A 57671-nucleotide genomic window follows, 5' to 3' on the forward strand; every position below is an offset into this window, starting at 1 on the left:
TCAATCGGGTCGGTGGCATTGGCACCCTTAAACACCTTGTCGTTGTTGCTCTTGCCGAAGTTAGGATCGTCAGCTGCCAACTTCGAAACGTATACTGGGAGTTTGGTGTTGTCAGCCATTGCCTGGAAGTCGATACCTTCAGCTGGCTGATGCAGCAACTTGTTGCGTACATCCTCAAGTTTAGGCAACAGCACCTGCTCGATGTGCACCTGCGGATAGGTGAACATAGTGCCATACTTCTGCGAAAGTCCCAGACCAGTAGTCTTCACAAGCAGATATTCACTGTTTTCGGGAGTAACATTGCTGAACAGTTCGTATTCTGAAGGATTGGCCTGATACATCTCACGTGTAGTAACGGCGATGTTTTCGGTCTTGCCTACACCGATATTGGTAGAATAGCCAACGAAGAGGTCGCCGTCGCTTCCTACATACTGCGGGTCGCTACTTGTCTCGAAGCGTGTGGTAGTGGTCATCGTCTTAGTGTCAGAGTCTGTACCACCGATTGTCTCACTGTGAGAAGCACCGAATGAGAATTCGTTCTTCACGTCGTTCTCGTTCACCACTCCGGCACCAAGACCGGTGAAGGTGATGACCTTGGCACCAACCTTTGCCTCGTTGTTCAATACTCCCTCGTTAGTGACATTTCCCTCATATGTACTTGTAGAAGTAACTGTCACACCCTTCTCAAGATAAGCATAAGAGTTGCTTCCCGGTGGGTCGCGCAGCACGAAGAGCACCTTGTCGGGTCCGTTCGTAACGAAGTCCGATCCCAGAGTCTTTGCACCAATTACGATAGCCTTAGTATTTCCCTTGCCGTCAAAGCCACCCTTCCAGTTGATTGTTGTAGAAGATGTGCTTTCGCTGTTTTCGCTGTAGGTCATATCCATAGCTGCTGAGCGCAGAGCCGAAGTCATTTCCGGGTTGTTAACCTGGAAAGTCCATTCAGCCTCACCGTTCTCGTCAGTAGTGATGTCTTCTTGCGTTCCGTACGCAATGTCGCCTCTACTGAATGACAGTTTAGCCTCAGGCGTTGGCACGATGTCCTCCTTAACGCCATCCTTACGTCTGCCGTCCTTATCCTTATATTCGTACACCTCCGCTGTGGTGATGTGATAAGTGACGTATTGTCCCTGCTCATACACCGGCACGCCGAGTGTGTAAGGCTGTGCAGCATTATCAGGATTGTAGGTCTTTACCTTTATAGTTTTTGTTTGGTCGAGGGTAGCGATGCTGAGTTCTTCCTTTCCGAAGAAGTCCTGAAGCTTACCCTTCACCTTCTCCTTCACGATGATTGACGGAGTGTAGCGCTTGATGAACTGCTGCTTCTTGTTGTAATATACAGTGTCGCTGCAATTGACATACTTGCCCTGCGTAGAGATAGAGTCGACATAAGCATTCACCTCGCTCTGCTTTGCAAACTCGTTGCTCAAGTTGAGGTCGTCGCCACTGCCCGGGATTTTGTCATGACCAGGCACTACTACATTAATCTTATACTTCTCAGGAATGAGGTCGGCATAGAACTCACCCGTTTCTGCGTCAGGATAGATAGTAATCTTGTTGCCATTGTAAGCTACGCGGTTCTGGTGCTGCTTGCTTACGTATGCGCCCTTGACGTGATTGAGTGTAGTCTCGCGAGCTTCAGTTGTCATCTTGTAATTATCGTTCGGATAGGTGAGTTCGATGCGTACGTCGTCAGCGAGGTTGTTCTTCGAGAGCGAGTGACCCACGGGGAGCGCCTCCTGCTTCGTACCACCAGCTACGCGTCCGATGTAGCGTACGGTTGTAACGTCAAAGATTACGAAGCCGCCGTCGTCGTCCTGATAGTTGCGGTCGGTGCCGTCGGTGTTGGTCAGCTTGCCGCCGTTCTCGAACGTATGGTTGGCAAGCACAGCCTTCACCTCGTGCTGTCCTACGGGCACGCTGATAGTGAACTGTCCGTGCGAGTCGGTCTTCACAATGTTGCTCTTGCCGTCCATTACGGTGACGCCATCCACGGCGAACGACACGCCCTCAACGGGCACGTTGCCACCCTTATACATCACCTTACCCGAAATGTTGAACGACGACTTATCCGTGAAGTTCACGGTGTGGCTCTGTGACTGCGAGTTGATGAGGCGCAGCTCCTTAGCCGACGCAAACTGATGTATGCCAAGAGTAGGCACAATCATATAAGTGGTTCCGTTGCCGGTGTAGGGCAGCGAACGAATCTGGTATGAACCGTCTACAGCTGTGTAGCTGCTGTAGCCGAGCTGTGCAGAAGTAGGAATGTCTTTCGAACTGATAGTAACATCCGTAGCCACACCATGGTTCATGTTGTACTTGGTGCCCTTGTACGATATGTCGTAGAAGGCGTTGTCTACCGAATAGTCGAAGGTGTAGTAAGCCTGCAGGCCGTCCTCATTACCTACGATATAGCGGTCGTAGTCGTTGGCGAGGGTGTCAGCATTGAGCGCCTTGTTCCAGATACGAACTTCGTCGATGGCTCCGGTGAAGCCTTCACCAATCACCACCTTATTGTCGTTGCCCGTAATCTGAGCCGTACGCTTGGCTTCTGCCACTGCCTTACCGTTTATATATACAATAAGGTGTGTAGCACTTGCCACGGCTGAGAGATGCACGAACTGTGCCGAAGAAGCGTAGTCCTTGAGTTTCTTCGAAGTCTTCAGTGTCTGAGAGCCTACCGTGAACTCAATATACTGGTTGTTGTATGCCAGCTTGTACATGCCCGGCTTCTCGATGATAGTACCTTCCTTGTCTGCTCGTACCCATGCCTGGAGTGTTGCAGCCTTCGTAGCGTCCTTCAAGAGCGACTCGTTGTCGACGGTAAGCTTTGACGCACCGCTGAAAACGTACGACTTGCCGGGAACGCCAGAGCCTTCGGTAGGCTCAGCTGTAACCTTTGCTCCAGCCACTGCCTGTCCGTTTTCGAATGTTACGCGGCCGTAGATGTCGCCCGTAGGTGTGCGGAAACCAACGTCAGTAAGTTCCTCGTCGCTCTCAAGCAGATTGCCAGAGCACATCACCTGTCCCTTGATACGATAGTCGTAGACAATGCCGGGAATGGCGTTCACGTCGTTATAGTAATAGTCGTTCTGAGCCTCGTTGCCCTCAGTAACGGCTATCTGCTTATAGTCTGTATCAGGAGCGCCATGCTCCTTGCGGTTGATTACGAAGCGCTCAAAGTTGCCCTTGCTGCTCCATGCCAGTTCCACGCGATCAGAATAATATCCCTTGCCGGCTGTGAACGCAACAAGATTGCCTATGCTTGTGGGCATGATTGACTCCGGAGCAGCCACCGTAGGCAGAGTGCCGTAAGCCTCGGCAGGCTTCACAGTAAGGCGGTAACGATATTCGTTGCACACCATTATCATGTCGTCAACATACTTGCCGCTGAGGAATTCTTCCTTCGACAGCTCAATGTTGTCAGTAGTATTGGTCGTAACGTTCACACGTGTAAGCACCGCTTTGGTGCCCGAACTCCAGATGTCGCCCTCAGTCTGCCAAGTGATAGTGGCAGTCTGGTCGTCTTCACTAAGCTTAGCATGTACAGAACCTGCCGTAACATTGCTGTGCTTTGCAGAAGCCGAGAGAGAGGTCTGCTTGCTGAAAGCGTTGTTCCATACATCAGAGTTGCCTGTATGCGAACGCTTAATGCTGAATTCATAATTCAGGCTCTCGCCTAAAGGTACGTCAAACTCATAGCTGTATGCTGTCTTACCAGCCATATACTTGATATTCTGTGTGGTTGTCTCCACAGCATTTGTCGTCCTATTCGTACTCTTGATTGTGAGCACCATATTGTCCTCAATGCAGTTCTGCGTCGGAGCCGCACTGAGATTCCAGTTCACCTTCGCCTTGCGCGTCACCTGATCATAGTTGGCGCTGATTTCCTTCACCTGCGGATAGGCAGGACGGGTTTTATTGGCAGAGCTTGATGTCTCGTAAATTACCTTATTGTTATAAGTCGGCTCGTAGTGCTGTATAATCTTGTATTCAGACGGATTGTCAAGATTCAGACTCTCCACTGGGATAAAGAACTCTCCACTGCTATAAAGACTCGCATCGATAGTGGAGATGTTTGGCACGGGGTCACCGTTTGAATAGCAGAGTCTGAAATGTCCCTTTTTGTCAATGGAGTTCTGCTTTGCCGTTCCGTCTTTTTTCCATGCGATGACATAGCCAGGCTTATTCCCCTTTACGCCATAATAGGCATTTGTGATTATAGTCGGCGTACAGCCGAAATGGGTGTCTACAGTTGCAGTGAAATCAACGTCCTGATCCGTCGCCGTTTTCAATTCGCGCCACCATACTCCCTTGTATTTTACAAATACGTCTGTTCCGATTCGGTCCTGTATCAGCGGAATGGTGATCTTAATGAAATAAGATACCTTGTCGCCATCTGTTTTTCTGAAACCAAGCCATTGTACGTATTTCTTGTCGATTCCCGTGACCTGATCTGAGTTAGGGTCATAGCTTGTCCACTGGTCTTTCGGACCTTTGAGATGGATGTCGTATCCAGCCACACTGACATCAAGCCAACCGTCATCACGACAGAATCCGCAATGGCCGGATCCTGCTCCACCCCACGATTGGTAAACGCGGATGTCGAGTACGATAGTGGCATTTTCCGCATCGTACCATTGACTTATCCAGCTGTCCTGCCAATCGTCATACGCCGACGCCTTCTGCACTGAGAACGCCATCAGCATCATGACACAAAGGAAGAACTGCATGAACCTTCCCGCGGACGTTCGCATGGAACGCCGCGTAGAAACAGAATTGCTTGCAACCCGCCCGTCCAAATATGGAGGATGTTGCTGTTGTCTTCTTTTTTTCATTTTCAGATGTTTTGATTATTGTATATGATTTGATTTGATCTTATCTTTATGCAATAGAGTTATAGGTACGTTTCTTTCATAGGGCAAATTTAATGTTTTTCATTAAAATTAAGTGTCTGATTCGTGTGCGTAAATGTCCAATTCATATAAAAAAGGTGTCCACTTCCTACGAAGTAGACACCTTACAGAGGGTTTCTCAGTAGTTTTTTATGAGTTTTTGGCTCTCCATTCAACAGGAGTGCATCCCTCCTTTTCCTTAAAAATCCTATAAAGATATGACCTTGAAGAGAAACCGCATTCGGCAGAAATGATGTCGTTGTTGTAGTCGGGAAACTCCTTCATCATCTTTTTGGCAGCATTGAAACGTATCTCGCTGAGCCATATACGGAACGTCGTGTTCTGGCATTTGCTGAAGAATTGGCTCAGTTCGTTTTTGTTGATGTCCAGCGAATGTGACAATGTAAGCATATTGACCGAACTGTCCTTATAGCCCATGTCTGCACACCACTTGTCGAGCGCCGCCTGGATGAAGGCGCTGCGTTCGGCTGAGAGGCGCTGCGCGGACTGCTCACAGTCAGCCGCCGACTGCGAGGCGCAGTTCTCTGCCGTCGTCTGTTCGTCGTCGTCGGTTTCGCCGTTGCCTCTTTCCCTATCCAGCAGCTCCTCGGTAGGTACGTAACAGTTGCCGAACGCCACAAAGTTCACGATGAAGAAAAGCAGTACGAGGAGACCGACCGGACCTATTATGTACAACGACTTGGTGGAGAGGATGGCGAACGGCATGGATATGGCTATGAGGGAAAGCATCGCGATGCTCGCGTGGGCATATCTTATAAAAGGCAGCATATCCGTGGCTGTCATCGTCTCAAGGAGTTTCTTCCGCTTGTTCATCTCTATTATTATCATGTATATGCAGTAGACAATATTGCCAAAAAAGAGAGCAAGCATCACGTAAAGCCATGCGCCAATGTTCAGGGAGCCGCTAAAGCTGTAGCCCACAGCGAAGGCGGCAAGCATGGCGGCGTATACGGCGGCGCAGATAAGGTTCATCTTACGGCGCTTGGTGTGGGTAGCCTCAATGTTGTAGATAGCCATCGAGAAAAGCGTGAAGCAAGGCAGGTAGACCAGCACATTGATGACGGCTCCCACATCTTCGTCCGTGGCGCGGAAGCCGAAGTACATCTGCAGGAAGAAGTGTACCGCCATAAAAAGCAGGGCTGCGAATATCATCCAGCGCGACCACTCATACCGCCGGTTTATCCATCTCACGTGAAGACGCGTGACGGCAATGAAGAATGCGCAGATAAACATGAATATCAGACATGCAAACTGTAACAAATATAACATAACTCTTCTGGTATATATTAATCGTATCTTTCTCTGCGGATGCGCATCCGCTTATGTTAAGATACGCAAAGTTAAGCAAAAAACGGAAAAACATAAAGAATAAAGAAAAGAAGTTGAGCGTTTTTCTTGCGAAAGAACCGCAACAATGCTGTTCCCGTGGCGTGGTAACGTTGTTACCGTTGCGCGGTAACGATGTTACAGCACCGCGGTAATGACGTTACACCACCGCGGTAATGATGTTACACCACCTGCAAATCAGCACTGCTCTTAGCGCTAAGCATAGGAGGAGGGGGTGTGTCTACACACTCTCCTTTTGTTTTTATATACATAGCAGAATATTTTCAACAAAAAACTCTGCATTTTTCCCATTCGTGTTGTTTTATTTCATATATTTGCAAAATCTCCATATATCTCCCCTTGAACACAGTTCCAGTTATTGCAATAACTTTATTTTCTATAATATATTATTCCGCAGATAATTAACTGCATCCGATAGCAACGCACGTTTAAACATTTGTTCCTTACGTTTACTCCACTCTTATTAGAATCAACTGGTACACAATAAGTTATAAATACTATGGTTGCAAGGCGTTGAAAGACATATATTGTCAGGCAGTGAATGTTCGGGAAACGCATTCGAGCGCATTTGATAATTCGCCTATAGAAAACATGACGCTCTATGTGCCGGGCGAGTCGATAAATGCATACAAGACTACCGACCCCTGGAGCGGATTCGGCAAATTCCAGACTCTCACCACCGGCATCGAAAAGACCGAGACTGCCGCTAAGCCAATGATTACGACTGCCAACGGACAAATCGCCGTATCCGGTCTCAGCGGCAACGCCACAATCCAGGTGTTATCTCCCGACGGCAAGCTGCTCGACAGCACAAGCGCCACTGACGGCATCGCCACTCTGAATGTCCAGCCAGGCAAGGTGGTAATAGTGAAGGTTGGCACGGAGAGCTACAAGGTGGTTGTGAAGTGATGACCAAGGCTGGCGGAAGATAGAATGACAAACCTCCCAGCAGCTGTATATAGCCCCTTCTGATTCTCCTTTTGGGATTGTCAGAAGGGGTGATTTTATATCCATTTGACAAGTTCATCCATTAGGGACATGAAGCTTTATCATCCTTTGCAAAAACAGACAGAGTCAACTTCAACGAGAAAGAATCGGCTTCAATATACTATGGCATTATGGCATCTGCTGTAAAGCATAATATTGAATTGGACTCTAAAGCCAGTATAGAATCGGCAGCAAAAAGTTTCTTATCTGGTATGTCGTGGAAAGGTTTTACAGACTTCAAGCAAGAATGTGTCACCAGTTGGACAAAACTCTTCGCCACGAATGAAGTTCAATTCACAGACAACGCCATTGACAACTTTCTCGCTTTTGTTGACCATATGTCATGTAGTGCAGACACATACGTTTCGCTTGGTGGTTCCAATGGCTGCGCTGACCAACTTACGAATTGGGACGGAACACAAAAGGTAGGGCTTGGAAGCGTTCCACAAAAGAAAGGAAAAGGGCTGGGGCGATAAAAGAACAGTGAATAGTAACATTCTATTCGCCAACAAACTTTTAGAATCGTAAAAACACGACAATTATACGAAACAGTAATGATTAGATGTGAGAAATCATATAGGCTTCTCACATCTAATCGAATACACCAATGATGTTACCAAATAAAATACACATCACTTCTTCTTTTACAATAAGCAACAGCCACATCACGTGCCGCTTTTATTCTAGTTTTTTCAAGATCCGCCTCACTTTGTGATTGTCTTTCGATGAGTTCAACTGCCCGTCTAGCTTCTGCATCTTTAGTTTGCTTGATTTGCATGCATAGTTGTTTGGCTTCAGTAGCACAAGAGCTTGTCATATCTATTTGTTGCAGATATTCGACTGCTGCATCAAAATTACCGTTAGAGAATTCTGCCCGAGCTTTCTGAATGACATTATTACATTCCTGCGTTTGGTATTGACGATAAATTGTAGTTATCTCGTTATTGACTTTTGTGTAACCTGAGATTGTCGCAGGACAAGAAAACAACAGAGCCAGTCCCTCACCATATTGTTGAATATTGGCAAAAGTGCGAGCACGTGATATAACAGAATTAAGATTATGCTGATAGTAATCTATGATTTTATCTTTTGCCTTATTCACAAAGTCTGTTAGACGTTTGTCTTGGGCAGACAATTTAGAAATGGCATTTTTTATTGCATCATCATCAGAAAATCCTTCCCCACGTACTGTAACGACACAACTTGCAAAAGTTGTACTTGTGGCAAGATTGGTACAGACAAAATTGAATTGTATGTCGCTTGTATGTATATTCCTCATACCGCCTTCAACAACTTGTTTATTAACGAAACTAATCTCTGGCTTTATGGCAATGGTACTTACTTCGGCTGTTTCAACTCCACTTTCAGTCATGGCTGGCAAGAACTTGCTCCTCAGCATCTTTGCCGTATTATCACTTAATTGGCAATTACCAACAGGAAGCGCAAAGGCTATTTCTATTCCTTGTGCGAAAATAGTTGCATAAGAAGTCAACAAGATTGTCAATGTAAGCAAGACCTTTCTCATAATACACACTCCCGTTATTTAATGGTTACAATTAGCATATTGTTGCTTGTAGTTCTCTCAATCTTGATTCCAAGATTCCTGAAAAATGTTAACAACTTCAATCCAAACTTATTGATATTATACGTTCTTCCGTTCTCGTCTTTTAGCGGTATGCGAATATCGTCGAAGAGCATCTGCTTGTCGGTTGTTCCCTGGATATGGTAATTGCCTTTATAGGCATTTTCTTCCACCCACATTTCCAAGGCATCGGACAAAGCAAGACCGTCTGCGCCAACCTCTTGCGACATAGAGCGAGATGATGCCTCGTCAATGCCGACTGTTACCGCTATGGATTGTCCGTTTTCAGCTATGTCCATCAGTTTCTCCTGCATGGTGTTCAAGAGTTTGTCCATCCCTGCCTCGACAGCTCTTGATGTAAGTTTACCATAGTCATCTGTGTAAAACTTACCGCTTTCGCAAACTGCATTGGCAAGCGAATTTGCAGTAGAGGTTTCATAACCAGACAGGATTACTTTCATGGCATTGCCAGAAGGAGATTTCAACAGGTTTATTTCCGCTTCGACATAAACATCTGCACCAGACTGTTGTATAATCATAGTCTTAACATCCTGTTGTTGGGTATTGCCTAATGCGGTTGCTTTTGACAAGGCTTTTACCTTGGCAAAAAAATCAACTGTAGTATACCCCCTTTGATCGAATGCTTCCTTTATTTTGGTTAAAGCGATACGCTTATTCACGTCATTCTCCAAAACGGTACGTATGTCTTCACCTTGCATTGTATATGGTATGACCATAATCTTTGGTCGTGCCGTAGGTAAAGGAGTAACTTGAGACTCTATGTTTTGTGCCCATGTGCAGCAGAAAGCACACAGTCCCAATAATATTATTGCTATTCTTTTCATACTCATTTTTTGATAATTAAGTTACAACGAACTAAATTGTGAGAAGCTTTACTATTTTCAATAGCGATAATGACTTTGCGTGACACGCTGCATTCGGCGAATGACTCTCCAGAGAGTTTTGTCACCTTGGCCTTTCCAAGTTCAGATGGATAAGGTTTGCCATCAAGCATCTCTACTGATTCTATCGTAAACGTATCACCGACCTTGATTCCAGCTTCCTTGCCAACGTTGAGAAGTATCGTGCTTTTATCTATCGTCTTCAAGACTTTTCCCTTGACGGGGAAATTGATACGGAAATATTCATATATGTCGGATTGCAGGCTTTGCATGGCTGCTGTAACAGCACTCTCTGGCGACAGCATTTCCTTACTGCATTTTCCATCAAAACTCTGTGCCTCATTGCTTACGCCTGTCTCTACGTCAACAACTTTCAACTGAAATGCTACACTTGCTTTATAACCACGTGTGCTTCCGTCACTGTTCTTCATGCGATAAACTGGTATCTTAACAATATGTCCTGTTACCAACTGCTCGGCAGCAACAGCCGCACCTTGTTCTGCAAGATTATGGCTGTCGAGAAAAGCCTCGCTCTTCTGTAGTTCAAGTTCATCAACTACTTTATCGCGACTTGTTCTGTCAACTACAACAAAGCGGTGAGTGTTAGTCAGCATTTCCACAACTTTCTCTGTTACAAGTCCTGTGTATGGACTCTCTTCATCGCAGGTAAACTGAGTTACGCCTACGACAGGGCGGTCATCGGCTGCTAAGGAAACTTGCGTATACCCACAAAGGATACACGCAAGTATGACCGCATATAAAATGCGATAATTTCCCATTACAGATTCTTTGAAGTTTTTGCTGTTTCAATCATCTGCTTGATGGCTGCGACCTTCGCCTTTGACTCTTCAAGCAAGACAGGGTAAGCATCTTTTGTAAAGGCGAGAGCTGATGCTATCTTAGCTATTTTCATTGGATTCTTGTTAGTAGAAGATGCCTTGGTTGCAGCTTCTGCACCTTTCCCAGCCTCAGCGATAGAAACACCTTCTGCAGTTAGAGTTGTGCTTAATGCGACAAGTTCCTCTACAGTAGGTTTCTTGATACTTACGTCTGTAACACCTTCCTTCGTCTCGCCAATCTGACGATAATAAAGGTCTTGGAGTAGAGCTGATGACGCAGCAGAACTGATGGCTGCGTTGTAAACACCCTGTACATAGGTGTCAACATCTGCAACTCCAGTTTGCTTTGGCTGCTTAGAGCAAAGTTTCTCCAATTTTGCACAACGGTCGATACTTGCCTTAATGTCCTCTTTGGACTGACCGAAACAGAATGATACCGACATTGCGAGCAATGCTGCGGTAACGAATAAAAATCTTTTCATTTTGGATTATTTTTAAGATGACTGCCTGGCTACCACAGCAGGGTTAATTTTTTATTGGCGAATATACAAAATAAAAGAAACGTGGAGCCAGTCTGTCACTCGTTCCACGATTCGTAGGCCTTCGCATTGCCCTGTCAGTCCGAAACGAGCAACGCCGAAAGCCCCACGTATGTGTAAGTATATAAATACCCTTTCTTGGCAACGAATGCAAAATGCAACCGAAGCCAATTAGGGCTGTATACAATACACCCATGAGACGTTCCTTGTTGCTTTGTTCTTGACTGACAAATGAGTTTGCGAAGTTCACGAATCGTCAAAACCAAAGCGTCAGATACGCCTTTTACTATGTATATGTCTGCCCAACCTCTGCCCATCGGGACTTCCGGTATGGGTATAGACGTTACAAAGATAACACTTTTACCTTGAAAACCACTTTGCTTGGCTGGTAAAGTATGATTTTAAGGCCTGATTTAACATTATTAAATATAAATATGTCAAAGAATCCACTTCCTCATGATTTTTGTTGCCAAAAAGTTTGTATTATCAATGATTATTTGTATTTTTGCAGCGTTAGTTCCAGCCGAGCCTCTTTACAATGCTTAAATAGGCTGGGCTTTTTTGTTTATAAGCTATGACAAAGAGAAATTTTGGAAAAGATTACAAGACTCCACGAGAACTTGTAACCTTATTGGAAAATCGTGGATTGATAATCAATGATAGGCAAAAGGCTCAATTGTATTTGGAGAGCATTGGCTATTATCGATTGTCTGCGTATATGCATCCTTTGTTGAAGACTCCAAAGATTCTTCATCTGTATAAGGAAGGTGCTACATTTAACAAAGTGATGATGCTTTATCGCTTTGACAAAAAGTTGCGCTTACTCCTTTTTAACGAGATTGAGAAGATCGAAATTGCTGTAAGAGAAGCCGTAATGAATATGACGGCTGAACGGACTGGTGATATATATTGGCTTACCAATTCTGCACTTTTTCGTGATCAGTCCATTTTCGTCAATAGTATGGCAATGTTGTCGAAGGAGTATGAACGTTCTACTGAAGACTTTATAGAACACTTCAAAAGAACATATACAGAACCTTTTCCACCAGCATGGATTCTTGGTGAACTTCTCCCAATGGGTAGCGTGAATATGTACTACAGGAACTTGAAAGATAAAGGACTCAAAAAGCAGATCGCCAAGCGTTTCTGCCTTCATGCTCCAGTGTTTGAGTCTTGGCTTTCTGTGCTTACGCTTACTCGCAACGCTTGTTGTCATCACGCTCGTGTTTGGAACAAAGTCAACAAGATTATTCCAAATGATATGAGAGGCATGACTCGTCCTTGGATTACTATTCCTGCGGACAAGCGAAGAATCTATTATAACATGTGCATCATCAAGTATTTCCTTGACATCATCTCTCCCAACAATGACATGCTTGACAAAATGCACAATTTGTTCAGCAAGTTTCCAGAGATAGACCTGGCAGCTCTTGGATTCCCTGTTGGTTGGGAAAATGAACCTCTGTGGCAATGAAGGAATATGAAGAGACTGTTAACCACCCCACATCACCCATATTTTCTGCAATTTTGATGTGATTGAAAGTTAAATACGTTAAATCTTCACCTTTTCGTATCTAATCAGAATTCATACGGTCACTTTTCTACCGTTTAGAGCGTATAACACTGATAATCAACTAATAATAGATACTGCTCTTGAATTTGCCGAATCACAATCCTTGGAAAGCATATCAAAACATCAAGAAACGGGCAAGCACCGTGCCCAAGTGGGGCAAGCACCTTGCCCCAAGTGAGAAAGCACCGTGCCCCAAGTGGGCAAGCACAGTGCCCAAAACTGTGCCCAAAGTTTCTATAGAAGGAAACGTCAGTAAAGGAATATAACTATCAGCAATTGTTTCGATGAATATATACTATTTTCAGCAATAATGGTAATTGCACTTATGGAAATAATGTATAACTTTGCAGCGGACAACTACAAAGATACAACAAAACGGAATCAAACAAATAAAAAAACATACGACATCATGCAAATCATAAAAGACAAACAATTCGGAGGCGAACGCCCACTGTTCGCTTCTCACGACCTGCATATCGACAACGTGCTCATCACTGAGGGCGAGTCGGCAATAAAGGAATGCAGCAACATAAAGGCAACGAACTGCCGTTTCGAGGGTAACTATCCTTTCTGGCATGTCCATGGGTTTGAAATAGAAAACTGCTACTTCGCTGTCGGCGGACGTTCAGCCCTGTGGTATTGCGACCATCTGAAGATGCGCGACACGGTTATCGATGCGCCTAAGATGTTTCGCGAGATGAGCCATCTCGAACTGAAGAACGTAACGATGAACGATGCCGACGAGGTGTTCTGGCGTTGCGACAACATACGCATAGAGAACCTGAAGATGCACGGCGGCACCTATCCATTCATGTTCAGCCATGACGTTTATGTTGATGGATTGGAGAGCGACAGCAAATACGTGTTCCAGTATGCAAGAAACATCGAGGTGCATAATGCGAAGATTACAACGAAGGATGCTTTCTGGGAGGTGGATAACGTTACCGTGTACGACTCCGAGCTGAACGGCGAATACCTGGGATGGCACTCAAGGAACCTGCGGCTCGTGAACTGCCACATCACCGGCGAGCAGCCCCTCTGCTATGCCCACGACCTCATTCTCGAGAACTGCACCTTCGGCGAAGACTGCGACCGCGCATTTGAATACTCCACACTGAATGCCGACATCAAGGGCTGCATCGCGAACATCAAGAACCCTATGTCGGGACGCATCGTTGCCGACAAAATCGGTTCCATTACCATCGACGAGAACATCAAGCAGCCTGCCGACTGCGTGATTGAGGAAAGAAAATGACGAATATGAAATATGATTTCGACAAGATAACGCCGCGACGCGGCACAAACTCATATAAATGGGACAGCACCGACGACAAGGAGGTGCTGCCGATGTGGGTTGCCGACATGGATTTCCCTACCGCCCCCTGCATCATCAACGCCCTGGAGAAACGTGTGGAGCACGGTATATTCGGCTACACCCGTGTGCCGGAGGAATACTACGATGCGGTAATCTCATGGTTCAGCCGGCGCCACCATTGGAAGCCGAAGCGCGAATGGTTCATATATACGTCGGGAGTAGTTCCGGCATTGTCTGCCGTGATAAAGGCGTTGACCAATGTGGGTGATAAAGTGCTGACCCTAACTCCGGTATACAACTGCTTCTTCTCCTCTATCAGGAATAACGGATGCGAATTGGACAGCTGTGCATTGAGGTATGAGAACAACACTTTCTCCATCGACTATGAAGACCTGGAGCGTCGTGCCGCCGACCCGAAGACCACCCTTATGCTGCTCTGCAATCCGCACAACCCCTCGGGACGAGTGTGGACAAGGGAGGAGCTGCGACGCATAGGCGACATCTGCATCAAGAACAATGTTGTCGTGGTGGCCGACGAAATCCACTGCGAACTGGTACACCCTGGATTCACCTACACACCGTTTGCCTCCGTGTCGGAAGAGTTCCAGAAGCATTCCGTCACCTGCGTTGCGCCGAGCAAGGCGTTCAACATCGCCGGACTGCAGATTGCCAACATCATCGTGGAGAACGACAAGTGGCGACAGCGCATCGACAAGGCGATAAACATCAACGAGGTATGCGACGTGAATCCGTTTGGCGTGATTGCCACCATCGCCGCATACAACGAGGGAGAGGAATGGCTCAATCAGCTGCTCCAGTATATCCACGGCAACTATCTCTTCTTCAAGGACTACTGTGAGGAGCATCTGCCCCAGTTGCCTGTGGCACCACTCGAAGGCACCTATCTCGCATGGATGGACTGCCGGAGCCTCGGCATCCTGTCGGAAGAACTCGAAGAGGAACTCATGAAGGAAGCCAAACTATGGCTCAATGCCGGCAGCATTTACGGTAAGGAAGGCGAAGGCTTCATGCGTTGGAACCTCGCCTGTCCGCGACAGCTCGTAAAAGAAGGGCTGGAGAGATTCTCTCAGTTTGTTGATAAACGCTGATGGCACAACTTTCTTGCAACCGATAGTAAGATAAAAACCAAAGGGTCCATACAAAATCAACTATTCTTGACTTCGTATGGACCCTTTTTTGCTGCATAAAGCCTGCCATTTAGAGTATATGGCTTTTGCTTTATTGCTTAGATTTCGAAATGTTCCTTTATGTCGGGCATCGCACCGTTCTGGGTGCACACATAGGCGCTCACTTCAACGGCGAGCTTATGTGCTTCCCTTACAGGCTTTCCGCTGAGGATTGCTGCACAGAACGAACCGGTGAACGAGTCGCCAGCACCTACAGTGTCTGCCACTTCCACCCGGGGCGTTTCCTGATATGACACACAGCCCGGAGTGAACACATAGCTGCCGTTCACGCCACACGTGAGCACCAGCATGTCGAGGTTGTACTTGCCGAGTATGAGCCAGCATTTGTTCTCTATGTCCAGACCTGGATAGCCGAACATCCTGCCTATCTGTATCAGTTCCTCGTCGTTAATCTTCAGTATGTTGCAGCGTTTCATAGATTCGCAGATCACATCCTTGGTATAGAAGTTCTGTCGCAGGTTGATGTCGAAAATCTTAAGGCAGTCTTTCGGTGTATTGTCGAGGAACTTGTAGATGGTCTCGCGGCTCACCACATTGCGCTGTGCCAGCGAGCCCCAGCATACTGCAAGCGTGTTTTCAGACACAGCCTTCACCTCGTCGGTGAAAGGAATGTTGTCCCAAGCCACATTCTCCTTGATGTCGTATGTCGGAATACCTTCATCGTCAAGCTCCACCTGTACGGTACCTGTTGGATAAGGCACGCGTGGCATTACATAGTTGAGTCCTTTTCCTTCCAACTGCTCTATAGTCTCTTCTGCAAGTTTGTCCTCGCCGAGGGCACTCACAGCAATGGAGTTGAGGCCAAATTGTCCGGCATGATAAGCGAAGTTTGCCGGTGCGCCGCCAAGTTTCTTTCCATCAGGCAAGACGTCCCAAAGAGCCTCGCCAAGTCCTACTACATATTTATCTTTCATAGTCGTATATCTGAGTTTATTTATATCGTGTATCTGAATTCCCTATTATTATAACGGTTTCTCGTACAAGTTATTGTTTCACCTTATTTATATATGTGAACAGATAAACCACTCCGGCTGCCATTACAGCCACAGCACCAACCTGTCCGATGGCGTCGCTGGCGAATCCCATCAGGAGAGGGAACACCGTACCTCCGAAGAGACCCATAACCATCAGTCCGCTCACCTCGTTCTTATGCTCAGGCACCGAGATGAGAGCCTGCGAGAAGACGATGGAGAAGATGTTGGAGTTGCCGTATCCCACAAGAGCTATTGCTGCATAAAGAATGACTTTGCTTGTTCCTACGAACATTCCAGCCATACTCAGCGCCATCATCACCACGCTGATGATGAAGAATGTGCGCGCCTTCATCACACGGAGGAAGAACGAACCCGTCAGACATCCCAAGGTTCTGAAGATGAAATAGAGGGATGTGGCGAAGGCTGCCTCGTTGAGAGACCATCCGAGACGCTCGATGAGAATCTTCGGAGCTGTAGTGTTGGTGCCTACGTCGATGCCCACATGACACATGATGCCGATGAAGGAAAGCAGCACGATAGGTCTGCCGAGCAACCGCACACTGTCCATTATGCCGGTAGCCTTACCCTCGTTGTGCTCTTCCGGAATGGATGTGACGCAAAGGGCAGCGGCAGCCACCATACCTATTATCATATATATGGGGAAGAGTATCCTCCATCCGAAGCCGAAACTCGGTATTGTAGCAATGGCTCCCCACATGGCTATGTATGGAGCTAGGAATGAGGCTATCGCCTTAACGAACTGTCCGAAGGTGAGCGTTGAGGCGAGGTTGCCCTTTATAACGACAGACACCAGTGGGTTGAGCGACGTCTGCATCAGAGTGTTGCCTATGCCGAGCAGGGAGAACGACACAAGCATCAGTGTGAAGTTCTCGCCGAAGAGCGGCAGAAGGAGCGACACTGTGGTCACGGCGAGCGAGAGCAACACGGTGTTCTTCTTGCCGATCTTGCTCATAAGCATGCCCGTGGGCACACTGAACAGGAGGAACCAGAAGAAGACGAGCGACGGGAACATGTTTGCCGTAGCGTCATTCAGGTTGAGGTCTTCTTTCACGTAGTTGGAGGCGATGCCTACCATATCTACGAATCCCATGGCGAAGAAACAGAGCATCACCGGGATGAGGGTAAGTTTAGCAGATTTACTCATTTTATTCTGTTTTATATAAGTTCATTATTTCAGTTTATATACTGCATATTTCTTTGTCTTGCCCTTTATCGTTACCTTGTCGTAAGGTTTTGTTGGGAACACAAGGTTTGTCATAGCCATCTTTCCGTCGTTGTCGAACACCTCAATACTGCTCTTGTCGATGAATATGCGCAGCTTGTTCATCTTGCCATATACAGGGGCTGTAGTTATGGCAGCAAAGTCGCTGCTGAAATCGGTCTTTCCGCTTAGTGTGCGGTCCATCGAGAATGTTTCGTCCTTTGCCTTATATGTCATGACCACCTTCTCGCCCTTGCTGTTGCTCAGCGTAATCGTGGCATCACCCTTCAGATTGACCACCATTTCGCAAGCTTCGCTCAAAGACTTTGATGGTTTTTTACTTCGTGCAGCAGTAATCTCTTCTGATGGAGTAACGCTGCAATAAGTGTTGCCTTTATATTCGAAGAGTCCCAAGTCGCGAGGAATGGAGTTGGCAGAACGATACTGCAACGTAGGCACCTGATTGGCATACTGCCAGTTGCTCATCCATGCCAAAGCCACGTGTCTGCCGTTGGGAGCATTGTCGAAAGTAACGGTGGCATAGTGGTCTTTACCATAGTCCATCCATTTTGTCACTTCCGGTTTCGATTCGCAAGTAAATTTATGTCCGTCGAAGTCACCAACAAAATATTGTGTTGCCGAACCTCCGGAAGGACCTCCAGGATTTATGTTGCACACAAGCATCCATTTCTCTTTGTCTGTGCCACGTACTTTCATCTTCATCAAATCCGGGCATTCCCATACACCGCCATGACTGCCGTATTCGGCTCCGAACGAGCTTTCAAACTTCCAGTCTTTCAGATTGTCAGACGAGTAGATGTTCATCTGCTGACCGGCAGCGAGAATCATGTTCCATTTCTTGATATCCTCGTTCCAGAACATGTGAGGATCGCGGAAGTCGGGCACGTTGCTCGTTATTATCGGATTGCCATCATATTTTGTGAAAGTCTTTCCGTTGTCGGTGCTGTAAGCCATGCTCTGCGTCTGATTCTCACCGGCTGATGTGTAGAGAGCCACGATGGCGTTTTCTCCAAATCCGGCAGTGTTGTTCTTGTCTACCACTGACGAGCCGCTGAATATTGAGCCCCAAGCATCGGGCTGTACCGGGTCGCCTTGGAACGTCCAATGTATGAGGTCGGTTGATGTGGAGTGGCCCCATGTCATGTTCTCCCACTGCGAACCATAAGGGTTATGCTGGAAGTAGAGATGCCATACACCGTCCTTGAAGAACATTCCGTTCGGGTCGTTCATCCACCCGTAAGCTGGGGTGTGATGGTAGAGCGGACGATATTGTTCGCGGTTTTTCGTGTCAAAGCTCTCTGCATTCTTGATATTCTTCCAGCAAGTGAAAGTGGAAATACCACCATCATTGCGGTAGTTGCCGTTCACGTGAATATCAAGAGCTAACGTCTTTTCCTCATTGAATTCATCCAGATAAAGCGGAACATAATAATCCACCTTGTTCATTGCCAGTCGTACATTGAGCGACTTCATCTGTTTGTTGCCGGCGATAACCTTTATGTTGCTCATTTCTGCACTCTCCTGTACTGGCAGCAACAGGCATTTGTCCTTCTGCTGTATACGGTACAGACAATGGTTGCTGCTCAGAAACTGTGTTTCCTGTGCGCATGCTGTGCCTATTGATGCCAGAGCAATCAGAACTGATAATATATTTCTTTTCATATCTCTGTATTCTTAAATTAAAATGTTATCCTGAATCAATCCAATCACCTTTTCTGACTAAAGTTTACCTATTAATTTCTTTTGACTAACCTATACTTACATTATAAGAAAATCAATATTCTTATTTTGCATCGTCGTATCCTTTGTTCTGCTTATACAAGCCTGGTATATAATATAACTGGTTGTATGGCACTGGATAGAATTCATTCTTGCCGGCTGTGAAGTGGGCATCCCTCAGATATTCGGCGTAAGTCTGATTTACTGTTTTACCATCCTTGTCGGTAAATGTGTAAACATCCTTCTGCTCTGTCTTGAAGTAATTATTCAGCGTAGTTGAAGCTATTCCCCAACGGCGCAAGTCGAAGAATCTTCCGTTTTCCATTGCCAACTCAAGACGACGCTCCCAGCGCAGGCATTTCCGTGCAGTTTCCTTATTCTGGAAATAAGACTCTGGATAGAGAGCAATGTCACACTGGTCTTTGGCATATTCAATGTGTTTGTCTATAGAATTCTTTGCTCTCTGTCTGATATCGTTAATTATGATGCGTGCTTCTCCAAGACGGTCAAGTTCTATAAGAGCTTCGGCTCTCATAAGCATTACATCGGTGTATCTCAATACGTAGTCGTTCATTGCGAAAGCCTGCCATGAGCCGTTATATGTTTCACCTTTAGAGCGTTGTGGCACTTCTTTCATTGAAGTGTAATAACCGTAGACGTTAGGAGTGCGGGCATTGTCTGTCGTCAGAGTGTATTCCTTTTCGTATTTATATGGGAAGGTAGGCATACCGATGGTGTGGAACAAACGTGGATCCCATTTCTGGGCAGTGACCTTGCCGTTTACCGGGTAGTCGATACTATTGTTGTAGTCATCAAACTCTGGCAGTCCGTTGCGTGTCTTGAAGGCATTCACCAAGTCCTGTGATGGTTTGTGAACATCCCATCCGCAAGACCAGATACCCCAACAGCCGTTCAACATGTTCGACCAGTTGGCACGACCATATTTTGTATGGTCTCCGCTATAATCAGAGGTTTGCACGGCGAATACAGACTCCTTACTGTTCTTGTATTCAGGCAAGAAAATGTCGCCGTAGTCTTCCAGATATCCATAATTGGAATTCTTTACCTCATCAGTATAGTCAACAACCTTCTGCATGTATTGCTTGTTGATATGGTCAACGCCATCGGTTGCCTCATATCCGTCGCCCCAAGCCAATGTGAGATAACATTTTGCCAAATATCCGGCAGCAGCAATCTTGTTGGCACGTCCGCCATCAGCCTGCTTAGCTGGTAGAACATCATGGGCAAACTGGAAATCGTCGATAATCTTCTGGAACAGTTCCTCGTATGTGAATTGTGTGTTAGAAGTCTTCTCCGTAGCATTGTCGGCATATACCTTTTCGTCAATCCATGGAATCTGGCGGAACATGGTAATCAGCTTGAAATAGAAATGTGCACGGAGGAATCTAACCTCAGCTTCGCGCTGTTTCGTTGTTTCAGCTCCAAGGGCCTTTTCGCCGTTCTGTTCAAGAGAGACCAACGCACGGTTGCAACGAGATACGGCACAGTAAAGGCGATACCAAAGTTCATCGAGTTCCCCTTTTGTAGAAGTCAGAGTCTTCCATATTTCCACATCGTGGTAACCAGTGTCACCAGTTCCCCAGCCACCTTTCAGACAGTCGTCTGATGCCAGGTCGCCATAAGGCCAGAGATTGAACGGATAGCTGTACCAGCAGTCACCAAGCATGGCGTATGCGCTGTTCACCATCTTTTCCGGCTCATTGAAGGCCTTGTCTTCGTCTATCACAGCTGTCGGATTATAGTCCAGGAAGTCATCACAACTTGCGAATGTTCCTGCAAGTGCTACTGCAAGCACTATTGTATATATCTTTTTCATAATGAAAATTCGTTTAATCGTTATACCTTTTATGTCTTAATGATAATTCTGCAATTTGTATTAGAAACCAACTTGAAGTCCAAACGACAATGATGTTGCCAAAGGATAATTCCAGTCAGGATTCTCAGGGTCGGAGCATGTCAGGCTCTTGCTCTTTATAGTAAGCAGATTCTGTCCGGAAACATAAATGCGTGCACTTGACATCTTGACTTTTGACAAAACACTCTTAGGTATATTGTATCCAATCTGCAGAGTGCGGAGCTTCAGGTAAGAACCATTCTCCACGAAGTATGAAGAAGCCCTGCCCTCATCTGCAGTATTCATTGTGCTCAAGCGAGGAATCGACGAACTTGTATTGTTTGTGTTCCATGCGTTCAGCAGACGTGTTCCCTTGTTTGAGCCAGGGTCGTTAACAGCCCAGAAATCGGTCTGGAACTTCTGGTTGTTGTAGACGTCCTGATCGTAAACACCCTGCCAGAACATGCTGAAATCAAATCCCTTGTAGTTGAGAGCAATGTTCAGTCCGTAAGAGAATGCTGGCACTGGATCGTAAATCCAAGTCTGGTCGTCGGCATTAATGCTGCCACTGTGATCCAAATCCTTGTATTTCAGTCCACCGACACGTGCGTTTGGCTGTCCAGACTTGTCTACTTCCTCTTGAGTCTGGAATATTCCGTCAGCTACATATCCAACGATAGAACCGTATGACTTGCCGCTCTGTACGAGATTTTCTTTTGTAGTATGAGTATAAGCACCCGTTGTAGATGAAGGCAGATAAGTTACTTTGTTGCGGAAGAAATCCAAATTGCCGTTGACGTCGATTCCGAGTCCGTTAGCAAGTGTTGTGCGATAGCCCAAGCTGAACTCCATACCACAGTTGCGGAGCGACGGGCCGTTTTTCCAAGTGTTGCCACCCTCGCCCGTTGCACCGAGGTATGCAGGATTAATCAGCATGTCCTTCACATTCTTGATATAAGCATCGACAGTTCCGTAGAAACTGTTGTTGAACATCGTGAAGTCAACACCGACATTGTATTGTGTTGCCGATTCCCACTTCAAATTAGGGTTTGCAAGTTGTGTGGCGCGGTAACCTGAAGGGAAAGTGCCGGAACCCTGCAAGAACAGGTCGTAGGCTGTAGATGTAACGCGGTCCAATCCGTAGTCAGCGACATAAAGTCCAAACTGTGCGTTGTTGTCGATTGCCTGATTACCTGTCTGTCCCCATGACAGACGCAGCTTTGCATCGTCAAGCCATTCCTTTTTCAACAGATTAGAGAAGCGGAAGCCGAGAGATGCAGCAGGGAATGTACCCCAGCGGTGAGCCTTGCCGAAGCGTGAAGAACCGTCGTAGCGGATAGTAAAAGATGCAAGGAGAAGATCATCCCAGTTGTAGTTCACTTTTCCGAAGAATGATGCCAGACGATAGCCAAACTTAGCACCGCTATTGGTCATAGTTCCAGTTGCAGCATTTGGCCACATATAGTTTTTGTCTTCCAGGGCATATCCTTCAGAGTAGGCAGAGAAATCAATAACAGACTGTTTAGACATTTCGCTACCGACGAGGATGTCAAAATTGTGCTTACCTATTTTATTTACATACTGCGCAGTGTTAGACCAAGTCCAGTTGGTCTCGTTATTGTTGCTCAATGTTGTTTTGGCAATATCATTCCTTACGATGTCAGAATGGAAAGTGTTTGTCATCGCATTGATGAATGATGTCTTGAAGTCCAAACCGAAGTTTGAGCGGAGTGTCAATCCTTTGATAGGCTTCAGTTCTACAAATGCATTGCCGAATATGCGCCAGTAGTCGAGATCATTGTTACGGTTGTCGTATTGCTCGCGGCAAGGGTTCTGGCGGTCGGACATGCTGCCAACAGGACCTGCGAAAACCTTACTGTTCTCCTCGTATACAGGAACGATAGAAGGCATCTTCAACGCATTCTCCATAGGGTGGCAGTCTACTTGCGATGTGTAAGTAAGAGTGAGATTCTCGCCAACAGTAAGCATCTTGTTCAGATTCCATGAAGTATTCAGTCTTGCTGAGATATTCTGGAAATCAGTATATTTCAATACGCCCTCATTATTCTTGTATCCTAAAGAGAACATTGCGCTGTGCTTGTCGTTGGCATGCGATACCGATAAATCGTAATTCTGCATGAATCCGGTACGTGAGATAGCATCCAGCCAGTCGGTGTCAGAGAATCGCATTGTCTTCTTTGAGTTTATATATCCGTCGTACCTTCCGTTTATCGTATAGTTCTGATATTGGTTTGTTGCCGGATTCCAAACTGTGATAGGAGTACCGTTCTGTGCATTCAAATCAATGCCATAGTTTGCTGCATAGACAACAGGGTCGAGACCGTCGTTGAGAGCTGCCTGTGCCATGGCTGTAACATATTCGCCAGAATTGAGGAGTTTCATTTTCGACTGACTTGAATAGAATTGTGCGGTAAGGTTTGCTGAGAAGTCCACAGCCACCTTGTTACCCTTCTTTCCCTTCTTCGTCGTTATGATGATAACACCGTTTGAAGCTCTTGAACCATAGATAGAAGCCGAGGCTGCATCTTTCAACACCTGCATACTCTCGATATCATTAGTGTTGAGAGTGTTCAGTGCCATGTTTGTAGGTACACCATCTATAATATAAAGAGGATCTTGTGAAGAGTTGAAAGAACCAATACCACGGATACGTACCTTACCGCTACCAATAGGAGAACCGTCGGTTGTAACGGTCATACCGGCAACTCGTCCTTGCAAGGCACGCATCGGGTCTGTGTCAGAAGATGATTTCAGATTCTTTGTAGAAACGACAGATACAGAACCCGTCAAGTCGGCTTTCTTTTGGGTTGTATAGCCCGTTACGACAACTTCGTTCAGGTTGTTGGCAAGTTCAGCCAATTTTATTTTCATGTTTGGCTGTACTTTAACTTCCACTGTCTTGTAGCCGACATAAGATATGACAAGAGTTGCTCCCTGGTCAGCATCAAGCATGAAGTTACCGTCAAAGTCTGTTATAGTTCCCGACTTCGTTCCTTTTTCCATTATGGTTGCTCCGATTACTGTTTCACCAGCTTCGTCTGTAACCACACCGCTCACTTTAATTTTCTGTGCGTTGGCAGTAATGCTCATCGCCAGAAGTGAGAAGCTAATCAATACTTTTGATAGATTGCTCATAAGTTTTAATGGTTTTGTTAGTTGTTTGATTTTAGTGCTGCAAAGTTATATAATGTATTGATATCCAACAAGAACGGATGTTGCACAAACAGAAACGAATCGTTCATCGTATCATCTGTTGCATGTTTTGAACGATTTGTTGCAATCCTGCCGAGGAACAGACCATGAGAGAGTCTCCTGAGATAAAGATTATGTATAGGGTTAAGTGCTGGGACAGACATTTACATTTAATGTGGATAAGAACAACAAACTAACTTTCGGCGATTACTATGAATGGTTCACTGTAACAGAATAATTGTATTATACTCAATTTCTATAAGGTGGCGGGACGTTGGTCTTATTATTCAGGCCAACGTTCCGCTTATTCTTTATTTATTACATGTTATTTCCATTATTTTGCTTAATTTTGAAGCGAAATAATAAATATGTAAATAGTTAGAGTATTATATGAGGCAGAGAGAGAACAGAAAGTCCTGTTATATAAAGGTATGGATAACGTTGGGGGTGGCAGTAATGTTGGTTCTTGCATTGTATGGAGCCAGCAGCTATATGCTTGACTATTCGCTCAGCTATCCGAAAGGGGAACGCATGACGGCGGAACACTGGAAGAACAGAACACGGAACGAATGTCCGTGGACTACGGCGTGGATGGATTCCATATACCGGAACCATTGCGTGAAGGACACGTTCCTCATTATGCCCTCCGGCTACAAGGCACACGCCATTTATCTTTATGCACCAAAGGCAACAGACAAAACGGCAGTTGTGGTGCACGGCTATAAGGTGCGTGCCGAGGGAATGCTACACATCGCTTATCTATACAACCACGATTTGGGATATAATGTGCTCTTGCCCGACCTGTATGGACACGGACAGAGCGAGGGGGACCATATACAGATGGGGTGGCAGGACAGATGGGACGTGATAAGATGGGCGGAAGTGGCAAATAATGTATTCAGAGCGTCAAGGTATTCATCCACAAAGCAAGTCATTCACGGCATCTCTATGGGTGCAGCCACCACGATGGCCGTGGCGGGTGAGAAGACTCCGGATTATGTGGAGTGTTTTGTTGAAGACTGTGGCTATACGAGCGTATGGGATGAGTTTGCAGGACAGCTGAAAGAGGAGTTCGGGCTGCCGTCGTTCCCGCTGATGAATACAACTTCCTGGCTTTGCCAACAGAGATACGGATGGTCGTTTGACGAGGCGCAGCAGATAAAGCAGGTGGAGCGCAGCACCAAACCGATGCTCTTCATCCACGGCGATGACGACACCTACGTGCCCTACTCCATGCTCCGTCCGCTCTACGAGGCTAAGCGCCACGGCCGCAAAGCCATCTTCATAGCCAAGGATTCTGAACACGCCATGGCATACCGCGACCACCACAAAGAATACACAGAAAAGGTGAAGGAGTTTGTGGGGGAATGAAATAGCGAATGGTTTGCTTGCCAGAACCATTGGCAATATTAGTGCACCTACCATTCTGTGATACGTAAACTATATTAATAAAAAGTCCATTGGCAGAATTAAATATGCACTAAATTAATTCCGCCAACGGGTTATAATAAGGAATATGAGCATAAATAAGGATTTGACAAGAACTTCCCAAGAGCGAGATTTTACAGAAGTGGTGGATATAATAGTTCAGCATAGGAGTAAGGCGTCACGTGCAGTCAACGAACAATCTCTGCTTTGTGCATGGTATGTTGGAGGTTATGTTTCAATGAAACTGAAAAGCGAGGAATGGGGAAGTAAAGTCGTAGCCCAATTGTCTGAATATATTCGTTCCAACCGCCCTGATATCAAAGGCTTCAGCAAGAGAAACATTTACAACATGGTGATGTTTTATGATGAATATTCATCTGAAGTTTTTGCTGTAGCTATAAGAAAATATATGACGGATAAATTTGTGCAGTCGGAAACTGCACAAATAGGATTTAAGCAAGGAGAGGCTATAACTGTGCAGTCACAAATTGGACAAATGCCCGACATCTTGGCACTGACAACTTTGACAAACCATATTGAGATATTGTGTAGGTGTAAAAGTGTAGAAGAACGGTTATTCTACATTCTTTATGCCCATAAAGAGCATTTGTTTGTACGCGAACTGCAACGCTGTATATCGAACCATACATATTCAGCGTTATTGAGTAACAAAACTAATCTGTCGAAAGGTCTGCTTGAAACTTATCCCAAATCTCCGATAATGTTCAAAGATACATACTTCGTGGATTTCCTCAACTTGCCAAAAAAACATAGCGAATCGAAGCTGAAGCATGACTTGATAGAACACATGAAGCAGTTTATTCTTGAATTGGGTAAGGACTTTATCTTTATGGATCAAGAGTATCGCTTAAATGTCGGTGCTTCTTCGTTTAAGGCTGATTTACTGTTCTTCCATCGTGGGCTTCAAGCTCTCGTTGCTGTGGAATTGAAGAAAACAAAGTTCCACCCACGCGACCTTGGTCAGTTGGAGTTTTACCTGGAGGCTCTTGACCGCGATGTGAAGCGTTCAAACGAGAACCCATCTATTGGCATAATATTATGCCCCGATGCAGACAAGGTGGTTGTTGAATATGCCATGAGTCGCAGCATGAGTCCAACAATGATTGCTGAGTATAAGCGTATCTTGATACCACAGGAGCAAATGCAGCAGCAATTAAGAGAGTTCTGCCAGTTTTTTATGAATGAGGATAAAGCAGAAAAGTAAGGAAAACAATGGTTAATGAGATTGTTGTGAGCCGAGAACAGGGAAATCTGAGTAAACTTGATAACATCTTTAAACCCGAATCGGTCATCAGGTCGTCTTGGATTGAAGCATCATACTACCGACCTGATGAAAATGAATGGACTCAAAACAATATAAAAGGGATTTTTTCGTTTTTAACGTTGAGATGCTGTAACTTTGCACCAATAAGCAGACGGATGACCCGACGGACAAAGAGCGGCAACCTATTTATCACCAAGGAACTGTCCATAACTGCAAAACAAGGACAGACTCCCCATAAAAGACAAGAATGAGAAAAATCTTTTTATACCTCATACTGAGCATCGTGGCGACCGCCACGGCAACCGCACAGGAGAGCCAGACGGAATACAATTTCCTGAGGCTGCCCGTGAGCGCTCATGCGGCAGCCCTCGGTGGCGACAACGTGAGCATCATAGAAGACGACCCGTCGCTCACGTTCAGCAACCCAGCACTGCTGTCGTCGGTAAGCGACAAGACGCTGAACCTCAACTTCATGACATATATGGAGGGGGCGATAACGGGAAGCGCGGCATTCAACAGGGTGGTAAACGACAAGGCATCGTGGGCGGTTCTGGGACAATACATCAACTACGGCAAGATGAAGGAAACTGACCAGAACAACGTCCAGACGGGAGAATTCTCTGCACAGGAGATTGCACTTGCAGGAACCTTCAGCTATATGCTGGCGAAAAACCTCGCCGGAGGTATAACGGCAAGATGGGTTGCATCGTATATCGGCGGATACAGCTCCATGGCGGCTGGCATAGACCTGGGACTGAACTACTACGACCCGGAGTCGGAGTTCTCAGTGTCGGCAGTGGCCAAGAACCTCGGCGGACAGTTCAAGGCATACGACGAGGACTACGGTAAGATGCCGCTCGACCTGCAGATAGGAGCAAGCAAGAGATTTGCAAACATGCCGTTCAGAATCTCGGCAACGCTCGTTGACCTCAACCACTGGGACTACAGCTTCATAAACCACCTCGTGTGTGGAGTGGAACTGATACTCTCCGACCAGTTTTATGTGGCTGGAGGATACAACTTCCGTCGTGCACACGACATGAAGATAGCCGATGGCACTGGCGAGGACGCCTCAAAGAGCAGCCACGGAGCCGGACTGTCGTTCGGAGCCGGAATGCAGCTGGAGAGGTTCAAGCTGCAGGTGGGATATGCAAAATACCACGTGTCGGCCAACTCGCTGCTCGTCAACGTGTCGTATTCTCTGTAATGACAAAACTCAAAACACCATAAAGAAAGAAATGGAAGCAAAGAACAATCGCATCGTTATCGCCATCGACGGATTCTCATCCTGCGGAAAGAGCACGATGGCAAAAGACCTCGCCAAGGATTTGGGATATATATATGTGGACACAGGAGCTATGTATCGCTCGGTGACGCTCTATGCCCTGCGCCACGGCATGTTTGCCGCCGACAACACGATAGACACCGAAGCCCTGCAGAAGGCGATGCCGGAGATAAACATATCATTCAGACTGAACACCGAAACCGGCCGCCCCGACACTTATCTCAACGGAGAATGCGTGGAGAAGGAGATACGCTCGATGGAGGTGTCGAGCCATGTGAGCCCGGTTGCCGCCCTGCCTTTCGTACGCCAGGCTCTCGTGAGACAGCAGCAGGAGATGGGCAAGGAGAAGGGCATCGTTATGGACGGCAGAGACATCGGCACAGTGGTATTCCCCGACGCCGAACTGAAAATCTTCGTCACGGCATCTGCCGAGGTACGCGCCCAGCGCCGCTACGACGAACTGAAGCAGAAGGGTATGGCTGCCGACTTCAACGAGATATTGAAGAACGTGGAGGAGCGTGACTATATCGACACACATCGCGAGACTTCGCCTCTGAAACAGGCCGACGATGCCTTGGTGCTCGACAACAGCAACATGACAATCCCCGAACAGAAAGAATGGCTGAAACAGAAGTTTGAGGAAACGATGGAAAAGCTGGGATAAAGATATTCTAAGAAGAAGACAAAAGGTATGGGACTAAGCAAAAGTCTCATACCTTTTATTATATATACTAATATGACACAAGATTGATTCATTGGGCAAGAGTCTTCTATTATTCTTTATTCCAAATCAGTAATCAGACAGATCGGGGGTTATCCTTGTTCGCCATTCAATATCTTCTGCATACACTCCTCCATGAGCCACTTGGGGGTGCTCGTGGCTCCGCAGATTCCTATCGTGGCGGCACCATGGAGCCACTCGTCGCATATCTCTCCCGGTCCCTCAATGAGGTGTGTATTGGGATTGATGCGCAGACATTCGTTGAAGAGCACCCTGCCGTTGCTGCTCTTTCTGCCACACACAAAGAGCACAAGATCATGACGCGAGGCGAAGCTGCTGACATTAGGCATACGGTTTGCCACCTGTCGGCAGATGGTGTCGAAGCTGCGGAACGTGGCGTCGGGCGAGATGTGGCATTGTATGTAGTCGATGATGCGGTGGAACTCGTCGAGCGACTTGGTGGTCTGCGAATACAGATATATGTCGCGGGAGAAGTCGAGCGTCTTCACATCGTCGAAATGGGCTATCACGCGGGCGCTGCCCTGGGTCTGTCCCACAAGACCTAGCACTTCGGCATGTCCGGGTTTGCCGAATATCACTATCTGCGCTTCGCCATGGGCGTCATACTGACTCTTAATGCGACGCTGCAGCTGTAGCACCACAGGACATGTGGCGTCGATTATCTCTATGCCGTTGCGCTCCGCCATGGCATAGGTCTCCGGCGGTTCACCGTGGGCTCTGAGCAGCACCTTGACATTGCGCAGGCGCTCCATCTCATCATGGTTGATGGTGACGAGTCCGAGTTTCTTCAGCCGCTCACACTCCATACTGTTGTGCACGATGTCGCCCAGACAATAGAGCGTGCCACCGTTGGCAAGTTCCTCTTCCGCCTTGCGAATGGCAGTGGTGACACCGAAGCAGAAACCACTCCCGCTGTCTATCTCTACCGCAGGCGACGCATTGCCACAGGAATGGGTATGCTGTGTCACCTCTTTTCCGTTGTTTCTATCCATCACAGTTTCTTGAAATAAATGTCGAGAAGGTCGCGGGCAGCTGCGAAGCTGGTCTTCTGTCCGAGCAGCACACTGTTCTCGTATGCCTGCAGCCTCTGCTGAATATCAGGATTGTTGTAGAAGCTGTTGCGCAGTTGCTCGTTTATCGTCTCATACATCCAGTATTTGTTCTGCTCGTTGCGACGATAGTCAAAGTATCCGTTACCTTTCACGAAGTCGAAATACTCATATATCATATCCCACACCTCCTTGACGCCTGTTCCATAGAAACCACTGTAGCAAAGCACCTTCGGCACCCATCCGCTGTCTGATGGCGGGAAGAAATGCAGGGCGTTGCGGAAGTTGGTGGCTGCGATGTGACACTTGTCCACGTTGCTGCCGTCGCATTTGTTTATCACTATTCCGTCGGAAATCTCCATTATGCCTCGCTTGATGCCCTGCAGCTCGTCGCCGGTTCCTGCAAGTTGGATGAGGAGGAAGAAGTCTACCATGGAATGACAGGCTGTCTCGCTCTGCCCCACTCCCACGGTCTCCACGAAAATCTTGTCGTAGCCGGCTGCCTCGCATAGGATTATCGACTCACGGGTCTTGCGTGCCACACCGCCGAGGGATCCTGCCGTAGGACTGGGACGGATGAACGACTCCTTCCTTACCGACAGTTTCTCCATACGGGTCTTGTCGCCAAGGATGCTTCCCTTGGAGCGCTCCGAACTGGGGTCGATGGCGAGCACGGCGAGCTTGCCGCCGGTGCGGTCGAGGACATGCACTCCAAACTCGTCTATCGACGTGCTTTTCCCTGCTCCCGGCACACCGCTGATACCGATGCGGATGGATTTGCCGCTATATGGCAGACACTTGTCTATCACCTCCTGCGCCTTCTGCTGATGGTCCGGATTGACACTCTCTACGAGGGTCACTGCCTGTGAGAGCACGGTGACGTCGCCCTTCACGATTCCTTCCACCATTTCGGCAACGGAGAGTTCGCGGCGCTGGAAGCGGCTGCGCTTCAGATATGGGTTTATGATGGAGGGCTGCGCCACACCTTGGTTCACCTGCAGCCCCACGTATTCTTTACTGTTCTCTGGATGGTCCATACTGTGTATTTAGATTAAGATTATCGTGTTTTCAGTTTCATTTTCACTACCACCTTCGGCTGTTTCGGGTCGTTGGTGATGATCAGCACACGCGGTTTGCTTCTGGCGTTGCGCAGCTGCTTCTTGTTCAGCGTCACCTTCAGTTTTGCCTGTTCGCCCGGCTTTATCTTCGTCTTGTTGAGCTTCACGCTCATGCCGGTGGTGAACATCTGCATCGAACGGATGTCGAGCACCGAACGTCCGGTGTTCTCTATTATCACCGTTTCGGTCTTGCTTGGCTTTTCGCCGAAGTCACCGAAATCGAGTTCTGTGGCAGAGAGCTTTATGCTCGGTGCGTTGGCGAGCTGCGTCTCCGACATATTGTCGAAATCTGGCAGCAAGACGGCAGAGACAGATATTTCCTTGTCGATACTCACCTTCTCGCCCGGTTTCTTGGCGAGGAACACGGAGGTCTGTGTCAGTCCGAAGTCGCGCAGCTTCTTGGAGTTGAGTTTCAGCGTGGCAACGCCGGTCTTGCCCGGAGCGATGTTGGTCGGCGACACGCTTGCCGTGAGATAAGCCGGAAGATGCATCACCACAGGACTGATAGTCTCGCCCGTGTTGTTCTTGATATGGATGAGCTGCACGGGATAGTCGCCACGGTTCACGTCGTCGAACTCCACATCGTTCTTGTCCACCATCATACCATCGATCTTGTGTTCGAAGGTACCAGTGAAATCAGATATTTCATCCACCACCACTCCTTTCATCTTGAGATAGAAAGGATGCTTGGAGGAATTGCAGAAGAGCGCCACTTCCTTCTCGAAGTGTCCGAGTTGGCGTGCATCGTAGGTTGCCGTAACAGTGAAGCTGTCGCCCTTGGGGATTGCCGTACGCGGATAGTCCACCGTGGTGCATCCGCAGCTCACCCTCACCTGGTCGATGTTCAGTTCGCTACCCTTGTTGGTGAGTTCAAACTTCACCGTAACAGGGGTTTCATACATCACGCTGCCACAGTCTACTATCTCATTCTTTGCCGTTATGCGCTGCGCCATGGCATCAACCGACGCCATAGCCAGCAAGGATAATATCATCGTTTTGTTATTCATCTATTAAATATCTGTTTTTATATGTCTGTTATTCTATATGGTGTCGTATCTGACATTCTATCTGACAATACCGGCTGATATCCAATCGTGCCGATACTATCATTTCACAATCTTCAGCTCAATGCCACCGGCCCTGCCGGAGAATTCAGGAGAGTAGGCACACTGCACGGTACATGTTCCGGCGGTGTAGTTTCCTGCACGGTCGATATAGTACTCCGTCTCCACCACGTGCTCGCCTTTCGAGAGACGGTCGAAGTAGTAATGGGTGGCATTGTCCTTCGGTGTGCAGTAGTATCCCCATCCGTATCCGCTGGTCTGCGCCACTGGCTCCATACATGCCGCACGCTTGTCTACTACCTGCACGAAGTCGTAGTCGCGGTCGGCGGTGATGGTGATGCGCACAGCGATGCGGTCGCCCACATTGAGAGCGCCACCCTTGGCAGCCTTGCCGTTTTCCGGAACCATCACCTGGCGAACCACCTTGATGCCCGACTTGCTGTCGGCGATGTCGGCAGCCGCCTGCGTGAACTGTGCATAGGCAGCTCCCCATGATGTTCCCTCGCCAGTCTTGGTCAGCGTGATAGAGTTCTGCTTGTCGATGTCGTATACCACCTTGGTATATCCCAGTCCGGCAGAAGCCTTAGGCAGCGACTTGTTCTTGCCGTCTACGGCAAGCGTCATGGATTCCTCCTTGTCAGAAGACAGCTTTTTATAGTTGCCGTCGAGGAAGGCATACACGGCGTTTACAGTATTTATCGGTGTGTCCCAAGCCTGTGTGCGCTTGCTCTGCAGGAGCCATAGGCGCATCTGGTTTATGGTCTCCGTGTCGGCAGGGTCTACAGCCTTCAGAGCCTCTATCGCAGCAGTCTGGGTAGGAATGCGATAGTCGAACCACGAGTATCCGGCATGCCATGTGTCGAAATATGTTCCCATGCCCGGCTTCGTCACCGTATACTGGCGTATGCTCTCCACATACTCCTTTGCCTTCTTAGCCTTGCCGTCTCCATTGAGCACCACAGCCATGAGCGCCTTTGAATAGATGTCGCGGTGGCGGTCAGCCTCAAGATATTTGAGGAGATAGTTCTTCAGCTCCACATAATCGGAGTCATAGAAAGGATTCTTGCCGAGCAGTGTGTTTATATATAGATACTGTATGGCATGGTAGTCGCAGATCATCGGTTTCTGTCCCTTCTTTTCCATACGTTTCATTTCCTCAAACTCCTTCATCACGACTGTTCTGAGATAGTCCATTCCATTCTCTATCATCTTGGCCGTGGCTTTCTGATAGCCTGCCATCACATTGAGACGGGCGAGGGTCTGCAACACCTGTGCCGTTATGCTTGCCGAACCTCTCATTCCTCGCCACCAGCTCCATGAGCCGTCGCTATTCTGGAGGTCTTTCAGGTCTTTGAGCTGCGAAGCCAGCCGGTAGTCCATCGCCGACTCGTCGAAGAATGTGGTGAGCATCCTCTTCTGGTCAGCCTCGTTGTCGGCATCCATCACCCATGGCGTCTCGTCGAGCACGAGGGTCTTCAGTTCCTGGTTGCGCTGCAGAGCACTCATCAGGCTGTTGTCGCTGCCTGCCGGCTCCTGTTTCCAGATGTTTACCACCTGCTTTATCACCGGCGACTGGTTCATGATATATCGTCCGAGGGCGTTGGCATAATAAGCCGTTGAAAGGGATATGGCGTTCTTGTAGTCCACTGTCGAGATATACGGCAGCGTCTGTATCATGAGCCATGACGGGTTGGCGGTATATTCCACGGTGAGTTTCTTGTCCTCTACCCCCTTCGGGAAGAGGTCAGTCATGGCCACTGTCTTCTCGCCGCTGCCGGTGAAGGTGAACGGCACGGTATTCATCACTCTCTCTCTGCTCGGCAACACCGGCAGATAATGCTGCTCACCGTCGCTGAAGCCTTTTCCCTCTGCCGTGATGCGGCATACGAGGAGCGGAGTGTCGCCCTGAGCTTCGAAACTGAAGTCCACGTTTGCAGTGGCATTGGCGTTGATGGTCACGTTCTGCTTCTTCTCGCATACCACTCTTTCCGTCTCCGGGTCGAGGAGCTGCATTCTTACGAGGGCTGCAACCGGCTTGTCGGTGGCATTTGCCACACGGGCTGCCATCGTAGCCTTGTCGCCCTCTCTCACGAAGCGCGGCACATTAGGCATCACCATCACCTTCTTGCTCGCCACTGCCTCGCTCTCTATCATTCCGAAGTTCATCTCCTTGTCGTGGGCAAAGCCGCGGAAGTTCCATGTGGTGACGCTCTCCGGCAACGTGAACACTATATCCACATTGCCGTCCTTGTCGGCATAGAGGGCAGGATAGAAGAAGGCTGTCTCGTTGAGGTTCTCGCGAATCTGCGGCACGGCAGCAGAGGCTCTCTCTTCACCGTCGGCATTCTCCACGCCAGCCGAGCCTCTGCCGGCGGCATCGTTACCAAGCGGAACAAAGTCAAAGGTTTTCGCCTTTTCTTCCTTTGCCTTCAATACAGTAGCAGTTTCTTCTACTGCTTCGCCTCGGATGGAAACGGAATTCTTTGCCCTTCCCCTGACTCTGAGTGGAAGTGAAACCCTGTCATCACTTCTGTCATTAAGCATCAGCTTCCAGCTCAGTATGGAAACAGAATTGTCCAATGTATTGAGATCAAACGATTTTCCATTCATCACAGGCATCGTCTGCCATGAAGACAATCCGTTTTCTGTTATCTCCGGCAACATTCTCCATCTGGTGTAGGGACTGTTCTGCAACAGATTGAGACTAAAGTTGAAGCTGGTCTTCACTATCTGTTCGAGCGACTTGTCATACATCAGAGCCAGAAGCTGACCGTTGTTCTGACCGTCAGTGCTGGCGTTGCGCTTGTTTATCACGTCGTTCACTTTCGGACGCGAGATGTTGAGCGTCCATTTCTCTTTCTGTCCCGGTGTGAGTCTGTCGCGGAAGGTCACCCATTTCAGGTCGAGCCTCTTGTCCTCCAGCGGTCTTGTGATGGTGAACTTATGGCTGTATGCCTTGCCATCCTTCACCCACAGATAGTTGAGGAGCACCGCCTCGCCATATTCTTCCTTATAGGTAAGCGAGATGGTCTTGACGGCATTGCTCAGACTGAAGGTTCCGCTCTCCAGTTCTTTGTCGTTGGAGATGATGGAATAGCGCACGAGGGTGTTGTCGCACGACGTGCCCACCTGCACATAAACCGGTTTGCCATCTCTCGGGAACTCCTTGCTTGATATGTATGCCCAGTCTGGCGTATCGGCTGCCGGACGCTTGTCGTCTATGCCGAAGAGCACGAACTCACGCATCACGGTGTCGTTGCCGCATGTTGCCCACAGCTGGTGTCTGCCGGAGAGTATGCCACTGGTTTTCCGCCAGTCTATCTTTATGTTTTCATTGGCTTTCGCCGTATATTTCTTTGTCTGGGAGTCGAACCAGTATGTCACCTTTCCGTCAATCTGTTTTGCAGAAGCATTGTAGCGGTTGAAGACAACTGTCGCCACACTGTCTTTAATCATCTTCTCCGGCAAATCCAATTTCAGTTCGGTGGCTCTCGATCCCAACACGATGCTCGTCTCGGCTGAATGGCTCTCGCCTCCGTTGTCGGTCACTGTGGCTGTGGCAGTGAAGCGATAGCGTGTCTGCCATACGAATCTGCCAGGCGTCTTCACATCGTAGCCTTCGTTGTCTGCCTGATAGTCAGCTGGCAATACCACCGGGATGCGCACCTCAAACCTACCCTTTGAGTCGGTCATTACGGTGTCGGTCAGCATCTGCTGGGCATCGTTGTTCGCCCCATAGTAATACCTGAACCAGCTGGAGCATCTGCGCTGCACGTCGTATGCCACCTTTGCACCAGGCACCGGCACACCGCTGAATGTCATCGCCGTACCGCCCACCACAAGGGTGTCGCCATCGTGGTATTCGTCGGTCACCTCGTCGAACTTCACATCAAAGGTAGGCCGCTTGTATTCTTCCACCCGGAATGCCGCATATCTAGTGCCGTTGCCCATGCATCTAACCGAGAACCTGCCGCTCAAGACATTGCTGCCGGGCAGATTGAAGTCTACTGATGCCGTGCCATAGTCGTCGGTTGTCGCCTTCTTCTCTGCCAGCACTTTGTTGTTGGAGTCGCAGAGGGTGAATTTGAGTTCTGCGCCGGTCGTGACCTTTGATGAATGCAGTCCTTCCTGCTTGTATGCCACGGCAGACACATGCACTGTCTGTCCCGGACGATAGATGGAACGGTCGGTGAAGAGTGACACCACGCTGCGATGAATCTTGTCGCCATAATAGTTGAACCTGTTCCACTCGCGTTCGCCCATCATATAGTTGTCGGTATCGGTATAGGCTCTTACGCAATCATAGTATGGCTCCTGGCTGTTCGTCACCACTTCGCCTTTCTCATCAGCGGTCAGCGTTGAAATCACCTTGTTGTCGCGCCACAACTGCAGTTTTGCGCCGGCAAGCGGCTGTCCGGTAGTGGCGCTCATGATGGCGTATCTCACCTTGTCGCCCGGCAATGGCAGACTACCAACAAATACATCGGAGACAGTGAAAACGGCATTTATCGGTTTCAGCTTCTTGTTGTCTGCCTCAACCACCACATAATACATTCCCGGCTGCATCTTCGGCAGCTTCGCATAGAGTTTGTTGATGTCGTATTCGTTTTCGTAAACCACCGGCAGGTCAATCACCACCTTCGACTTCGCGATGATGAGTTTCTTTGCCTTGTCTATGTTGAAATTGTTTGTCCTGTCATCGAGATACGACTTGGTATCCAGTCGGTAAAGGCTGACTGTTAGATGTTTCAGATTGCGTGCCTCGATGCTCAGGGTGTCTTCATGGTTCGGCAGATAGGTGTTTCCTACATTCATTTCGAATCCCGGCCGCACCATCTCCGCATAGTATCGCTCAAGCCGGTTTATACCTTTCCAAGCTGCCCATTTCTGCTTGGCAAACATGATATAATCCACTTTCTGTTTCGGCGTCACATCCTGACAGTCTGCCATGTAATCGTATTTTGCGATTGCCACCTCGCCACATTCCTTCAGGTCGCCATAAAGAGCCACCAGGGAGTCGAGGCTTGCCAGATAGGTATTACCCTTGATGACCTTTTTCACGGGATTGGCCTTGACTCTCTTTTCAAGCATCCAAAGAGCTGTGACGAGCGAAGCCCTGCGGTTGCCCGCCTTGTTATAATAGTCATTGAGAAGGGCATAACGCTCTGAGTAATAACCTACCAGACTGAGCAGGTCGTTTCCGAATATCTCGCTGTCGACGCCTTCACTCACAAACGGTGCATAATCGAGCGCCTTCTTTGATGCAAGCATTTCGGGATCGGCAAGTGCCTTGTCGAAATACTCGCGACTGAGTTTCTTGCTGTCAGATTTGTAGTGACTTTTAGCAACAAGAGAATAGCTGCAGCCAAGGGCACAGTTGTATACCGCAGCCAAGGCGGGGTCTACTGCTGAGGCTTCGCCCGCAGCCTTCTTCAAGGCGGACAGTTCTGACTGGAACAATTCATCTGAAATGCCCGATGCAGTCGCTACTTTATCAAACTCCGCTTTCAGCAGGTTGCCATAGCTCTTGCCGGCTTTTGCCTGGGCGATTATCTTGTTCAGAATCTTGATCTGCGTCTTTGGCAAATCCTTGGTCTGGGCCTCATTGTATTGTTTCCACAATGAGGTGTAGCCGTCGGCGAAAAGTACCAACGGGAACATCAAAGACAAAACGAATGAAACAATGGCCTTCTTCATATCATTCAATTTTTAGTTTGAGGTTGTAAAGTTACGATTTGTTTTTGACAAGAGCAAATTTTTCAGGAGTTTTAGGTAATGGTAAAAAAATAGCTTGACCAATTTTGAGGAAATAAGGATTTCTATTCTTATGCTCTGTCTTTTTGCCGTTTTTGAAATTTGTCATCGGTCACATAGCCCGCTATGCTCCCTCTTCCAAACTCCAAAACCGACAAAAATACAGGTCAAAATTTGATCAAGTTATTCTTTCACCATTACTTGAGCGTCACGCCAAAACTAATCTCTGGCCATGATTGCCAACGGACTCATCTGCCTGTCTGATAATAAAATCTACCGTCCCAAAGAATATTGTATGGATGAAGACCAAACCTTATGACAAACGCCACGAAAAACGGTTATTCCACTGACGCATCACCACTTGAGATAGCCGTATTTCTCCTTACACCAGAGTTGCCATGAATTCACGAGATTCTGCCACAACACATAGGCTCCGGGCGCTACGGCAGCCACGGGATTCAGGAAGGTCACGGTGAGCCAGATGCCAACGATGGTGTTCTTCTGACCCAAAGCCTGTCCGGCGCTTACTCTGTCGCCGAAGAAGCCGCCCACCCACTTGCCGATGGCAAACTGCACGAGACATACAAACAGAGGCAGGATGAGAAGGAGCGACAGGGTGATGCCTCCCACTTCGGCATCGACGATATTGTGTACGGTCATACCTGTGACGATGCTTAGATTGAACGCCCACATATAGAAAGCGAGGTTCTTGCGGCGCTTTATGGCTCCTGCCACTTTAGGCAGATAGCGCCTCGTGAGCAGGGCAAGACAGAGGGGCAGGAGCAACACCGTTACCACCCTGCGCATTATCATGCCAAAGGCGAAGAGGAACGTTATATCAGCACTCTTCTCCACCATCGGGAAAAACAGGGGGATGATGATGCTGGTGACGATATTGGCAATCAGCGTATATACCGTGAGCGAGGCTATGCTGCCGCCTAATTTCTCTGTCACTACGGCTGCTGAGGCTGCCGTGGGACAGATGAAGCAGATGAAACATCCTTCAAGAACGAGTTTCACATCGCCTTCAGCGAAATACATCATAAGGAGGACAAAGAAGGCGGAAATGGATGTGCGAATAAACTGCAACCAGAAATGCCATGCGCGTGGTCGCAGGTTGGATATGTCTATTTTGCAGAATGTGACATACAATAGGGCAAAAATGACGTATGGAACCATTTCCACCAACGCCGGCCCCATGACATCGCCCATCGGCTGCAGCAGCGGAACATCGCTGAACAACAGATACAACACGCTGCCAACCAGCATGGCACACAGTAGGGTCCACTTCTTCACAAATGACAAGACCTTGTTCATCTCAATCCTTGATTTTCTAAACGTAATGATCAAATAACCGAGTGCAAAAGTACTAAATAAAAACCAAGTGGATGAATAAGTGACGGTAAAATAATAATCAGGTTCGATTTGAATGAGTTTTCACCCTCACCAAGTGGCAAGAAATATATATTCAATACGGAAATCAGACGGGATTTGGACATATCACATCCTCCGGAATTTGTAAGAAAAATATAGCAGGAATCGTGCCCAAGTGGGGCAAGCAGCTTGCCCCTGTTGAGAAAGCACCTTGCCCATGTTGGGCAAGCAGCGTGCCCCAAAATGGTATTTTTTGTACGGAAAACGAGGACGACGGAACGGAGGATGCATAATGACAAAAATAGCGGAAGTATCTCATGAAACAAGGTGTGAGAATGAAGCGAAACGACGAAGGACAGGACAAATAAAATCGGAGGTGTCTCACGACAACTCCGACTGTTGAATCTAATCTACAATATAAAAAATTAATCTACAAAAAAATGCTCTTTTTCTTACTTAATGGTACAAATACTAAACATCAAATTCATATAATCAACAATCAAAATTTCTATCTTCAATAGTTCCTGTCCAATATTTGTGAACAGTTCTCTCTATAATCTTTTTTAATTGTCCCGTCTCCATGCATCAGTCCGACTTTTCTTTATCCATAGTCAGACTATGATCGAACGAACGGCTTTTCCGCCACTTATCCAAAGATAAGACAGCCATGAGAATATGCAGTGGTATGGAGCCTTGCCGCCGGATACGTCAAAAGAAGACCACCAGCACTAAGCAGATAATCAGCAATGCGGCGTATGGCCACACATAACGAACTATGTTACCGGAATTGGCATAACCGTTGATTGCCATTGAAGTCTTGTCAGAAGTTTTCATAACTGATTTCTTTTTTAATTTACGACACATTTATACTTCTTTAGTGGCTTCAGCCATTTTCCAGCTGCTTTTCATCTTTAAGCTTACATATTGCCTATTGGCATACTTTTGGGGGAGCCAGACTCTCAGCGAGTGACCCTATGGATTCATTTTGCGAATCGCCTGCCAACTTACATATTCTTAAATCTAATTAGCGATGGCGCCTTTCAGCACCGCAGGTGATGGCTTTAGTCGATGGGGATAAACGACATTTAGTCGCACTTTTCATTTTACTGCTGCAAAATTAAGTATTTATTTCCAATCCCAAAAGCTTTTATTATTAAATATGTAACAAAAAAGGTAAAAAACAAGCGGTTTTATGTAACATATTTGTAATTTTACTAATTATCACATGGCATTCAATGGGAATGTGACAACGGATGTTACAAAGAAAAATGAAATAAAAAAAGGAGAAATGCGCCTCTTGACACACTTCCCCAGTTACTTTCTTATTTATGATTGCCTATGTCCTCATCCTTTTCACGAAATGAAAAAGGATTATAGATTATTGCCTTTACCCGCATTGTCGCCTTGTCCTGACGGATGACCGCCAGCACACGATTTACCTTTTCGCTTGAGAAAGGTAGTACGCAACAATGATGTTTTATTTTACCTCTTCAGCTTGAATGAGTTCTCAATGCTCGTAATCTCGTCCATGAAGAGTTTGTCGGTGGTCATGCGCTGGTTAACCTTGGTGCAGCTGTGAATCACCGTAGAGTGGTCTCTGCCGCCGAGTAGCTTACCGATTCTCGATGCCGGCATCTTGGTGTATTTCTGTGCGAGATACATCGACACCTGACGCGCTTCCACATATTCACGCTTGCGGCTTCTGCCGTTGACGGCTGCCACGGTGACGGAGAAGTGGTTGCACACGGAGTCAAGGATATCATCGATGGTCAACGGGTTGTCGTCGATCTTGACAGCACGCTTTATCACCCGCTCTGCCAACCGCATGTCGATATTGCAGTTGTACACTACGGAGTATGCCATCAGCGAGTTTATCACTCCCTCGAGGTCTCTGACGCTGCCGTTTGCCGTTTCTGCAATGAAGCGCACCACGGTCTCCGGGATGTGCAGTCCGTCGCGCTTTATCTTGTTCTGCAGGATATCCATACATAGTTCCACGTTCGGCTTCTCCAGCTCGGCGATGAGTCCGCAGCTGAATCGGGTGAGCAGTCGGTCGCTCATTCCCTGCAGGTCTACCGGCGGACGGTCGCTCGCCAGTATGATGCGTTTGCCGTTCATGAAGAGGTGGTTGAAGATATGGAAGAATGTCTCCTGTGTCTTCTGTGCCGATACCCACTCCTGTATGTCGTCCACTATCAGCATGTCGATGGTCTGATAGAAGTTGATGAAGTCGTTCACGGTATTGTTTCTCACGGCATTGGTGTACTGCACCTGGAAGAGTCTCGCACTGATATACAGTACTCTCTTCTGAGGATAGAGCTGCTTGGTGCGCACTCCGATGGCGTTGATGAGGTGTGTCTTGCCGCATCCCGACGGTCCGTAGATGAACATCGGGTTGAACTGTGTGGTATTAGGATGCTCGGCGATAGACTGTCCCACGGATCTCGGCAGCTTGTTGCTCGCTCCTTCGATATAGTTGCTGAAGGTGAGGTGGGTGTTGAGCTGCGATGCTATCTGCTGTGGCTTGGCAGCGTCGAGCGGTGTCGGCGACTGGTTGTTGCGTGTCTGCTTCGGCTTCTGGTCGTTGATTCCGGCTGGAGGGTCGGAAGTGAGTATCTGTGCAAGATTGTTCGTCTTGTCGGTAACGACGCGATACGAAAGCTTGACATCTTTGCCGAAAGTGCGTGTAAGCACCTTTCCCAACAGATCAATGAAGTTCTCTTCCAAGTATTCGTAAACGAATGGACTCGGAACCTGCACCAACAGAGTGTTCGTCTCCTTCTTGTAAGCCTCGAACACTATTGGCTTGAACCATGTATTGAACTGCTGCGGTGAGACATTCTCTTTAATGAGCAAGAGACTCTTGTCCCATAGAGCATTGGGAGTATCGGCCATATATATACTTTCTGATAAAAAAGAATTGTCGCTAGACTTGTCTTTAATTACTTGTTTTTCAGCTTTTCGCCATATCTCCATAGGGTAATATCCCGAAAAGCGTGTGCAAATTTCGCAAAAAAAATCGGATTACACAAATGGGTGTAGACTTTATTTTTCAACAAATTTGTAACGTGCTTTTATAGTGGAATTTAGAAAACGGAGAGGAAACGCGCCGCGACCTGCTGGAACAGGAAGGAGGCTGGCTTCCTCATGGATTCATCTCATAGCGAGAATGAATCATGGATCGGAAGCCAGCCTCCTCTCGTTATCCCCCGCGGGGGAGATTATGGTTATTCTTTCTGTCTACTTTTCCGCTATTTATCATTTATCCTTCTTTCCGAAGATGGAGAAGTGTACGTAGCGTTTCGGATGCGCCTTGAGGTCGATGAGCAGGGAATCTGCCGACTTCACTGTGGCGTTCAGGTCGTAGTAGAGGTTAGGATCTCGCATTAGGAGTCCGAGGGAGCCCTGGTTGTTGTTGAGCTGATGGGTGAACTCCTGCACGTTCTGCAGCGTGGTGTTCACCTTCTGCATCGTGCCGTCTACGTCTACCTTGGCGAGCTTGCCTGTTATCACCTCCGTGTTGTCAATCACGTTGTCTGCCTTGGCGAGAAGTCCCGGCACTCGTCTGTTGAGCGTTCCGAGAAGCGTGTTGAGCTGCCTTGTAGATGTGGTGAGGTTGCCGGTGACGGTCTCCACATTATGAAGCGAGTTGGCGATGGCAGGATCCTGCAGCAGCGTGTTCACGCTGCAGAGTATGGAGTCGAGCTTCGGCAGCATCTTCTGCACGATAGGTATGAGGTCTTTCATCTGTCCCATCGCACCGTCGTTGATGCCTCCCACGATGGTCTCTCCCGGGTTGATGCGCTCACGCATATTGTTGGCAAGGAGCAGGTTCACCTTCACGTTGCCCATGAGGTCGCTAACTATTTCTGCGCTGCTGCCTTTAGGTATGCGCATGTCTTTGTTGATGCTTGCCTCAACGATGATATCCTTTGTCTGGCCATAGTCGTATTGGATGTTTCTCACCACACCCACCTGATAGCCGTCGGCATAGATGGGGCATGAGGAACTCAGTCCGCTGATGTCCTTGAAGGATATGTAGTATTTGCTTTCGGACGAGAAGAGGTCGAGTCCCTTCAGGAAGTTCATTCCGAGAAAGAGCACTACGAGACCTACGATTGCCACGATGGCGATTTTCACTTCTTTGGTAAAATACTTCATATAGGGTCTTTTTGTTGTATATATTAATATATGTAAGGAATTACTTGTCCATCCCGTTTGCCGTCAGCCTCATCGCCTTCATCTGGCGACGGGTCAGCGCCGCTGCTTGAAGATGCGTATCGCCTCGGTGATGTTCATCTTGCTGCCGTTTCTGAATGCCACGACGAAGCATCCCGGGAATTCTGTGGCGAGCGAAGCTCTCAGACGGTTGATGGCATTGTAGTTGGTAGAGGCGCCGATGGTGTATTTGTACATTCCGCCTTCCTCATACATGTCTATTCCGTCGTATCCCTTGAAACGCGGACTGTTCTTTGCCTCCTTCGTGGCATTTGCCATTATCTGCACTTTGAAAACGGGAGCGTCGTCATCGTCTGCCTTTGACGTTCCGGCAGGGGCATTGACGGTTTTCGCTGCCGCCTTTCTCGGTTGGCTCGTGGCTAACTGGGGTTTGCTTGCCGTTGTTTCAGAATTTCTTGCGGCATTGCGGTTCTTCTGTTTGTCCGCATCGTCCTGCGGAATGAGCGTCGGCAGGCTCACCTTGTCTGACTCCTTTGGCGCCACCAATGGCACGTTGACGCCGGAATAGTTGTCATTCTTGTATTTCGCAAAGGCACTGTATATGCCTCTGGCGATATTGTCGATGCTGGCATCATCGTTGAGCAGCCGCTCCTCGTCGGGAGTGGTGATGAAGCCAAGCTCTATCAGGCATGCCGGCATGGATGTCTCTCTCAAAACGAGGAACACGTCCTGCTTCACTCCCTTGTCGGGACGGTTTGCCGTGGAGCACACGCTTTTCTGCACGTGTTTGGCGAGTTCCACGCTTTTCGCCATATTCTTGTCGTGGATGAACTCAAACATGATGGCGCTCTCAGGAGAGTTGGGGTCGTAGCCCTCATACCGTTCCTTGTAGTCGCTCTCATAGGTGATGACAGCGTTCTCGCGCTGCGCCGCACTGAGTTTCTCGTTAGACCGCCGCATTCCCATCGTGTAGGTCTCCATTCCGCGGGCTATCCTGCCTCCGGGCAGTGCGTTGGTATGGATGGAGATGAACACGTCGGCGCGGTTCTTGTTGGCGATGTCGGCTCGCTTGTGGAGCGGCACAAAGACGTCGGTCTTTCTGGTGTATATCACTTTCACGTCGGGACAGTTATTCTCCACATAGCGCCCGAAGGCGAGCGCCATCTTCAGGTTGATGTTCTTCTCGTATGAGAAACTGCCCTTTGCCCCGGCATCATGTCCTCCATGTCCGGCGTCGATGACGAGCGTGAACTGTCCTGCGGCGACGTCTGCCACCACAAGAATCATGAACGCCGCCACCAGCAGCGCACGTATCAATGTATAACAGCTGTATTTCTTCACTTCTGCAAATTTAGTCATAAGTTTTGTCTTTGATAACAAAAATGCGGAATATTGAACATTTAGTTGTCTTTTTCGTCATTTCTCCAGTGCAACTGAACACCTGCACCCCTGCTGTCAGCCCCCATCGGAGGGTTTTCTTTGGTCACGCTGACTGTCAGTTCTTCTATCTGGGGCATCTCGCTGAGTATGCGTCTGCCTATCCTTCCTGCCACGTGTTCGATGAGTTTCGAGGGCACTGCCATCTCTTCTTTCACCATTCTGTGGATGTCGGCATAGTTCAGCGTGTCTGCCACGTCGTCGGTCTCTGTGGCACGCTGCAGCCCGCAGCCCGCCTCGACGGAGACGAGAAAGTCTCCGCCGGTGAGCGTCTCTTGCGGCAACACGCCATGACGGGCGTGGAAACGCATGTCTTTGATGAATATCTTTCCTTGTGTGAGTCTCATCATGGGGCTTGTATTTATCCGCAACGTGATGATCCGCAGTTCTTGCAGATTAGGCATCCCTCCTGGTATACGAGTGTCTCCTGACCGCAGACCGGACATTTCTGTCCCTTTGCCTCCGTTCCGTCTACTATATATTTCTTGAGGGCTCTCTCCACTCCTATCTTCCATGTGTTGATGCTCTGGCTGTCCATCTGGAGCTGGCCCACAAGCTTTATCACGTTGGCAATAGGCATGCGGTAGCGCAACACGCCGGAGATGAGCTTGGCGTAGTTCCAGTATTCGGGGTTGAACTTCTCTGACAGTCCTTCAACGGTGGTCTTGTAGCCGCGCTTGTTCTCAAACTGGAAGTCGTAGCGTTTCTTTCCGTTTTCGTCTATCTTCTTGATGATCTTTCCCTTGTTCACGCTCTTGGGCAGCGAGATACCCTCCTCGTCGTCCTGAAGACCAGTGAATATCTCGTATGGGTATCCGTCGAGCAGACCTACGAATGCCACCCACTTCTCCTTGTTGTTCTGGAATCGCACCACGTCGCATTCCAGTTCCTTGGGGCGCACCTCTGTCACGGTAGGCGGTTCGCAGATATGCTTCTCCTCCGCTTTCTTCTTGTCTTTCTTCTCCACGGCAATCATCACTCCCGAACGTGATCCGTCGCGATACACCGTGCATCCCTTGCAGCCCGAACGCCATGCTTCCACATAGAGACGGTTTACGAGCTGCTCGTCCACGCTGTTCGGCAGGTTGATGGTCACGCTGATGCTGTGGTCCACCCATTTCTGTATCGCTCCCTGCATACGCACCTTCATGAGCCAGTCCACATCGTTTGCCGTGGCCTTATAATATGGCGATTTCTCCACGAGCTGGTCGAGTTCCTCCTGGGTATATCGTTTCTCGGTGTCGTAGCCGTTAATCTTCATCCATGTCAGGAACTTATGGTGGAAGACGATGAATTCCTCGAACGAGTCGCCTGACTCGTCAACGAAGTCCACGTGTACGTCGGTGTCCGTAGGGTTCACCTTGCGGCGGCGCTTGTATACGGGCATGAACACCGGTTCGATGCCGCTTGTGGTCTGGGTCATCAGACTGGTTGTTCCTGTCGGGGCGATGGTGAGGCATGCGATGTTGCGGCGGCCATATTTCAGCATGTCGGCATAGAGTTCCGGATCTGCCTCACGGATGCGGTTGATGAACGGATTGTTCTTCTCCCTCTCTGAGTCGTACACCTCGAAGGCTCCGCGCTCCTTTGCCATCACCACTGACGAACGGTAGGCGGCGAGGGCAAGCGTCTTGTGTACCTCCACTGAGAAGTCTGTCGCCTCCTGAGTGCCGTAGCGCAGGTTCATGGCAGCCAGCATGTCGCCCTCGGCAGTGATTCCCACTCCCGTGCGGCGTCCCATGGCGCTCTTGCGCTTTATCTTCTGCCAGAGGTGCAGCTCTGTCTCCTTCACCACATCTGCCTGAGGGTCGCTCTTCACCTTTTCTATTATCTTGTCTATCTTCTCCATCTCCATGTCCACGATGTCGTCCATGATGCGCTGTGCCAGCGCCACGTGTTTTTTGAAGAGGTCGAAGTCGAAGTATGCCTCCGGTGTGAATGGGTTCACCACGTATGAATAGAGATTCACCGAGAGCAGTCGGCATGAGTCATACGGACAGAGCGGTATCTCTCCGCATGGGTTTGTAGACACCGTGCGGAATCCGAGGTCGGCATAGCAGTCGGGGATGCTCTCACGGAGTATGGTGTCCCAGAAGAGCACTCCCGGTTCGGCGCTCTTCCATGCGTTGTGTACTATTTTCTCCCACAGTTTCTTGGCGTCTGCCTTCTTAGTCACTATCGGCGCATCGCTGTCGATAGGGAATTTCTGTGTGTATTCCTTGCCATCTATAGCGCACTGCATGAACTCGTCGTCGAGTTTCACCGACACGTTGGCTCCAGTGATCTTGCCTTCCTGCATCTTGGCGTCGATAAACGCCTCGCTGTCGGGATGCTTCACGCTGATAGAGAGCATCAGGGCTCCGCGGCGGCCGTCTTGTGCCACCTCGCGTGTGGAATTGCTGAAGCGCTCCATGAATGGCACGACACCTGTTGAGGTGAGTGCAGAGTTGTTCACCGGAGTGCCCTTCGGACGGAGCTGCGAAAGGTCGTGGCCCACTCCGCCGCGGCGTTTCATCAGCTGCACCTGCTCCTCGTCCATGAGCATCACGGCGCCATAGGAGTCGGCGTCGCCGTCGAGACCTATCACGAAGCAGTTTGAGAGCGATGCCACCTGGTGGTCGTTGCCGATGCCGGTCATCGGACTGCCTGCCGGCACGATATAGCGGAAGTGGTCGAGCAGTTCGAACACCTGCTGCTCTGTGAGCGGATTGGGATAGTGGTTTTCTATCCTCGCCACCTCACGGGCGATACGCCAGTGCATGTCTGTCGGCGTCTGTTCGAAGATATTGCCGTAACTGTCTTTCAGCGCATACTTGTTGGCCCACACTCTTGCGGCAAGTTCATCTCCGCCAAAATATTCCATAGAGGCACGAAAGGCCTCATCAAAGGTATAAGTCTTATTTTTTTCCATTTTTGCAATTAGGTAGAATAGTCTGTTATCAAAACTCTGATGCTCCGCTCCGAACTCCAGAAGGTTGTTCCGGCAGTATGGAGAAAACGGCGCAACGGATGCAAAGTTAATGACTTTTGCGGATATACGGAAAGAAAGATTGAGAAAGTTAATGCCACATCATTGCCCTGAGGATTGTCCGCCGGAGGGCTTTCATGCCGTGTTTCCCAACGGCATTGAGACGTAGCGGAGAGGGATGACGGAAATATAAAAAACGTTAATGAAAACACGTCACCTATTTATATCGGAATTATTCATTACTTTTGCAACTATGTAAATATGTTTCCATACACGGAAGCGCAATGCAAGCATGGAGGGACGGATGGTTCCACAAGCTGCACGAACTATTATAACTACTATTATTTCCCTCAATGTGACCTTGTCGCTGACAATGGACGGTCAAAAAAAATATTAAGTCAATGAACATAAATACTAAAGCTACCATCGGACATCACTATCACGAACACGTCCACCATCACCACCATAGGCATCATAAGGACGATGTGGAATCTTTCAAGCAGCAATCTTTGAGAGTGAGAAAGAGGCGCAAGATGATTTCCCGTGTTCTCTTCGTCACACTTTCTATTCTTGCTGCAATCATCATCATTGCATGCGTGGCAAGCAACTGGCTTTTCTGAGGTTGGTTGCGGTAGCGGCTTTTGCTCCTCCCTTGACACGAAGGTGTTGAGTCTGTCCTGGTGTTGTATGCAAGAGATTTCCCGGAAAAACAACACCGCACATCTCCTTTCCGAAAAAGAACAAGAACATTCGGCATACAAAAAACAGCTGTAAGTCCAGAGTCGCTTTTACTCGAAGAACTTACAGCTGTTTTTTATCCCAAATCGGTCGTTAGGGCTTGCATGGATTTTGTTTTTTTGAAGGATAGATTTTGTTTGGCTTTTAATGAGTAATAGCAGGCTATTGCGAATTAAAAACAGACAAAAGACGCCTTATAAAAAGCAAAAGACAGCAAGCAGTATTAAAATACTAAATTGAACGGCCTAATGACCGTTTTGGGTTTATCTGTATGCCAGACACGTGTTGTCTTACTGCGGATTATCCCCAAACGGCCATCAGGCAGTTCATTGTAATATTCCAGAACTGCTTGCGGTCAGGAGGTTCCGCGATTTATCATCAGTCCACTACGATTGGCTTGTATTTCGGCACGAGGATCTTCATGATAACCCATCCGATGAGGTATGCCACGGCACAGATGCAGAACACGATCATGTAGCCGCCCTTCTTGCCCTCGAAGCCCATGAAGTTGAACTGTGCAGCGTTCTCGGCATAGGTGAAGAGCATACCTGAACCCTTGTTGATGAGGAACGAGCCGATACCTCCTGCCATGGCACCGATACCGGTGATTGTGGCGATTGTAGACTTAGGGAACATGTCGCCGATGGTGGAATAGAGGTTGGCTGACCATGCCTGATGGCCTGCGCCGAGAAATCCGATGATGATTGCCACCCACCATGCGCTGATTTCTCCCATTGGCTGGGCGATAAGACCGAGCAACGGGAAGCATGCGAATATCAACATGGCACGCATACGGCCGATGTATGGATTCATTCCCTTCTTGTCAACGAAATATGTGGGGAGGTAACCGCCGCCGATGCTCAACACCGTAACGATGGCGTAGAGTGTGAAGATGAGGGCAATAGCCATCGGACTGTCTGAGGTGTAGCCGTAAACGTCGGAGAAGTATGCCGGAGCCCAGAACAGGAAGAACCACCATACGCCGTCGGTCATGAACTTGCCCACGATAAACGACCATGTCTGTGGGAAGGTGAAGCACTTGAGGAATCCGATTGTCTTCTCCTCAGTGTGTCCCTCTTCTGACTCGGCAGCTGCTTTCTCCTCTTCCTCGTCCTGCTCGATGTATGAAAGCTCGGCAGTGTTGGTGAACTTGCTCCTGCGTGGTTTGTCATAGAGCCATATCCAGAGGCCCATCCATATATAACCGAGCACACCGATCACCACGAATGCCATCTCCCAGCCCCAGGCGTTGGCGAGCAACGGAATGGTGGCAGGTGCGGCGAGGGCTCCTACTGAAGCTCCGCTGTTGAAGATTGAAGTGGCGAAAGCGCGGTCTTTCTTTGGGAAGTATTCTGCCGTAACCTTCACGGCAGCAGGGAAGTTGCCTGCCTCACCGGCTGCCAGCACGAGGCGGCATGAGAGGAAGAGCCATACGCTGACGGTGGCGATTGCCACGGCAGCATCGGAACCTGCCTGCACAAGACGCAGGGCTTCTATAGAGTCGTATCCCTCGATGAGCATAGCTGCCTCACCGCAGAGGGCGTGGAGAACGGCACCTGTAGACCATACGAAGATGGCGATGAGGTAGCCCTTCTTTGTTCCCATCCAGTCTACGAACTTACCTGCGAAGAGGTTGCATACAGCGTAGAAGATTGAGAACCAACCGGTTATCGTTCCGTAATCATCGTCGGTCCAGTGGAATTCTGGAGCGATAAAGTCTTTCCATGTCAGCGACAGAACCTGACGGTCCATGTAGTTGACAGTAGTTGCCAAAAACAGCAAAGCACAAATCACCCAACGGAAGTTGGACATCTTAGTAGTTTGTATTGAAGCCATTTGTTTTAATATAAGATTAATATTGTTTGTTCTAGTCTGCAAAGATAGCGTTTTTTTCTTCTTTCCGCAAAAAAATCAATAAAAAAAGAAAACAAACAGTATTAATCCGTAATCATCGCATCAATCTGTTTCTCCTTTCCCTGTTCCAAAAAGAAATGAGAATCGCCTGACACTGATAAAAAGAAAATCCGCCAGCATTCGCATTGTGAATCGGAATGCTGACGGAAGCAACAAAGTTTTGTCTTTATGTTATCTGTTCATGTATTTCTTGCCATCCTTTATGGCAACCGTATTGCCTGACTGTGAGAATTCAGGCGAAATGACCGTTGGGGGTAAGATATCAATCCTGGTAGTACACCCTCTTCACGCGGTCTGACACACTGGTGAGCACCTCGTATGGGATGGTGTCGAGTACATCGGAGAGAACTGTCACTGGCAGATGGTCGCCGAAGATTTCCACTGTGTCACCCTCCTTGCACGGTATGCCAGTGACGTCGATCATCGCCACGTCCATGCAGATGTTGCCAACATAAGGAGCCTTCTGTCCGTTCACCAGACAGTAGCAGTTGCCACGGCCCAGGTGGCGGTTCAGTCCGTCGGCATATCCTATCGGAATGGCTGCGATGCGGCTGTCGCGCGTCAGGTGCCCCTTGCGGCTATAGCCCACTGTCTCCTCCTTCGGCACATCACGCAATTGCAGGATGGTGGTTTTCAGAGTGCTCACATTGTTCAGTATATGGTTGTCGCGACTGTCGATGCCATATAGTCCGAGACCGAGACGACACATATCAAGCTGGCGTTCTGGGAAGTGTTCGATGCCGGCAGAGTTGCAGATATGGCGCAGGATCTTGTGGGGAAACGCTGCCTGAAGCTTGCTGCTCGCCTCATCGAAGAGGTCGAACTGCATCTTTGAGAAATTGTCGAAGTCGTCACTGTCGGAACCCACGAAATGCGAGAACACTGAACGGGGGATGATGGCGTTCTGCGACTGCAGACGATGTATCAGTTCGTCAATGTCGGTCTTGGGGTTGAAGCCGAGACGGTGCATTCCGGTGTCGAGCTTGATGTGTACGGGGTAGCCCGTGATTCCCTCGCGCCGGGCAGCCTTGACAAGGGCGTCGAGAAGACGGAAACTGTAGACCTCAGGTTCGAGGTCATAGTCGAACATCGTCTTGAATGCCGTCATCTCCGGATTCATTATCATGATATTGCTCGTGATTCCGTTTTTGCGGAGCGTCACTCCCTCGTCGGCAACGGCAACGGCGAGATAGTCCACACGGTGGTCCTGCAATGTCTTTGCCACCTCCACCGCTCCACTGCCATAGGCATTTGCCTTAACCATGCATACGAGCTTGGTCTCGGGCTTCATATAAGAGCGGTAGTAGTTGAGATTGTCTACCACTGCCTGGAGGTTCACCTCAAGGATGGTTTCATGCACCTTCTGCTCCAGGAGTTCGCTGATGCCGTCGAAACCGAAGGCGCGCGCTCCCTTTATGAGTATCACCTCATCGCGGAGTGTGCTGAAGACGGGACTCTTGATGAAGGTCTGACTGTCGGGGAAGAAGTATTTCTCCCCCACCCCGATTCTGTCTGCCTCTGCCATGAGGTCGGGACCCACACCGATGAATTTCTCCACTCCCCTCTTGACGCATAGTTCTGACACCTCTGCATAAAGCTGGTCGCGCGTCATTCCGCTCTGCAGGATGTCGCTGAGAATCAGTGTGCGGCGACGGCCCTTATGGTCGGGACGGCGACTGATGAAGTCGAGGGCTATGTCGAGAGAGTTGATGTCGGAATTGTAGGAATCGTTGATGAGCGTGCAGCCATGCTGGCCCTGCTTCACCTCCAGTCGCATGGCGACAGCCTCCAGCTTCGGCATTCTCCCGGCGATGTCGGCGGCAGAAATACCGAGCGATAGGCATACGGCGCAGCAGGTGATGGAATTCTCGATGGATGCCTCGTCGATGAAAGGCAGGGTGTACTGACATTCCCCGCCAACCTTATTATATATATAGGTAACGGTGGTGGAGGTCTCGCCCTTCTCCACATTCTTTATATATAGCGGAGCATTGGCGTCGGCAACCGACCACCACAGGTGGTCGCCCTTGAACGACCTTTCGCCCACTCGGCTGGCTATCTCCTTGCTGTCGCCGGGATATACTATCACGCTGGCGTCGCGGAAGAGGTCGAGCTTCTCGTCCACCTTGGCTTCCATCGAAGGAAAATTCTCCTGATGGGCACTGCCGATATTGGTTATCACGCCGATGGTGGGCTGTATGATGTTGCGCAGTGCCTGCATCTCGCCGGGCTGGCTGATGCCTGCCTCGAATACTCCCACCTGCGACTGCTCGCCGAGCAGCCAGACGGAGAGCGGAACGCCAATCTGGGAATTGTAGCTACGAGGACTGCGCGTGACGCTGAGCGACGGAGAGAGCAACTGATAGAGCCACTCCTTGACAATGGTCTTGCCGTTGCTGCCCGTTACGCCCACGACGGGGATGTTGAACTCGTCGCGATGGCGCTCGGCAAGGCGCTGCAGCGCTTCGAGCGGACTGATTACCTTGAGGAAATTGGAACCTGGATAAGTGGTGGCATAGTCTTGTGGCAATGCGTCCACAACAAAGTTTCTCACTCCTCGACGATAAAGGTCGGGTATGAACTCATGGCCATTGCGACGGCCGGACTTGAGGGCAAAGAACAACGTTTCCTCAGGGAAACAGAGGGAACGGCTGTCGGTGAGCAGAAAGCCGATGTTGGCGGCTTGGTCTCCATATCTACGCGCCCCTATCAATGTCGTTACTTTTTCAATTGAATAAGTCATTGCTGTTGATTCTTGATTAAAACGACAACGGGCCAAAATGGCATGACCACTGGCCCATGCTTGTTATATTTGCAATTTGTATTTGCAAATATACGGATATTTTTCAGAACACGCATGATTTGTGGAATTTATCTCGCCGGGAGACAAAAAAAACTGATTTTTGCTATGGGATGACGACATTTCAATGATTTTTGTTATCTTCGCAGGTGATTATAAATCCCAAGCCAGTCATGACGACATGACTTGACAGCAAACAGAGAAACACGATGGAAATTCTTCTTCATTATATTTGGCGCCACAGGATGTATCCGCTACACCGGATGACCACGAACAAGGGAGAGACGGTGGAGGTGATTGACCCGGGACTCCACAACCGCAACGCCGGACCTGACTTCTTCAATGCGAAAATAAAGGTGGACGGGATGCTGTGGGTTGGCAATGTGGAGATTCACGACAAGGCGTCTGACTGGTTTCTGCATGGCCACGACAAGGACGAGGCATACGACAACGTGATTCTTCACGTGGTGGGCGAAGACGACATGCCGGTGAGAAGCAGCCGGGGCGAAACGATGCGACAGATGCAGATGGACGTGCCGGAATATGTGACGGCAAACTACTCCAGACTGCTGAGAGAGGACCGCTTCCCGCCTTGCCACGAAGTGATAGGACAGTTGCAGAAACTGACTGTACACAGCTGGATGAGCGCTCTGCAGACGGAACGCCTGGAGCAGAAGACGGAGGCGATAAGCAGGAGAGTGAAGGAGAGAAACGGATCGTGGGAAGACGCATACTTCATGACGCTCGCACGCAACTTCGGCTTCGGAGTGAACGGCGAGGCTTTTGAGAAATGGGCTGCCACGCTGTCGCTGCAGAGTGTGGCCCACCACCGCGACGACATATTCCAGATAGAGGCGATATTCCTGGGACAGGCTGGACTGCTCGACGAACAGGCTATTCCGCAGCGACACCGTGAAGAGGCGGCAAACGACATTTATCTGACCAAGCTGAGACGGGAATACTCATATCTGAACCACAAATTCCACCTGGAACAGATGTCGGCGACGGAATGGAAATTCCTGAGACTCCGTCCGCAGAACTTCCCTAACATCAGGATTTCACAGCTCGCAAACCTCTATTACAACCGGCGCTCAAATCTGAGTCAACTGATAGAATGTCGCAGCGTCGACGAGATGTCAGACCTGTTTGCCACCCACGTCACACCATATTGGGAGACCCACTACTCCTTCGGGGCGGAAGGCAAGAAGTCGGCAAAGCAGCTGTCAAAGCAGTCTGTCAGAGTGCTCATCCTCAACACCGCCATCCCTATCCTCTTTGCCTACGGCAGACACAAGGGCGACGAGACGCTCACCGACCGCGCCTTCCGGCTGCTCGAAGAACTGAAGGCTGAGGACAACAGCATCATAAGGATGTGGAAGGAATGCGGACTGGAGATAGAGACCGCCGCCGACAGCCAGGCCATCGTGCAACTGAAAAAGGAATACTGCGACCGCCGCGACTGTCTGCGCTGCCGTTTCGGCTACGAATACATAAAACGCAACGGATGGTTCGTGAAAGAAGAAAAAGGATAGGAGCGGCTGCAATCAGTAAACATTTTGTCAAGCGACATCCTACTGACTACAACAAAAAGTCACTGGCAGGAGTAATATATAATGAGGTAATCAGACAAGCGGATTGTTCACTTATTCCGTAATAGTCTTAAAAAATTCCTAATGCATGGCATTTTTATAGATAAAACGTTGGTATTTAGAACACAAATGTTTTTCTTTGCATCAGTAAACAACACTTTGCAATTCGTCAAAGAGACAAATTGAGGTTCGCAAAAGGAGCGGAATATGGTTCGTTAAAGTAATTCGATGCTGTTAGTAAAACGGACAAAGCAAGACAACAGGAGGCCAAGTAAATACGAATTAAAGAGCTAAATCGACACGAGCTGAAGAGCTAAGTCAATACGGGCTGAAGTGTAAAATCAAGGAACAAAGATAACAACAATATTTATAACCAAAAAGGAAAGAAAACATGAGAAAGATTTTTATGACTTTGGTAGCACTTGTCATGACAGTGGCTGCCAACGCACAGGTTTTTGTAGGTGGTGAAGTTGGTTTCTGGCGTAACTACGAAGACAACCATACATCATTCACAGTTGCTCCTCAGGTGGGCTACAACATCACAAACAAGTGGGCAATCGGCTTGGAGTTCGACTACGACTACAACTATTATGACGGACTGAAGGTAAATGGTGTTGGCGCTGCTCCATTCGCACGCTACACAGCAGCCAAGGCAGGTCCTGTTTCATTCCTTCTGGATGCAGGTTTCGCTATCAACACTTACAAGGCTAAGTATGACGGCGAGGAAAGCGACAGCTACAATGCATGGCAGATTGGTGTGACACCAGGTGTGAAGGTCAGCCTCACAAAGAGCGTTGACTTCATCGCTGCTCTCGGTTTCCTGGGCTACCGCGACAACGATGACCCTGACTTCAAGGGTGTGGGCGGTCATCCTTACGGAGAGAAAGGTTTCGGTTTCCACTTCAACACTAACGATCTGAAGTTCGGCGTTATCTACAACTTCTAATCCTCGTCTCTGACGATGGTGGCATTCCGAATGTATTCCAACCGACATCTGTTGTTATCCCATCATAGTCTTTGGATATCAGAAACGGAAATCGCCATAGAGCAAATATAGCAATGGCTGTATCATCAAGGCTTGATGATACAGCCATTGTTGCGTTTGTGATAATTGTCACTACATCTTCTCTATCGTTTCCAGTCCTTTCTTCACGATGTCGCTCGTCTCGTTGACAATCTGGAAATATTCGTCCATATCCCAGATGTCGCGCGCCACAAGAGCCTTCACCTGAGTGGCAAGGCGGGGCAAGGTGAGCTTCAGTTCCTCGTTGTCTTTCGGCTTCACATCCTTCTTCTCTCCTCTCTCCCTGATGTCGGCAATAAGCGACTCCGGAACCTGGTATTCTGCCTCAAACTTACTGAAATCCGTGTATTTGCGCTTTAGCGACTTCCTGTTGTTGTCGATGAAGCGGAGCACGGCGTCGGTCACCATTCCCTTTGCCACGAGCTGACGGTGATACTTGGTGTATGTCATCGTGTCGAGAGGTACAAAATAGTCTGGCATGATTCCTCCACCGCCATATACCACACGGTGTTTGCGCAGGGTGTAGAACTTCAGCGAGTCGGCGAAGTGTATGCTGTCGGCATTCATCAGCTCGCCATGCTTCAGTCGCTTGTCCAGTTCCATGGCATAGTCTTTCTGGTCGCCCTTCTTGTATGGCTTCTGTATGCAGCGGCCTGTAGGAGTGTAGTAATGGGCGATGGTGAGGCGTATCATCGAACCGTCGGGCATGTCGAAGGGTCTCTGCACGAGTCCCTTACCGAAGGTGCGTCTGCCCACCACCATACCTCGGTCGTTGTCCTGCATGGCTCCCGACACGATCTCGGATGCCGATGCCGTGAACTCATTCACGAGCACCACCACCTTGCCGTCGAGCAGCTTGCCTGACCCGTTGGCACGATAGTCCATTCTCGAGGATTTCAGTCCGTTGGCATATACTATGATGTCGTCTTTGGGCAGGAATTCGTTGGCTATCTTCACCGCCGCCTGCAGATATCCGCCGCCATTGTCCTGCAAGTCGAGAATGAGGTCTTTCATTCCCGCAGCCTTCAGTTTGTTTACGGCAGTCATGAACTCATCGTATGTAGTGGCTCCGAAACTGCCGATGCGTATGTATCCCACTCCCGGACGGATGATATACGATGCGTCGAGGCTCTTCACCGGAATCTTGTCACGCTTCACGTTGAAGGTCAGCGTGTCTGCCACTTCGCGCCTCACCACAGAGAGTTTCACCATAGTGCCCTTCGGTCCGCGCAGCCTCATCATAATCTGGTCGCGCGGCATCTTCACTCCTGATATCGCCGTGTCGTTTACTGCCACGATGCGGTCGCCGGCCACGATGCCTGCCTTCTGCGACGGTCCTTTGGCAATGGTCTGGATTACGAGCAGAGTATCTTCCACCATGTTGAACTGCACTCCGATGCCGTCGAAGTTTCCCTGCAGCGACTCGTTCATCTGCTTCGTCTCCTTCGGTGTGGTGTATGAGGAGTGCGGATCGAGCTTGTCGAGCATTCCTCTGATAGCGTCCTCCACGAGTTTGTTCTCGTCTACGGAGTCTACATAGAAATTGGTGACGAGCATCTCGGCGAGCTGCAATTTACGCATCGGACTGTCTTTGTCCATCCTCACCTGCAACTGTGCCGAAGCCCCGATGGCAAACATTGCCATGGCGAGGCATATCAAGCAATAAATGTTTCTTTTCATTGTATTTCGCTTTAGTCTGTCATGTTTCTCT

General features: G+C 48.6%; 37 protein-coding genes (1 of these 37 only partly in view). 12 read left to right on the plus strand and 25 right to left on the minus strand.

Annotation, left to right across the window (positions count from 1 at the left end):
* Together ST42_RS10125 and ST42_RS14365 are read right to left on the minus strand one after the other, a co-directional pair.
* Positions 1–4757: the 5' end (the start) of a LamG-like jellyroll fold domain-containing protein gene (locus ST42_RS10125; RefSeq protein WP_052488319.1), read on the minus strand. The gene continues 4882 nt to the left of window position 1, outside the view; 4757 of the gene's 9639 nt are visible here — the first part of the coding sequence; the start codon lies at positions 4755–4757; its stop codon lies off the left edge, out of view.
* Positions 4758–5045: 288 nt separating this feature from the next.
* The gene (locus ST42_RS14365; protein WP_044073433.1) at positions 5046–6185 is read right to left on the minus strand and encodes an AraC family transcriptional regulator; all 1140 of its coding nucleotides are present in this window, start codon (positions 6183–6185) and stop codon (positions 5046–5048) included.
* A gap of 591 nt (positions 6186–6776) precedes the next feature.
* Between ST42_RS14365 and ST42_RS10135 the strand changes: the two genes are divergently transcribed.
* Both ST42_RS10135 and ST42_RS10140 read left to right on the plus strand, forming a co-directional pair.
* On the plus strand, positions 6777–7172 hold the full coding sequence (locus ST42_RS10135; protein ID WP_156139348.1) for a hypothetical protein: 396 nt from the start codon (positions 6777–6779) through the stop codon (positions 7170–7172).
* A gap of 209 nt (positions 7173–7381) precedes the next feature.
* Positions 7382–7726, plus strand: a complete 345-nt coding sequence (locus ST42_RS10140; RefSeq protein ID WP_044073435.1) for a hypothetical protein — start codon at positions 7382–7384, stop codon at positions 7724–7726.
* Positions 7727–7863: 137 nt separating this feature from the next.
* Here ST42_RS10140 and ST42_RS10145 read toward each other — a convergent pair whose 3' ends face one another.
* The 4 genes from ST42_RS10145 to ST42_RS10160 are packed head-to-tail and all read right to left on the minus strand — an operon-like array spanning position 7864 to position 11055.
* Entirely contained in the window at positions 7864–8775 is a 912-nt protein-coding gene (locus ST42_RS10145; protein WP_044073436.1) for a hypothetical protein, read from the minus strand.
* 14 nt (positions 8776–8789) lie between these two features.
* Entirely contained in the window at positions 8790–9677 is an 888-nt protein-coding gene (locus ST42_RS10150) for a DUF6175 family protein (protein WP_044073458.1), read from the minus strand.
* 2 nt (positions 9678–9679) lie between these two features.
* On the minus strand, positions 9680–10513 hold the full coding sequence (locus ST42_RS10155) for a CsgG/HfaB family protein (RefSeq protein WP_044065103.1): 834 nt from the start codon (positions 10511–10513) through the stop codon (positions 9680–9682).
* Positions 10513–11055: a hypothetical protein gene (locus ST42_RS10160; protein WP_044065102.1), complete on the minus strand. Its 543-nt coding sequence runs from the start codon at positions 11053–11055 to the stop codon at positions 10513–10515. The genes ST42_RS10155 and ST42_RS10160 overlap by 1 nt, the downstream gene beginning before the upstream one ends.
* Positions 11056–11686: 631 nt before the next feature.
* Here ST42_RS10160 and ST42_RS10165 point away from each other — a divergent pair.
* The 3 genes from ST42_RS10165 (at position 11687) to ST42_RS10175 (ending at position 15109) form a co-directional block, all read left to right on the plus strand.
* Positions 11687–12586 carry an Abi family protein gene (locus ST42_RS10165; RefSeq protein WP_044073437.1) on the plus strand — a complete coding sequence of 300 codons (900 nt, stop codon included), beginning with the start codon at positions 11687–11689 and terminating at the stop codon, positions 12584–12586.
* A gap of 508 nt (positions 12587–13094) precedes the next feature.
* Positions 13095–13940 (plus strand): DUF3737 family protein, encoded by an 846-nt coding sequence (locus ST42_RS10170; RefSeq protein WP_044073459.1) that lies wholly within the window; start codon positions 13095–13097, stop codon positions 13938–13940.
* A 5-nt stretch (positions 13941–13945) separates the two neighbouring features.
* On the plus strand, positions 13946–15109 hold the full coding sequence (locus ST42_RS10175; RefSeq protein ID WP_044073460.1) for a MalY/PatB family protein: 1164 nt from the start codon (positions 13946–13948) through the stop codon (positions 15107–15109).
* 137 nt (positions 15110–15246) lie between these two features.
* Here ST42_RS10175 and ST42_RS10180 read toward each other — a convergent pair whose 3' ends face one another.
* The 5 genes from ST42_RS10180 to ST42_RS10200 form a co-directional block, all read right to left on the minus strand.
* Entirely contained in the window at positions 15247–16122 is an 876-nt protein-coding gene (locus tag ST42_RS10180; protein WP_044073438.1) for a carbohydrate kinase family protein, read from the minus strand.
* Between the two features lie 70 nt (positions 16123–16192).
* Entirely contained in the window at positions 16193–17347 is a 1155-nt protein-coding gene (locus ST42_RS10185) for an MFS transporter (protein ID WP_042518454.1), read from the minus strand.
* 24 nt (positions 17348–17371) lie between these two features.
* Positions 17372–19087 carry a DUF4980 domain-containing protein gene (locus ST42_RS10190; RefSeq protein ID WP_022317424.1) on the minus strand — a complete coding sequence of 572 codons (1716 nt, stop codon included), beginning with the start codon at positions 19085–19087 and terminating at the stop codon, positions 17372–17374.
* Positions 19088–19208: 121 nt separating this feature from the next.
* Positions 19209–20981, minus strand: coding sequence for a RagB/SusD family nutrient uptake outer membrane protein (locus ST42_RS10195; protein ID WP_044073439.1), 1773 nt, complete (start codon positions 20979–20981; stop codon positions 19209–19211).
* A gap of 60 nt (positions 20982–21041) precedes the next feature.
* A complete protein-coding gene (locus ST42_RS10200) occupies positions 21042–24155 on the minus strand; it encodes a SusC/RagA family TonB-linked outer membrane protein (RefSeq protein ID WP_044073440.1) in 3114 nt (1037 codons plus the stop codon).
* Between the two features lie 513 nt (positions 24156–24668).
* Between ST42_RS10200 and ST42_RS10205 the strand changes: the two genes are divergently transcribed.
* The 4 genes from ST42_RS10205 (at position 24669) to cmk (ending at position 28874) form a co-directional block, all read left to right on the plus strand.
* Positions 24669–25583, plus strand: coding sequence for an alpha/beta hydrolase (locus ST42_RS10205; RefSeq protein WP_044073441.1), 915 nt, complete (start codon positions 24669–24671; stop codon positions 25581–25583).
* A 145-nt stretch (positions 25584–25728) separates the two neighbouring features.
* Complete coding sequence (locus ST42_RS10210) at positions 25729–26865, plus strand: PDDEXK nuclease domain-containing protein (RefSeq protein WP_022317428.1); 1137 nt, start codon at positions 25729–25731, stop codon at positions 26863–26865.
* A 307-nt stretch (positions 26866–27172) separates the two neighbouring features.
* Positions 27173–28132: a type IX secretion system protein PorQ gene (gene porQ / locus ST42_RS10220; RefSeq protein ID WP_044065090.1), complete on the plus strand. Its 960-nt coding sequence runs from the start codon at positions 27173–27175 to the stop codon at positions 28130–28132.
* A 31-nt stretch (positions 28133–28163) separates the two neighbouring features.
* On the plus strand, positions 28164–28874 hold the full coding sequence (gene cmk, locus ST42_RS10225; RefSeq protein WP_044073443.1) for a (d)CMP kinase: 711 nt from the start codon (positions 28164–28166) through the stop codon (positions 28872–28874).
* 149 nt (positions 28875–29023) lie between these two features.
* On the opposite strand, the gene ST42_RS10230 is transcribed toward cmk, so the two are convergent.
* The 11 genes from ST42_RS10230 to ST42_RS10275 all read right to left on the minus strand — a co-directional run bounded on the left by ST42_RS10230 (position 29024) and on the right by ST42_RS10275 (position 47838).
* Complete coding sequence (locus ST42_RS10230) at positions 29024–29944, minus strand: 4-hydroxy-3-methylbut-2-enyl diphosphate reductase (RefSeq protein ID WP_022317431.1); 921 nt, start codon at positions 29942–29944, stop codon at positions 29024–29026.
* A complete protein-coding gene (gene meaB, locus ST42_RS10235) occupies positions 29944–31038 on the minus strand; it encodes a methylmalonyl Co-A mutase-associated GTPase MeaB (RefSeq protein WP_022317432.1) in 1095 nt (364 codons plus the stop codon). The genes ST42_RS10230 and meaB overlap by 1 nt, the downstream gene beginning before the upstream one ends.
* Positions 31039–31058: 20 nt before the next feature.
* Positions 31059–32126: a DUF1573 domain-containing protein gene (locus tag ST42_RS10240; RefSeq protein WP_042518441.1), complete on the minus strand. Its 1068-nt coding sequence runs from the start codon at positions 32124–32126 to the stop codon at positions 31059–31061.
* Between the two features lie 99 nt (positions 32127–32225).
* The gene (locus tag ST42_RS10245; RefSeq protein WP_044073444.1) at positions 32226–37880 is read right to left on the minus strand and encodes an alpha-2-macroglobulin family protein; all 5655 of its coding nucleotides are present in this window, start codon (positions 37878–37880) and stop codon (positions 32226–32228) included.
* 411 nt (positions 37881–38291) lie between these two features.
* Positions 38292–39254, minus strand: coding sequence for a transporter (locus tag ST42_RS10250; RefSeq protein WP_044073445.1), 963 nt, complete (start codon positions 39252–39254; stop codon positions 38292–38294).
* Between the two features lie 765 nt (positions 39255–40019).
* Positions 40020–40145, minus strand: coding sequence for a hypothetical protein (locus ST42_RS14450; protein ID WP_022317438.1), 126 nt, complete (start codon positions 40143–40145; stop codon positions 40020–40022).
* Positions 40146–40793: 648 nt separating this feature from the next.
* Positions 40794–42206 (minus strand): chromosomal replication initiator protein DnaA, encoded by a 1413-nt coding sequence (dnaA, locus tag ST42_RS10255; protein WP_042518432.1) that lies wholly within the window; start codon positions 42204–42206, stop codon positions 40794–40796.
* A 363-nt stretch (positions 42207–42569) separates the two neighbouring features.
* Positions 42570–43472: an MlaD family protein gene (locus ST42_RS10260; RefSeq protein ID WP_044073446.1), complete on the minus strand. Its 903-nt coding sequence runs from the start codon at positions 43470–43472 to the stop codon at positions 42570–42572.
* A 93-nt stretch (positions 43473–43565) separates the two neighbouring features.
* The gene (locus ST42_RS10265; protein ID WP_231557013.1) at positions 43566–44849 is read right to left on the minus strand and encodes an N-acetylmuramoyl-L-alanine amidase family protein; all 1284 of its coding nucleotides are present in this window, start codon (positions 44847–44849) and stop codon (positions 43566–43568) included.
* 41 nt (positions 44850–44890) lie between these two features.
* On the minus strand, positions 44891–45274 hold the full coding sequence (folB, locus tag ST42_RS10270; protein ID WP_044073462.1) for a dihydroneopterin aldolase: 384 nt from the start codon (positions 45272–45274) through the stop codon (positions 44891–44893).
* Between the two features lie 14 nt (positions 45275–45288).
* On the minus strand, positions 45289–47838 hold the full coding sequence (locus ST42_RS10275; RefSeq protein WP_044073447.1) for an adenosylcobalamin-dependent ribonucleoside-diphosphate reductase: 2550 nt from the start codon (positions 47836–47838) through the stop codon (positions 45289–45291).
* Between the two features lie 458 nt (positions 47839–48296).
* Here ST42_RS10275 and ST42_RS13625 point away from each other — a divergent pair, with 458 nt between their 5' ends.
* The gene (locus ST42_RS13625) at positions 48297–48515 is read left to right on the plus strand and encodes a hypothetical protein (RefSeq protein ID WP_022317445.1); all 219 of its coding nucleotides are present in this window, start codon (positions 48297–48299) and stop codon (positions 48513–48515) included.
* Between the two features lie 496 nt (positions 48516–49011).
* Here ST42_RS13625 and ST42_RS10280 read toward each other — a convergent pair whose 3' ends face one another.
* Together ST42_RS10280 and ST42_RS10285 are read right to left on the minus strand one after the other, a co-directional pair.
* Positions 49012–50469 (minus strand): MFS transporter, encoded by a 1458-nt coding sequence (locus tag ST42_RS10280; protein ID WP_044073448.1) that lies wholly within the window; start codon positions 50467–50469, stop codon positions 49012–49014.
* A 340-nt stretch (positions 50470–50809) separates the two neighbouring features.
* Complete coding sequence (locus ST42_RS10285; protein ID WP_042518425.1) at positions 50810–53290, minus strand: bifunctional UDP-N-acetylmuramoyl-tripeptide:D-alanyl-D-alanine ligase/alanine racemase; 2481 nt, start codon at positions 53288–53290, stop codon at positions 50810–50812.
* 266 nt (positions 53291–53556) lie between these two features.
* Between ST42_RS10285 and ST42_RS10290 the strand changes: the two genes are divergently transcribed.
* The gene (locus tag ST42_RS10290) at positions 53557–54879 is read left to right on the plus strand and encodes a DUF2851 family protein (protein WP_042518423.1); all 1323 of its coding nucleotides are present in this window, start codon (positions 53557–53559) and stop codon (positions 54877–54879) included.
* A gap of 448 nt (positions 54880–55327) precedes the next feature.
* Entirely contained in the window at positions 55328–55882 is a 555-nt protein-coding gene (locus ST42_RS10295) for an outer membrane protein (protein WP_044065082.1), read from the plus strand.
* 171 nt (positions 55883–56053) lie between these two features.
* On the opposite strand, the gene ST42_RS10300 is transcribed toward ST42_RS10295, so the two are convergent.
* Positions 56054–57640, minus strand: a complete 1587-nt coding sequence (locus ST42_RS10300; RefSeq protein WP_082027922.1) for a S41 family peptidase — start codon at positions 57638–57640, stop codon at positions 56054–56056.
* Positions 57641–57671: the final 31 nt, after the last annotated feature.

Origin of the sequence: Prevotella pectinovora (assembly GCF_000834015.1) — a bacterium.
Classification (GTDB): domain Bacteria; phylum Bacteroidota; class Bacteroidia; order Bacteroidales; family Bacteroidaceae; genus Prevotella; species Prevotella pectinovora.

Bases quoted from the DNA above. Each gene is read 5' to 3' on its own strand.
- ST42_RS14365 (WP_044073433.1), bottom strand. From the start codon at position 6,185: ATGTTATATTTGTTACAGTTTGCATGTCTGATATTCATGTTTATCTGC.
- ST42_RS10140 (WP_044073435.1), top strand. From the start codon at position 7,382: ATGGCATCTGCTGTAAAGCATAATATTGAATTGGACTCTAAAGCCAGT.
- ST42_RS10145 (WP_044073436.1), bottom strand. From the start codon at position 8,775: ATGAGAAAGGTCTTGCTTACATTGACAATCTTGTTGACTTCTTATGCA.
- ST42_RS10150 (WP_044073458.1), bottom strand. From the start codon at position 9,677: ATGAAAAGAATAGCAATAATATTATTGGGACTGTGTGCTTTCTGCTGC.
- ST42_RS10155 (WP_044065103.1), bottom strand. From the start codon at position 10,513: ATGGGAAATTATCGCATTTTATATGCGGTCATACTTGCGTGTATCCTT.
- ST42_RS10160 (WP_044065102.1), bottom strand. From the start codon at position 11,055: ATGAAAAGATTTTTATTCGTTACCGCAGCATTGCTCGCAATGTCGGTA.
- ST42_RS10165 (WP_044073437.1), top strand. From the start codon at position 11,687: ATGACAAAGAGAAATTTTGGAAAAGATTACAAGACTCCACGAGAACTT.
- ST42_RS10170 (WP_044073459.1), top strand. From the start codon at position 13,095: ATGCAAATCATAAAAGACAAACAATTCGGAGGCGAACGCCCACTGTTC.
- ST42_RS10175 (WP_044073460.1), top strand. From the start codon at position 13,946: ATGAAATATGATTTCGACAAGATAACGCCGCGACGCGGCACAAACTCA.
- ST42_RS10180 (WP_044073438.1), bottom strand. From the start codon at position 16,122: ATGAAAGATAAATATGTAGTAGGACTTGGCGAGGCTCTTTGGGACGTC.
- ST42_RS10185 (WP_042518454.1), bottom strand. From the start codon at position 17,347: ATGAGTAAATCTGCTAAACTTACCCTCATCCCGGTGATGCTCTGTTTC.
- ST42_RS10190 (WP_022317424.1), bottom strand. From the start codon at position 19,087: ATGAAAAGAAATATATTATCAGTTCTGATTGCTCTGGCATCAATAGGC.
- ST42_RS10195 (WP_044073439.1), bottom strand. From the start codon at position 20,981: ATGAAAAAGATATATACAATAGTGCTTGCAGTAGCACTTGCAGGAACA.
- ST42_RS10200 (WP_044073440.1), bottom strand. From the start codon at position 24,155: ATGAGCAATCTATCAAAAGTATTGATTAGCTTCTCACTTCTGGCGATG.
- ST42_RS10205 (WP_044073441.1), top strand. From the start codon at position 24,669: ATGTTGGTTCTTGCATTGTATGGAGCCAGCAGCTATATGCTTGACTAT.
- ST42_RS10210 (WP_022317428.1), top strand. From the start codon at position 25,729: ATGAGCATAAATAAGGATTTGACAAGAACTTCCCAAGAGCGAGATTTT.
- porQ (WP_044065090.1), top strand. From the start codon at position 27,173: ATGAGAAAAATCTTTTTATACCTCATACTGAGCATCGTGGCGACCGCC.
- cmk (WP_044073443.1), top strand. From the start codon at position 28,164: ATGGAAGCAAAGAACAATCGCATCGTTATCGCCATCGACGGATTCTCA.
- ST42_RS10230 (WP_022317431.1), bottom strand. From the start codon at position 29,944: ATGGATAGAAACAACGGAAAAGAGGTGACACAGCATACCCATTCCTGT.
- meaB (WP_022317432.1), bottom strand. From the start codon at position 31,038: ATGGACCATCCAGAGAACAGTAAAGAATACGTGGGGCTGCAGGTGAAC.
- ST42_RS10240 (WP_042518441.1), bottom strand. From the start codon at position 32,126: ATGAATAACAAAACGATGATATTATCCTTGCTGGCTATGGCGTCGGTT.
- ST42_RS10245 (WP_044073444.1), bottom strand. From the start codon at position 37,880: ATGAAGAAGGCCATTGTTTCATTCGTTTTGTCTTTGATGTTCCCGTTG.
- ST42_RS10250 (WP_044073445.1), bottom strand. From the start codon at position 39,254: ATGAACAAGGTCTTGTCATTTGTGAAGAAGTGGACCCTACTGTGTGCC.
- ST42_RS14450 (WP_022317438.1), bottom strand. From the start codon at position 40,145: ATGAAAACTTCTGACAAGACTTCAATGGCAATCAACGGTTATGCCAAT.
- dnaA (WP_042518432.1), bottom strand. From the start codon at position 42,206: ATGGCCGATACTCCCAATGCTCTATGGGACAAGAGTCTCTTGCTCATT.
- ST42_RS10260 (WP_044073446.1), bottom strand. From the start codon at position 43,472: ATGAAGTATTTTACCAAAGAAGTGAAAATCGCCATCGTGGCAATCGTA.
- ST42_RS10265 (WP_231557013.1), bottom strand. From the start codon at position 44,849: ATGACTAAATTTGCAGAAGTGAAGAAATACAGCTGTTATACATTGATA.
- folB (WP_044073462.1), bottom strand. From the start codon at position 45,274: ATGAGACTCACACAAGGAAAGATATTCATCAAAGACATGCGTTTCCAC.
- ST42_RS10275 (WP_044073447.1), bottom strand. From the start codon at position 47,838: ATGGAAAAAAATAAGACTTATACCTTTGATGAGGCCTTTCGTGCCTCT.
- ST42_RS13625 (WP_022317445.1), top strand. From the start codon at position 48,297: ATGAACATAAATACTAAAGCTACCATCGGACATCACTATCACGAACAC.
- ST42_RS10280 (WP_044073448.1), bottom strand. From the start codon at position 50,469: ATGGCTTCAATACAAACTACTAAGATGTCCAACTTCCGTTGGGTGATT.
- ST42_RS10285 (WP_042518425.1), bottom strand. From the start codon at position 53,290: ATGACTTATTCAATTGAAAAAGTAACGACATTGATAGGGGCGCGTAGA.
- ST42_RS10290 (WP_042518423.1), top strand. From the start codon at position 53,557: ATGGAAATTCTTCTTCATTATATTTGGCGCCACAGGATGTATCCGCTA.
- ST42_RS10295 (WP_044065082.1), top strand. From the start codon at position 55,328: ATGAGAAAGATTTTTATGACTTTGGTAGCACTTGTCATGACAGTGGCT.
- ST42_RS10300 (WP_082027922.1), bottom strand. From the start codon at position 57,640: ATGAAAAGAAACATTTATTGCTTGATATGCCTCGCCATGGCAATGTTT.